Source organism: Rhizomonospora bruguierae, assembly GCF_018397995.1.
Classification (GTDB): Bacteria; Actinomycetota; Actinomycetes; order Mycobacteriales; family Micromonosporaceae; genus Rhizomonospora; species Rhizomonospora bruguierae.
In genome coordinates, this window is the sequence record NZ_BBQH01000085.1 from 1 (window position 1) to 43,979 (window position 43,979).

Genomic DNA, 43,979 nt, shown 5'->3' on the forward strand with positions numbered 1-43,979 from the left:
AGGGTGGCGTCCAGGTCGATGACCACCCACCCGGCTAGCAGCCTGCCCGCCACACTCAGCCACGGGAAACCGTCCGGCCAGCGCGCGAGCAACTCCCAGACCCGGGCGCGGACCTTCGCCCTGACCTTGGCGATCCGGCCCAGCCCCGCCGTGTCCAGCTCCGCGAGGGTCCGGCGGACGGTCGCCTCCGACGGCGGCTCCCCGAACACCCCGATCTGATGCGCGAGCAGGCTGACATCGGACATACTCGACGCGCCCAGCACGATCGCGGTCGCCAGACAGACCAGGACCGTGCCCCTGATCCCACCAGCCCGGACCCTTACCCCTGGGCAGCACCGCGTTCAATGCCCCGGTCAACCCGGTCCGGTCCGCGCACCGCCGCAGCAACACCGCGCCTGCGTGACCGACCAGACCTTTACCACCCGCGGCCACCTGCAGCCGCTGATCCCACCCGCTACCCTTACTCACCGGAAAGGTGCACCCGATTCTGCTGTGGACTTGATCTCGACACTCAAATCCTTGCAGGTAGGGTGCATCTTTCCTTCATCGCCCTCGATGAAGCGAATTCCCCTCTGAACGGGGGAGGTCGACCGTCTCCCACCATCTCGGCATCCTGCTGCGTCTGGGGGCAGGCGACGCCACATTCGATCCTTCGGCCGGCGCGGCCACACGGGCGGGTTCGGCTCGCCGGTCCCGCTGGCGGAGTCCGCCTGGCACATCGGCGCGCCCGGCGGCCAGCGGCGGGACTCGACGGCTGCGGCTGGGCGAGAGAAACATCGATGGATAGATGTAGTAATAAAAAATGCTTACATGTACAGTAGGCTGGTGGCCTGCCACGAACCAGCGAGAGGAGCGGTGCGGATGCGAGCCGGTGCTGCCAGCAACGACGGGTGCGCCGTGCGGGTGAGCCCGGGCAACCGTAGCCGCCCGCGGGATCGGCGCGGCGCGGACGGATCGACGGGCCTTGCCGGGACCGTCATTCATGACCGACGCTACTCCGCGTGAACGCGCAAGGACGAACCGGCGCTTATCGTGGACGTGGCCTGCACGGCGCCGTGGTCGAGGAACTCGGCTGCCGCATCGCCGCCGGTGAGCTGGCCGAGGGTCAGACCATCGAGCTGCCCCAATTGGAGACCGAGCTGGATGTCAGCCGCACTGTGCTACGCGAGGCGCTGCGCGTCCTGAAGGAGAAGGGTCTCATCGACGCGCGGCAGAAACGCGGCACCTACGTGCAGCCGCGCGCCCGGTGGCGACTGCTTGACCCCGACGTCATCCGGTGGCAGTTCCAGGGGCGTGAGGACAGGCAGTTCCTCAACGACCTCGCCGAGGTCCGCACCATCATCGAACCGGCCAGTGCCCGGCTGGCGGCGCTGCGCCGGACCGAGGACGACCTGGCCGCCATGACCCGGGCGCTTGCGGCGATGTCCGTCGCGGCGCGCGGGGACGCGGATCCGGTCGAGGCGGACCTCGCGTTCCACCGGGCACTGCTGGCCGCCACGCACAACGAGCTACTCGTGCGTATGGAGGTCGTCCTGCAGGCGGGTCTGGCCGCCCGCGACCGGCTTGTTCACGGTGTGGTGCAGGACGATGACCCCACTCCGGCGCACGCCGCGGTACTCGACGCGATCGGCGACGGCGACCCCGACGCGGCCGCGGCCGCCACGGCCGCGTTGCTCGCCAAGTCAATCAGCGATCTCGACCGTATCCGCTCCGACACCTAGGCCGAACAGGACCCCCATGAAAATCACCTCCGTCGAGACGTTCCTGGTACCGCCCCGGTGGCTGTTCTGCCGGATCGGGACCGACGAGGGACTTGTCGGCTGGGGCGAGCCGATCGTCGAGGGCCGGGCGGCGACCGTGCGCGCGGCCGTCGGCGAACTGTCGGAGCTGCTCGTCGGCACCGACCCGCTGCGCATCGAAGACCACTGGCAGGTACTGACCAAGGGTGCCTTTTACCGGGGCGGCCCCATCCTGTCCAGCGCGGTGGCCGGCATCGACCAGGCGCTGTGGGACATCGCCGGCAAGGCGCGCGACGCGCCGGTCCACGAACTGCTCGGTGGCCCGGTACGCGAGCGGGCCCGCGTCTACTCGTGGGTGGGCGGCGACGAACCGGCCGAGATCGAAGACGCGGTGCGGGCACAGGTCGAGGCCGGATTTACCGCGGTGAAGATGAACGGGTGCGGGCGGCTGCCGACGCTCGCGTCACCGGCGGAGGTCGACGCGGTGGTGCGCCGGGTGGCCGCCGCGCGCGAGGTTCTCGGCCCGCACCGTGATCTCGCCGTCGACTTCCACGGCCGGGTCAGCCTGGCCAACGCCCGCCGCATCCTGCCCCTGCTCGAACCCTTGGCACCGATGTTCGTGGAGGAGCCGCTACTGCCCGACGAGCAGCACCTGCTGCCACAGGTGCTGTCCGCGTCGACCGTGCCGATCGCCACCGGCGAACGCCTGTACTCGCGGTGGGATTTCCGGCCGGTGTTCGAGCACGGTATCGCCGTGGCACAACCGGACCTCAGCCACGCCGGTGGCATCTCCGAGGTACGGCGCATCGGCGCCATGGCGGAGGTGCACGGGGTCGCCCTGGCCCCGCACTGTCCACTCGGGCCGATCGCGCTCGCGGCCAGTTTGCAGATCGCCTTCTCGACGCCCAACTTCCTGATCCAGGAGCAGAGCCTGGGCATCCACTACAACACCGGCAACGAGCTGCTGGACTACCTGGTCGATCCGTCCATCTTCGAATTCGTCGACGGGCAGGTGCGCCGGCCGCGGCGTCCGGGGCTCGGCATCGAGGTCGACGAGGAGGCCGTGCGGCGCGCCGACGAGCGTGGCCATGCCTGGCGCTCACCGGTGTGGCGCCACGACGACGGCTCCTTCGCCGAATGGTGACCACCGTGCCCACCGATTACGACCGCGACCCGGGAGCCGTCCGATGGACCTTTTGACGCAGTTGCGCCGCCACCGCCTACTCGCCGTTGTCCGCGGCGCGGACCCGGCGGCGGCGTTGGCCAGCATCCACGTGCTCGCTGACGAGGGCATCCCACTGGCGGAGGTATCGCTCACCGGCACCGACGCGTTGGCCGTGGTGTCCCGGGCCCGTGCCGAACTCGGGGACCGGATCATTCTCGGCGTGGGCACCGTCGTGTCCGCCGCCGACGCGCAGGCCGCCGCGAACGCCGGCGCAGCCTACCTCGTCACGCCATGCGTCAGCGCGGGCGCGGCGGAGGCGGCCAACCTTGGCCTGCCGGTGGTGGTCGGCGCGTTGACCCCGACCGAGGTGGCCACCGCCGTCGATCTGGGGGCGGCGGCCGTGAAGCTGTTCCCCGCCGAGCTGGGCGGCCCGGCCTACCTGCGGGCACTGCGCGCCCCGTTCCCCAAGGTGCCCTTCGTGCCGTTCGGTGGTGTGCACGCGGCTGCCGCCCGTACCTACCTGGAGGGTGGGGCCGTCGCGGTGGGGGTCGGCTCCCCGCTGCTCGGCGACGCACCCGACGGTGGCGGCCTTGATGAGCTGCGCGCCCGCGCCCGGGGCCTGCTCGCGGCGCTGCCCCCGCTTCCCGAGAGCCGACCGTGAGCGTCGACCTGCTCGCCATCGGTGAGACGATGGCATCCCTGCGCGCCGCGTCGCTGCTGCGCCTCGGCGGTCAGCTCGCCCTCTCGATCGCCGGCGCCGAATCCAACGTCGCCATCGGCGTGGCCCGCCTCGGGCATTCCACCCGGTGGGTCGGTCGCGTCGGCGGCGATGAGCTCGGCCAGCTCGTCCTGCGGACGCTGCGCGCCGAGCGCGTCGACGTCGAACACGTCACGGTGACGCCGGACGCCCTCACCGGGATGCTGCTGTTCGAACGGGGGCCCGGCGGGGCGACCCGAGTCCACTATCGACGGCAGGGCAGCGCGGCCAGCCGCCTCGCCCCCCACGACATCGACACGGCCCTACGGGACGGCATGCGCGTGCTGCACGTCACCGGCATCACGCCGGCCCTCGGCGACGCGCCCGCACAGGCGGTCCGGCATGCCGTCGAGGCGGCCCGCACGGCCGGTGCCACCGTCTGCCTGGACGTCAACTTCCGGGCCAAGTTGTGGGGTCCCGTCGCTGCCCGCCGGTCCTTGCGTCCGCTGCTCACCCACGTCGACGTGCTGGTGGCGTCCGAGGACGAACTGCCGTTGGTATCCGACGGATCGCACGAGGCGGCCCGCGTCGAAGCACTGCTTGCCGGGGGGATTGCCGAGGTCGTCGTCAAGCGTGGCCGGCACGGCGCGTCGGTCTACACAATCGACGGTCGAATCGACCGGCCGGCCGTACCGGTCCCGGTGGTCGACACCGTCGGCGCCGGTGACGCCTTCACCGCGGGCTACCTCTCCGGTCTGCTCGACGGGTTGGACCCGGCGGATCGGATAGAGCGGGCCGGCACCGTCGCGGCCGCCGCCGTCGCCGCGCTCGGCGACTGGGAAGGGCTGCCGACGCGAAGCGAACTCGGCCACATCGGCCACGCGTCGCAGGAGGCCATCAGATGATGAGCGGTATGCGCCCTGGTACGCCTCGGCGTCAATCCGCGCGGTGGGCGGTGAGGGTGAGCCGCCAGGTGACCGCTCCGCCCGACGGGACCTCGGCGGCGTCACCGGGGCCGGCCCCGGCCAGGTCGAAGACCCGGCCGAGCATGGGTTCCACGCCGATGCTGCGGTAGGGCTCGGCGCTGGGCCAGCCGCGCAGGTTCCGCCAGAGCGCGGTGGAACGGGGCTGGTCGTCGCATTCGAGGTGCAGGGTGAGCCGGTCGGTGCCGTCAGCCACCCGCACCCGGGGACAGTCGAGCAGCACCGCCCCGACCGCGGTGCCGTCGTCGGGTCCGAGCCGGTCCAGCGGCAGCCCGGCCGGCGAAGGCCACGACGCGGGCAGCCACCGGCCGTCCGGCGGCCACTGATCAGGGGAGGGCAGCGCACCAGCCTCCGGGTACAGCCGGACCGGGATGCCGGCGGGTGCCTCCAGCCGGGCAGCGGGGGAGAGGTCGAGCAGGGCGTGCGCCGCCCACAGGAACCGGTACCCCGGGTCGGCCTGGAGCCGGTAGTCGGCAACCACCACGCCGGAGTCGTCGGTGAGGCGGCGGGTCAGGGTGAAGTCCGGACGCTCGATGGTGGCGGTGCACGCGTCGGAGCTACGCCACCGCCGGGACCAGACCTCCCCGTGGTCGGGCCGGCCCCGCACCGTCGGCAGGCACTCCTCCAGACCGCCCGCGTCAACGAACGGGTCACCGGGGCGTGCCTCGTTCCGGCGGGTGCCCGGCCGCCGCCACAGCCACTCCCGGCCGCCACCGGACAGCGTCGTCCACCGACCACCGTGGACGTCGTCGGAGCCGACGCGAAGCGGCACCCGGTCCTCAGCGGCCGTGCGCACCACGCGTCATCCGTTCTTTCCCCTGATCTTCTTGACGTCCCGCACGGCCTTGTCCAGCAATCCCCGCATCGCGGTCTCGGCGGCTGCGGCGTCCTTCGCCTGGATCGCCTCCACCACCGCCCGGTGGCTCGGTACCGGGTCGTCGTGCGGCTCGCCGCCGTGTACCAGGCGGTCGCGTTCGGCCCGGCCGGTCTCCATGACCACCTCCATGCGCTCCAGCAACTCGTTGTGCGTGGCGGCCAGCAGCGCGCGATGGAAGTTCAGGTCGGCGGCGACGGCGGCGGCGGGACTGCCGTCCACGGCCGCCATCTCGTCCAGCGCGCCGACCAGCGCGGCCAGGTCCTCCTCGCTCGCCCGGCTGGCCGCCAGCCGGGCGGCGGCCGGCTCGACGATGCTGCGCACCTCGTGCAACTGGTCGAGCAGCCGCGGATCGGCGCCCTCGGCGAACTGCCAGCGGATCACGTCAGCGTCGAGGAGGTTCCAGTCCGCGCGGGGCCGCACGAACGTGCCGCGCTTCTGCCGGGCGTCCACGATGCCCTTGGCGGAGAGCACCTTCAGCGCCTCCCGCAGCACGGTGAGGCTGACGTCGAGTTCCGCCTGCAACGCGGTGAGATCCACCGTCGCCCCGGGGGCGATCTCCCCGGCGAGGATGCGGCGTGCGATGACCTCGACGACCTGCCCGTGCAGCCCGCGGCGCGCGTACGTTGCCAATGAGCACCTTCTCGCTCGTCGGTATCGATGTCAGGCCGAGGCCTTGACCGCGGTCCAGCCGCCGTCGACCACCAGGCTCGCGCCGGTGATGTAGCCGGCGTCCGGCGAGGTGAGGAAGGCCACGGCGGCGGCCACCTCGTCCGGGGTGCCGAAGCGTTTCGCCACCGTGCCCGCGACGCTCCGCTGTCGGTCTACTTCGGACACACCGGCCCAGGCGTCGGTGAGGATCGGCCCCGGCAACACGGTGTTCACCCGGACCCGCGGTCCGTACTCGACGGCCAGTTGACGGCCGAGCGAGACCAGGCCGCCCTTGGCCGCGGCGTAGGCGGGCCGGCCGGGCAGGCCCACCAGCGCGTGCACCGACGACACCAGCACCACCGAGCCGTGGCCGGCGCGCAGATCGTCCAGGCAGGCCCGTACCCCGAGAAAGGTGCCGGTGAGGCTGACCGCGAGCTGGTGGTCCCAGGAATCGCGGCTGGTTTCGTGGGCGGGGGCCACCTCGACCGCGTAGGCGTTGCTGACCAGGATGTCGACCGGCCCGAACGCGCGATGCACCGCCGCCACGGCGGCCGCCCAGCTTGCCTCATCGGCAACGTCGGCGATCGCGGGGAGGGCCCGCGCGCCGGTGGCGGCCAGTTCGTCGGCCAGTGGGGCGCAGTCGCGCACGTCCACCAGGCAGACGGCCGCGCCGTCGGCCGCCAGCCGTCGCGCGGTGGCCGCCCCGATGCCGCCGAACGCGCCGGTGACCAGCGCGGTCTTGCCTTCCAGTCGTCGCATGTGCCGTGCCCGCCGCGTCGAAGATCTACTTATTAATTACCAAAACATCTTGGCAGCGGTGGGCGCCGGATGCAACGGTCAGGACGCGGATCCGGTCCCCGGGCTCGTCGCGCGGCGACCGGGAGCGCCGCGCGCACCCTCCGATGCGTGAGGTCGTTGCTGGACGGTCGGCGGCCCGCTTGCGTAACGAATGCGTTACGAGGCTGTCGCGAGGCTCGCTAGATAAATATGATAATACTATATTTGCTTGTCTCAGCGAACCTCCCGAAAGGAAAAGCGCGACATGGCGAAATCGCGACACGGCGCCGCTCGCGCCATGGCGGCCCTCATCATCGGGTCGCTCGGCCTCACGGCATGCTCGTCCGGCCAGGAAGCCACGGACAACCCGGATGTGGGCGGGCAGAAGACCGGCCCGATCACCATCGCCTACCTGCAGAAGCAGGGCGACCAGCAGTACTTCGTGGACGAGGCCGCGGGTGCCACCGACGCCGCCAAGGAACTCGGCGAGGTCAAGGTCTCCGTGGTCAACCTCGGTCTGGACTCGAACAAGGCCATCAGCGAGCTGGACGCGGCCATCGCCCGCGGTGTCGACGGCATCGCCATCGTCGCACCCGATCAGCAGATCGGTCCCCAGGTCATCGACAAGGCGAAGCAGGCCGGCATCCCGTTGGTGGCCTCCGACGACAGCCTCAAGGACGGATCGGGGGCCGAGGCGCCGTTCGTGGGCTTCGACGGCCCGTCCATGGGCCAGGAGGTCGGCAAGAAGGCCGGCGAACTGTACAAGCAGGCCGGCTGGACGGCCGCGGACACCCGCATCATCGCGGCCTGGAAGCAGGACCTCACCGTGTGCACCGACCGGGTGAACGGGGCCAAGGGGGCCTTCACGGAGGCCGCCGGCGGCGACGTTCCGCAGATCATCGAGGTCGGCACCGACAACACTCCCACCGGTGCCCAGGACAAGGCCGGTGCGGTCATCACCGCCAACCAGAACGTCAAGCACTGGGTGGTCTGGGGATGCAACGACGAGAACGTCACCGGCGTCGTGACCGCGCTGCAGAACTCCGGCAAGAAGCCGGCCGACATCATCGGTGTGGGCCTGGGCGCGTACCTGAGCTGCAAGGACTGGAAGGCCGGGCAGCAGACCGGTAACCGGGCCGCGCTGTTCATCGACGGCCGCGAGGTCGGTGCGAGCGCGATCAGGGCGCTGGTCGAATCGATCCGCAGCGGGAATCCGTTGCCCGCCAAGAGCGTCGCCAAGACCACCATGGTCGACGCGACCAACTGGGAGCAGGCCGGGCTGGCGTGCACCTGACGTGCCACCCTCGAACGAACGAAGCACCGCTGCCGGGCTCGGGGGGCCCGGCAGCGGCGGCCAGCACAAGCCCGGCCGGGCGACAACAGCCTGACCTGCCCTGGACGTCCCGCAACCCGTGCGAGGAGCCATGACCACTCCTGCGACAGCACCGCCAGCCGCTGAGGCACTGTGCGTCGAAGCGCTGAGCAAACGCTTCGCCGGCGTGCGGGCGCTCCACGATGTGCACATCGACGTGCGGGCCGGCGAGGTCCTGGCCCTGATGGGCGAGAACGGCGCCGGCAAGTCCACCCTGCTCAAGATCCTCAGCGGCGACTACCAGCCGGACTCGGGGCGGCTGGTCCTCGAGGGCGAGCCCGTCGTGTTCCGCACGCCGGCCGAGGCGCACCGGGCCGGCGTTCGAATCATCTACCAGGAACCGGAAATCGTCCCGCACGTCTCCGTCGCCGAAAACGTCTACATCGGAGCGCTTCCGCGCCGGCGCGGGCGCCTGCTGGACCGCGGGGCGCTGCACGCGCGCGTCCAGGCAGATCTTGAACGTTACGGCTTCGCGCAGGTGCTGCGCCCGGACACCCTGGGCGGCCGGCTGTCCGCCGCGCAGCGGCAACTGGTGGAGATCCTGCGCGCGCTGACCGGCAACGTGCGGGTCATCGCGTTCGACGAGCCGACGTCGTCGCTGTCCGAGCACGAGGTCGACGCGCTCTTCGCGCTCATCCGGCGGCTACGCGACGACGGCGTGGCCATCATCTACGTCTCGCACCGGATGAAGGAGATCTTCCGGATCGCCGACCGGGTCGCCGTGCTCCGCGACGGCCGCCTCGTCGGGCAGCGCGCCGTGGCCGAAACGTCGGAGGACGAACTGGTCCGGATGATGGTCGGACGGGACCTGTCCGCCATGTTCCGCCGCCGGCACACCGGCGCGGCCCGCGACCGCAGCATGCTGTCCGTGCGGAGCCTCACCACCGACGACGTCACCGACATCAGCTTCGACGTCCGGGCCGGCGAGGTGCTCGGCCTCACCGGCCTGGTCGGCGCCGGCAGATCCGAACTGGTCCGCGCCGTGGTGGGAGACCTACCCATCCGCTCCGGTCGGGTCCTCGTCGACGGCGAGCCCGTACGACTGCGCTCCCCACGGGACGCGGTGCGCGTCGGTATCGGTCTGGCCCCGGAAGAGCGCAAGGCCGACGCCCTCATCCTCGAACGGACCGTCCGCGACAACGTCTCTCTCGCGGTGCTGAGCCGGCTCTCCCGCTTCCGCATCGTGCGACGCGGGCGCGAGCGGGACCTGGTCAACCGCTACGTCCGGCAGTTGGACGTGCGCACACCCTCCGTCGAGCAGGAGGTACGCCGGCTCTCCGGCGGCAACCAGCAGAAGGTCGTCCTGGCGCGGTGGCTGGCCCGCCGGCCGAAGGTCCTGATTCTTGACGAGCCGACCCGGGGAATCGACGTCGGGGCGAAGGCCGAGATCTACTCCCTCATCGACGAACTCGCCGCCGAGGGCATCGCCGTGCTGGTCATCTCGTCCGAGCTGCCCGAGATCCTCGGCCTGGCCGACCGCATCATCGTGATGCAGCACGGCCGCATCACCGGCGAACTCACCCACGACGACGCGACCGAGGAACGGATCCTCGCGCTGGCCATGGCCGATCAGCTGACATCCGAAGGAGTTATCCGGTGAGCCAGACCGCCGACCGCATCGCCTCCTCCCCGGCGCCGGACAGCCCCACCCGCGGTTTATCCCTGCGCCGCGCGCTCGACTTCGTCGGCGTGCAGAACGTCAGCCTCCTCATCGCCCTCGGCATCCTCGTCACGATCATCGGGACGCAGGACCCGGTGTTCTTCCAGACCGCGAACATCAAGACGATCGGTACCGCGGTGGCCATCTCCGGCCTGCTCGCCGTGGCGCAGACGGTCGTCATCGTCCTGGGTGCGCTGGACATCTCGGTCGGGTCCCAGGCCGGGCTCGCGTCGGTCGTCTCGGCGATGGCGTTCACCGCCACCTCGGGCAACGCGGCGCTGGGCATCGCCGCCGCGCTGGCGCTGGGGCTCTGCTGCGGCCTCGTCAACGGCGTGGTGATCGTCTTCGGTCGGGTCAACCCCGTCATCGCCACCCTCGCCACGCTGGCGGCGTTCAAGGGCGTGGCGCAGCTGGTCAGCAACGGCCGGGCCCAGGGATACACCGGAGCCGACCCGGTGTTCATCTTCCTCTCCCGCGGCAGCATCGCGGGAATCCCGACCCTTATCTGGGTGTTCGTGCTCGCCGCCGCCGCCGTCCACGTGATGCTCAAGTACACCGACCTCGGGCGCAACATCTACGCGATCGGTGGCAACGACAACGCCGCGCGGCTGTCCGGGATCAACATCAACCGGTACATCCTCGGGGTCTACGCCATGACCGGCCTCATCGCCGCCCTGGCCGGCATTCTCATCACCGCGCGTACCGGGTCCGGCCAGCCGGTGTCCGGCAGCGAGGGCCTCGAACTCGAGGCCATCACCGCCGCGGCGCTCGGCGGGTGCGCGCTCAAGGGCGGCAAGGGAGCCGTCAGCGGGACGATCCTGGCCGTCCTGCTCCTGGGTGTCCTCACCAACGGCATGACCCTGCTGGGTATCAACCCCTTCTGGCAGAACGTCGCCAAGGGCACCCTGCTCGTCGTCGCCGTCGTCATCCAGCAGGTGCGAAGCGGCGAGCGCCGCGTGGGCCTGCCCACGTGACGTTGCCCGCGGTGTGCCAGACGACGGGTATCCATCACACCGCCGTACGATCTGAGGGCAACGCGCACGGGGCGGTGGACGGCGGTCCGGGAGCTCGGTCCCGGTGAAGGAGACGCGGGTGAACACCATCCGGCGACCACGGCGGGGGCGCGGTCTGCACGGCTGGCTGGTCGAGGAGCTTGGCCAGATGCTCGTCAATGGCGGACCCGATGCGGCCGGCGTGCTGGACCCGATCGACATCGGCGACCGGTACGGCGTGTCCCGCAGCGTCGTTCGGGAGGCGCTGCGCGTGTTGGAGGCCAAGGGCCTGGTCACGTCTCGGCCCAATGTGGGAACCCGACTGCGTCCCTTTCCCGAATGGAACCTGTTCGACCAGCAGGTCATCGAGTGGCGCGTACACGGCCCGCAGGCACACGAACAGATGCGGGACCTGTTGGAGGTGCGCACCGCGGTCGAACCGTTCGCTGCCCGCCTCGCCGCGGGGCGGATCAACAGCAGGAAGAAGGAGGCGCTCGAATCCGCGTGCGCGGCGCTGGTGGCCGCGTTCGAGGCGCACGACCTGGGGGCCTTCACCCGGGCCGACATCGAATTGCACTCCGCCCTGCTGGCGGCGAGCGACAACGCCATGATCGCCCAACTCGCCGGGGTGGTGGCCGAGGCGCTCCGGGCCAGGGAGGAGTTGCTGCTGAGCCCGGACACCCTGGCGGCCCGCGCGGTGCACCTGCATGTCGAACTCGTTCGGGCCGTGGTCGCGGGGGACGCGCTCAGCTCGGACGCCCGGATGCGCGACATGCTCGACGAGGTCAGCCACGACCTGGCGGAAAGCCCCGCCGGTAAGGGCACCGAGTAAGCCGCCACCGGCTTGCGGTTGGCTCCATATTCGCAGGCGGCGAATATCTGGCCTCGCGCGGATCGGCCCGGCGCTTTTTGTGCGCGCCGGGCCCATCCGCAGGGTGTGCCTTTCAGGTCAGCCGTTGCAGGTGTCGGTCTTGACCCAGGGGCCGTTCTTGTCGCCCGGCTCCTGGTTGCGGGTCCACCATTGGGCGGTCCAGCGGATTCCATCGTGTACGGCGGTCTGTCCGGTGAGGTAGATGCCCGAGTCGGTCCACGTCCGGGCGGTCGCTTCGGTCGAGCAGCGTATGGTGGCGCCGATTTCGGCCCAGGCCAGCCAGGGTGAGGAGGTCGGCACCTGGTTCTGGGTCCACCATTGGGCCTCGAACAGCCGGTTTTGGTACAGGACCCGGTCACCCTCCTGTCTTGCTGGTAGCCGAAGACCTGGACGTTCGGCATCGATGACCCTCGCCACGAGGTGAAGCCCGCTCCCTCGCCCTCCTGTCGCAATGGTCAGTCGAAGGGGTCTGCTTGTCGGGGGCCGTGGGCCTTGGGTCGGGGCGGGCTCCGGCCGGCCTGTCTGTCTGGCCGCGTCGATCTGGCGGCGCGCGCGGCGACTGCTCGCCGCGTCGGCGCCAGCGGCGGCAAGGCGGCATATCGCCCCGCTAGAGGGCTCATCATGGATAGTCAAGAGCTTGTATGTCAATAGTATTTGCATATTTTATGTGTAGCTGGAGGTCCACCGGGGGGCGCGGCGTGCGCGTCGACCCCGTTCCTCGGTTAGCCCGGTCCTCTGTGGCCGTGCGACCGCCGCCGTCCGCGACTCGCACGGCGGAGGGGGTCCGGCTGACCGGGGCGTCTCGGTGGTCCGGCCGGGTAGGACACGTCTGGCCAGGCATCCGAGATCGTCCCAACGGTCAAGCTAGTAATTAATTATAATTAAATCTTGACTGGCTCGCGCCGCGCCTTCAGGATGTGGGGCAGCCAGGCCGTGTGCCTCCGGCCCGCGACCTGGCCCTGACCACGTACAGCGGAGAGGGCCGGCCCCGCCCCGCTGGCTTTGCACGGCTCTGTCCAGAACGCAGGGAGCTGCGATGAGTCAATCCGGCATGCGTCGGCTTGCGCCAAGAATCCTTTCCGTCACAATGTCGGCCGCGCTCGCGGCGTCCGTCGTCGGCATCGCCGGCCAACCCGCGCTGGCCGCCTCCGGTAGCACCACCGACATCGCCCAGGCGATGGAGAACCGCAAGAACGTCGAGTACGGCGGCGCCGACTGGCGCGACTTCGGTACCACGCGGACATTCACCCGCGTGGAGCTGTCCGCACCCGACCCGCGGACGCCGTCGCTGGAGTACTACAACTGGGACGCCCAGGCGTGGGCGCCACTCTGGACCGCAGAGCAGGCATTCTCCGGCACCAAGACGGTGATCCTGGACCAGCCGCGGCAGGCCAGCAAGATCCGGGTCGTGCCGGACACGGTGCGGATTACCGGGGTCTTCAACGACAGCCCGATCTCGGCAACCACCAGCGTCGACATCACCACCACGGTGGGGGTTCCGCCGACGCTGCCGGCGCACCTCAACGTCAAGCAGGGCAACGGCGGCCGACTGCTGCTCCCGGTCAGCTGGCAGGCGGTGCCGCAGACCCGGTACGAGGCCCCCGGCGGCTACACCGTCACCGGCACCTACTCCGACGGTGGCGTCTCCGGCACGGCGACCGCCACCATCGCGGTCACCAAGGACAAGGGCCTCATCGAGCTCGCCACCCCGTACATGGGCTGGAACCACTGGTACGCCCTGCGGTTCGACGCGACCGCCGCCACCTTCAAGGCGCAGGTGGAGGCGATGGAGAAGAGCGGCCTGACCGATGCCGGGTACGACATCATCTGGATCGATGAGGGCTGGTGGGGTAACACCGACAACAAGACCTACCGCGACGCCGACGGCAACATGGTGCCGGGCCCGAAGTTCGGCGACCCCGGGGCGCTGGCCGACTGGCTGCACGCCCGCGGGCTGAAGTTCGGGATGTACACCGACACCGGTTCGGGCAGCTGCGGCGGCTACTTCGGCTCCGGCGGCGACAACTGGTTCGAGAACTACCGCAAGGACGTGCGGCAGTTCAAGGCCTGGGGCGTCGACGCGATCAAGCTGGACCACTGTGGTGGGCACAACGACGCCGGCCCCTACACCGACACCAACGCGGAGGTGTACGCGGGCTTCTATCAGGCGCTGCGGGCCGAGGACCCGGAGGGCACGATCATCTTCGACACCTGCGAGGCGGGTCAGGAGGCGCCCGGCGACTGGGCGTACAAGATCGCAAACGCCTGGCGGACCGACGGGGACCTCGGTGTGCCCGCACTGGACGACAAGTTCTTCGAGATCTGGGAACGCAACATCAACCGGCAGGCGTCCGGCCCGGGGGAGAAGGGCTGGAACGATCCGGACTATCTCACGATCGACGCCCCCGGCAACGTGATGACGCCGGAGCAGTTCCGTACGTACTTCACGCTGTGGGCGATCTCGGCCGCGCCGCTGATCCTGTCCCAGGACGTGACCAAGCTCAAGCCGCAGAACATCGCCACCCTGACCAATAAGGACATGCTCGCCATCGACCAGGACCCCCTGGGCGTGCAGCCGAGTCTGATCCGCCGGGACGCGAACGGCTTGCAGGTCTGGTCGAAGCCGCTGGCGGCCAAGAACGGCAAGACGCGCGCGGCGGTGACGTTGTTGAACCGCTCCTCCGCCCCGGCCACGTTCGGCTTCCGCTGGGCGGAGGCGGGCCTGAAGAACGTCAGCAAGGTGCACAACGTCTGGGAGAACACCGACGAACCGACCGGTGACGACTATCAGGGTGTGGTCTTCCCGGGCGAGGTCACGGTGGTGGTGGCCGAAGGCGAGGCAACCGACCCGGCCGCCGGCTGGCCCACAATCAACTACGCCCCGCAGTCGCTGATCGTGGCGCCGTCCGGCTCCAACCAGTTCCAGCGGTCGCAGGCCGCGGCCGACTACCGCACGGACACCTACTGGCGACCCAACTTCAACGACCTCGACGGCTCACAATGGATCCAAGCCGACTTCGGCCGGCCCCTGCCGGTCGGCGAGGTCGACATGGTGATGCAGACCAACTTCACCGCCACATCCCAGGTCGAATACTGGGACGGCAAGACGTGGCAGGTCGCGGCCACCGCCGCGTCGCTGAGCGGCACCACCGTCTTCCAGATCGACCCGCCGGTCACCACCACCAAGGTGCGCTGGCGCGCACCCGGTGGCGGCAACCCCCAGGTCAAGGAATTCGAGATCTACCCGCCGGCCAAGAACAACGGCTCGTACGCGAACCTAAGCAAGCCCGTCGCCACACCGAACCCGAACCTGGCGCAGCGGGGCGACGTGCAGTGTTTCGCCTCTTCCGACCGGCCGAACTACGGCTGTGACAAGCTCACCGACGGCATCGTCCAAAAGGGGACCGACCAGGCGGCGGTGACCGGTCCTGGGCGCTGGAACTCCGGCGTCGTGGGCAACAACGAGTACATCGGACTCACCTGGGGCACGCCGGTCCAGGCCGGGGTGGACAAGACGTTACGGCTGTTCTACGGCTCCTGGTGGCACCGCGAGACCCGTTCCGTGGTGGAGTACCGGGCCTCGGAATCCGACGACTGGACGCGGTTGGCGGTGGTCGCGGCGACGCCAGCCGCTGGCGAGGTGCAGGCGCAGGACGTCATGGACTTCGACCTCACCGGCAAGACGGTCAAGCAGGTGCGGGTCAGGTTCACCGAGGTTGTCGCCACCACCGACGGGCCGTGGAGCGGCGCCGCCTACCCGACGTTCTGGGAGATCGAGCTCAACACCACCGCCCAGGGGCCGGTGCCGCTGGTCACCCGGATCACCCCGGTGCAGACCAAGGCCGGGCGGGCACCGGCGATGCCGACCAGGGTCGACGCGCGGTTCTCCGATGGCGAGTGGGCGAAGGCGCCGGTCACCTGGGACGCCATCGACCCGGCGAACTACGCGCGGGCCGGCGAGTTCTTCGCCACCGGCACGGTCGCCGGCACCACGGTGCCGGCGAAGGCCAGGGTGACCGTGCTGAAGCGGCTGTCCACACTGGAGGAGTTGGGCAAGCTCTACGACGCCAACAAGGGCAGGGCGAAGGCGGACTACGCCGCCGGCGGGTGGCCGGCCTTCGCCGAGGCCCTGGCCGGCGCCAAACGGGTGCTGTCGGCCGATCCGGCGCCCGGGCAGTCCGCCATCGTGGCGGCCGGGATCGCGCTGGAGGACGCCGTCGACGCCCTCGCCTACATCAGGGACCTGAAGGAACTGGTCGCTGACGTGGGCTCGCTGGACGCCGGGGACTTCCTGCCCGGGGCCTGGCCGGCCTTCGCCGCGGCGCTGGCCACCGCCCGGTCCGTGCTGGCCAACGCCGACGCCACCACGGTCGAGGTGGACGAGGCGTACGAGGAGTTGCTGACCGCCGCCGACGGGTTGCGGGTGCCCAACCTGGCGGTGGCGCCGCGGGCGACCGCTTCCGCCTCGTCGATCTACAACAGCACCTACGACGCGCCGAAGATCAATGATGGTGACGACACCACCCGCTGGAACGCCACCTCGGCGCAGGGCAACGGCGGCTGGGCCCGGCTGGACTGGGCCGAGCCCGTCGCCGCGAACTGGGCCACCATCGTGCTCTACCAGTGGTCCGGGCGTGCCGAGCTGGCCCACGTGCAGTACCTCAGCGGCGAGGAGTGGAAGACGCTGGCCACTTTCGCCAACAACCCGACCGAGGGGCAGTACCAGTCCCAGGACGTGGTGCAGCTGCCGCTGGGCAATATCGAGTTCTCCAGCCTGCGGGTCATCTACGAGAAGGCCGTGTCCGCCGGCGGCGGCCCCAGCCCGTCCATCTGGGAATTCGAGGTGTACGACTGGCCGGTGCTGAGCGTGCAGCCGGTGCGGCTCGCCACCACGGCTGGCACCGCGGCCACCCTGCCCGCGACGGTGCCCGCCAAGCTGGCCAACCGGCAGACCGCCCCAGCACACGTCACCTGGGACCCGATTCCGGCCGAGAAGTGGCTCGTGCCGGGAACCTTCGAGGCGACCGGGACAATCCCAGGCACCAACCTGCGGGCAACCGCAGAAATCACGGTCAAGCCACTCACCCCGGCCACGGCACCATCCATCACCGGCACCGCCGAGGTCACCGGGCTGCTAACCGCCAACCCCGGCACATGGAAACTCGACGGGCTGACCTTCGACTACCAATGGAATATGGACGGAAAGCCGATCAACGGCGCCACCTCAGCCGACCTACCGGTAACCGCCACACTGGCCGGCAAGCCCGTCACCGTCACCGTCACCGCGACCAAGACCGGACACACGCTCGGTTCGGCAACATCCGAACCGGTCACGGTGAGGGCCGTTCCAGTATGGAACGCCACGAAGGTGTACCAGGAGGGTGACCGGGTCCTGTACCAAAACCGGCTGTTCGAGGCCCAATGGTGGACCCAGAACCAGGTGCCGACCTCCTCACCCTGGCTGGCCTGGGCCGAAATCGGCGCCACCATACGCTGCTCGACCGAAGCGACCGCCCGGACGTGGACCGACTCGGGCATCTACCTCACCGGACAGACCGCCGTACACGATGGAATCCGCTGGACCGCCCAATGGTGGACCCGCAACCAGGAGCCGGGCGACAAGAACGGCCCCTGGGTCAAGACCGACACCTGCAACGGCTGACCTGAAAGGCACACCCTGCGGATGGGCCCGGCGCGCACAAAAAGCGCCGGGCCCATCAGGCCGCCGGTCGAACCGCCACCGGCGGCGGTAGCAGGTCAGCCCCTGCCGTTGCGGACGGCCGGCGCGATGCGCACCTGGCCGAGCCACGGCCCGGTGGCGTACCGGGCGGTGAAGGTCACCGTCACGGTCTGACCGTCGGCGAACCTTCGCAGCCCGCCGAAGCAGTGGTGGCCGTCGTCGGTGATGTCGCAGGAAGGACCACCGCCGGCGCCGCGATAGTCGTAGACCTCGCGGGTCGCCACGGGTACGCCGTCAATCTCGATCCCGTAGATCCCCGACGTCGTGGTCGCCACCGAAAGCGCCAGTTTGGAGCCGTAGCGCCAGACCATCGTCGCGGTCATCCGCTGCTCAGGGTCAGCTGGGTCGCTGTGGACCACCTGGCCACCGGGATCGGTGCCAATCGCGTCGGGCATCGGTTCCTTGAGCTTGTCCGGCCGGGGAGGCATCGGGTACTCCGTGAACGGAACCCGTTCGGCAACCGCGAAGAACACCGTGCCCTGCTTCGGCACGGCGGCCTTGCGGGCCATCTCCTGGGCGCCGGTGACCCGGTAGGCGATCGTGGCCTTCTCCCCGACGACCAGCGCCTCCCCGAGCGGGTTCTGACCCGTCTCGTAGGCGTCCTGATGCAGATCCGCGACGCAGTTCAGCGACGCGTGAGGCGTTCCGCGTGCCGCCACCGCAGCCGCCACTACGACAGGTAGCTGTTGACCAGCACCCGGCGGACGTATGCCTCAGGATCCGCCTCGATCCAGCTCCAGGCGCCCCAGGCACGCACCAGGGCCGTTTGCAGCAGATCCTCTGCGTACGCCCAGTCGCGGGTCAGCAGGTACGCCGTACGCAGCAGTCGATGTGACCGTTGCCGCACGAACTCAGCGAACGACTCGTCCGTTGCCACCGGCTCTCCTCGGGTTGGGGACGCCGTTTGATACCTGCGCGGACCCGCGGATGGTTGCACGCGTCGCGCCGCCGATACTGAGGCTTCGGGGCATGCGTGGTAGCCGTGTGTTCTGCCTGCGCTGTCCGCCCCAGCCCGCCGACGGCGCGTCAGGTCAGTTGGGGCCGTGGGTTACCCGATCAATGGGGCGGGCGTTGCCCGATGCGCCAGCAGTCGAGGGAAGTTGGCTTCTAGGATGCCTGGTGCATGGGCATGTCGGCCAGCCAGACATCGGCCAGGTAGCCGAGGGGAACATCGAGGGCCTGGCTGAGGCAGACCACGGTGCCGAAGGCCGGTGCGGGAAGGCGGCCCGCCTCGATCTTGCGCAGCGTCTCGGGGGAGATGCCGGCCGCCAGGGCCACCTCGACGAGGCCGCGGCCGGCCCGCGCGGCCCGGAGGGCGGCTCCGAGGCGCTGGCCCGCGGCGATCTGGTCGGCGGTGAGTGGTTGGCGAACCATGCCAGCAGGATATCCCTCCGGAGCGCCGCCGCATGGTGGTATAAAAATACCGCACACGGAGAGGGAGGCTGTCGTGATCGAGCTCAAGTCCGCCGAGGAGATCAGCCGGATGGCGGTGGCCGGCCAGTTCGTCGGCGAGCTGCTCGCCGAGCTGAGCGGGGTCGCCGCGGTCGGCGTCAACCTGATGGACCTCGAACACCACGCCCGCCGCCGGATCAAGGAACGCGGTGCCGAGTCCTGCTACTGGGACTACGCCCCCTCGTTCGGCCGCGGCCCGTTCCGCAATGTGCTGTGCCTGTCGGTCAACGACGCGGTGCTGCACGGCCTGCCGCACGACTACGTTTTGCGGGACGGCGACCTGCTCAGCATCGACATGGCGGTCGGCATCGACGGCTGGGCCGCCGACTCCGCGCTGTCCGTCATCGTCGGCACCCCCGACCCGGCCGACCTGAAGCTGATCGAGGCCACCGAGGTCGCCCTGGCGGCCGCCATCACCGCCGCCCAGCCCGGCGGCCGCCTCGGCGACGTCTCCGCCGCGATCGGCGAGGTCGCCCGCTCCTACGGGTACGGCGTCAACCGCGAGTTCGGCGGCCACGGCATCGGGCGCACCATGCACGAGGCCCCGCACGTCGCCAACAACGGCCGCCCCGGCCGCGGCATGAAACTCGAGCCCGGCCTCACCATCGCCATCGAGCCCTGGTTCTGCCGCTCCACCGACAAAATCACGTTCGACAAGGACGGCTGGACGATCCGCTCCGCCGACGGCTCCCGCACCGCTCACTCCGAGCATACGGTCGCCGTCACGCCTTCCGGCCCCCAGATCCTGACCCGCCGCCCCGCTGATGGCGCCACCTCGGCCGATCCCGCCGCTGTCCGCGTACCCGGCAACGAGGTCGCCTGAGCGGCGGTCGTGGGGCCGGCCCGGAGCGTCCGGTTAACGGGGGTGCGGGCATCGCTAGCCGGGCGGAGCGCTCAACGCTGGCCTTCCTCGTGGCCCGCATGATGTTCCCGGCGGTGAGGGGTCGCGGCGGTGACGGTCAGGCCGCGATCGACGAAGCCGATCAGCCACTCGAAGCTCTCGCCGACGTCGGTGTCCAGCTCGAAGCCGCCGGCGGCCTCGAGCACCGCGAAGCCGTGGAACAGGCTCCGTAGCAGTCGCAGCGCGTGCACCGTGTCGGCCGGATCGAGCCGGTATCCGGCCAGCACCGCGGACAGGGAGTCGAGCACCCGGGCTCCGGCCGCCACGATCGGACCGCCCGGCCCGTCAGCGTCGATGCGGATCGTGGCGGCGTACCGCCCCGGGTGCTCGACCACGTAGGTCGGGATCGTGCGCGCCGCGGCCGCGAGCGCCTCCCGCCCGGAACGCCCCTGGAGCGCGGCCCGCAGCGCGTCGTCCAGTTCGGTGAGGGCCAGCACCGCGATCCGCCGGTTGAGGTCGGCCTGGCCGTCGACGTGCTTGTAGAGCGACGGCGCGCGCACCCCGAGCCGCTTGGCCAGCAGGCCCATCGTCACGTTGGCGAGCCCGACCTCGTCCGCGAGGCCGGCGGCGGCGGCGACCACCGCCGCCGGGTCGAGCCCGGTCCTAGGCACGGGCGTTCGCCTTGAGGAACGGCAGCAGCAGCGCCACGGTCTCGTCGGGGAACTGGGTCTGCGGGTAGTGACCCGCGCCCTCGATCACCTCGAGCTTGCCGAGCCCGGCCGGCATCGCCGCCACGATCGCCTCGCCCTCGGCGCGCGGGTCGGCCCAGTCCGGGTCGAGAGAGCCCTCGACGATCAGCGCGGGGCAGCGGACGTTGCCGAGCTGTGCCCCGGCGTCGATCGGCGCGGACCGGCCCATACGCTGCATCGCCTTCATCCGGCCGGGCTCGCCGAGCATGGCTCCCACGCGCCGCAACTGCTCGGCCCAGTCGGCCGGCTTGCGGCCCGGGAAGGCGATGTCGAGGTACCGTCGCCACCACTTCACGCTGCCCAGGGCGGCGGTCATCAGCAGCCGGGCCAGGCCGGTGCGGTGGCGCTTCACCCGCAGGTCGCCGAGGCGGATCGACTGCTTGCGGGTGAACGGCACGAGTTCGACGATGCCCTCGATCAGGTCGGGCGCCTGAGCCGCGGCGATGGTGACCGCGCCGCCCGAGAACGAGTGCCCCACCAGCACGGCCGGGCCGCCGAGGTGCCGCACCAGCGCGATGAGGTCCCCCGCAACGTCGGTGCGGGTGTAGGACGGCCAGGTGGCACTCGACTCGCCGCAGCCCCGCAGGTCGACGGCGGCCACCCGATAGCCGGCCGCGACCAGTTGGGGCACGACGAAGCGGTAGGACGCGCGGCTGTCGCCCATGCCGTGCGCCAGGACGACCAGCGGGCCGGCGCCGGTGACCTCGTACGCGATCGTGCCGTCGCCGACGGTGAGGAACTCGGACATGTCAACCTCCGGGGCTTGGCTAATGCTATTAGCTATAGGCTAATGACATTAGCTGGGCCCGTCAACATGTGCCGGCGAGCCCCACTCCCACGCTCCGCCAGCGACCGCCCGCCACGCCGGTCGAGCGCCGTCCGGCTCGATCCGGTGACACCGCCGCGCCGAGAGCGTGGGGGAGAGGTGGGCGGGAAGGCGCCGCAACCGGCGTGATCCGGTATGCGGTTCGGGGCGCCGCCGGGTCGACGATTGCGGCGGGTGTGCGCTGCCGCAGCGGGGACACGCGCCGCCGCCACGATGGTGCGTAGCGATGAACAACGCGCCGACGCGGGATCGTCTCGGCGGTCATCAGCGTTGCGGCGGGCAGCTACCTGCCGAAGGCCCTCGACCCCCGGACGACCGGCCGATCGCGATCAACGTGGTGAGTAACCCGGCCACCGTGCCCGCGTGGGGGAACGACGTGTTCTCGTTCGTCATGCCCGCCGGCGCGCGCCCGGCCACGCATCCTCCGATCGACTGCCCCTCCGTGGTGGATTGGGCGCACGCCAACGGCGGGGCTGACCGGGAAGCCGCCCGGGTACGCATGGTGGTGCACCGTCAGCCGAGTACGCCACCAAAGTGGACGGCCGACTGCCGCTGTTCGGATTCACCCTCCAAAAAGGAGAAATCGAGGTCTTCGAGCTGACCGCCACCACCAAGGGCACGGTGGAATGGGTCATCGCACTGGCCCTGGTCGTCGGCGGCGAGTCGCAGAGCATCGAGGTAACCAACCACGGCCAACCTTTCCGGACGACCGGCTTCGTCAGCCCGCACGGCTACCGGGTCGAGGCCGGGACGGACCACTGGGTGGAGTGCACCGGAACTCCACCGACCTGCGGCACCACGTCGGTTCCGCCGGTGGAACTACGCTACTCCTGACCCGGCCGGCAGGCGTCGGTCGCGCTCAGCCGGTGTAGAGACGAGCGGAATCCACCAACACGACGTCCGGCTCAGCCGATGCCCGGCGGACCAACTCGTCGGTGAATCCTTCCCCGCTCGCCAGCAGCAGGCGGGCCCGGGTGCCGTCGACCCCGGGCCGGTGGACGAGCAACTCTCGCACGCGCCGCAACCGTTCCAGGTCCGCCTGGGCCAACCGCCGGCCCCACTTCACCTCACCGATCGCGAGCAGCGGACGCGGCCCGTCCCCGAGCGGCGGCTCACCGAGCGCGACGAGATCCAGCTCGTGGCTGGTTCGGGTGGACGGGTCCGTCACGGTCGCGGCGCTGGCCTCCGCGACGATGCCGTCGAGGACCTCGATATCAGCGAAACGGATGGCCCACTGGCGGACGATCTCCTCGAACCGCGGACCGAGGACGGCGCTGGTGTACCGGCGCTTCGAGCGGCGCCAGACATCCCCGCCGCGGCGCTGCTCCAGCGCGGTCCAGGCGGGTCGCATGACGGCCTGGTAGAAGGTGATGAGCGGTTCGGTGATTCGGTAGCTGCTGCGCCCGCTCCGCAGCGGGTCGGGTTCCCGCACCAGCAGGCCGGCGTCCTCCAGCACGGTGAGTGGATGCTGCAGGTCATTCGCCTTGCGTCCGATATAACCGGCGATCCCGCCGCGACTTGCGTTGCCCTCGGCAACGGCCGCGAGTACGGAGTGGTAGAGAGCGGTGTCCCGCAGGTCGGGTCTTCGGCAAGCAGGTAGCGGGCCTCCCGGAACAACGGCCGCGCCGGGTTGAGGACGGCACGCACCACCCAACTGTCGAAGTCCCCCGGGCCACTCGGCACGTCGTCCTGGACGTATTCGCGGCGGTAGGCCGGCGTTCCGCCGACGATGGCGAACACCTTCACGGCCAGTAACGGGTCCTCGATACCCCAGAACGTCGCCGCGGCCCGATAGTCCAGCGGCTGCACCGGAAGCTCCAGCCCGGCCCGGCCACGCAGCGGAGCGGACCCGGCGAGCAGGCCACCCATGAAGGACAGGGCCGATCCGCAGAGCAGCAGACGGGTACGGGAGTGCGTGCGTTCCGGCCGCCGGGGTGTGAGCGCGTGCTGGATGATCGACGGGAGGTCTCTGGCGGCGCGCACGAGATACGGGAACTCGTCGAGGACCACGGTCACCGGGCGCTCCCGCCCCAGGGCGAGCAGCGCATCCACCGCTGAGCCCCAGTCGGCCAGCCGCACCGGTCCCGGTGCGCCCGTGTAGGCGCCGAGCGCCTCGCCGAGCCGCCGGAGCGACTCGGTCGCCGTCGCCTCGGTGGCCCCGAAGTAGAAGCCGCCGCTGGCCCGGGCCAGCTCATAGAGCAGCAGCGTCTTGCCCTGGCGGCGTCGCCCACTGACCACCCCGAGGGTCGCGCCCGGGCGCTCGTCGGCGGCGAAGCGGGTCAACTCCGCCCACTCGACGTCTCGGTCGAAGATCCCCTTCGGCTTGGGTAGTTGAGTCACCTGCGGTCACCGCACTTCATAGAACTACAGTTCTTAGAAGTGTACTTCTACATTTTGTGTCCTGCGGGTCGCTCCCGAGGGTGGTGTCAGGCCGGACGCGGGCGACGATCGGACGGCCGACAGGTCGATGGTTGCGACGATTGCTAGAACGACGTCGACAGTTCCATGATGTTCGCCGCGACGCCGGCCGGGTCGTGCAGCAGGTGAAGGTGGCTCCCCGGCATCGTGTGGACCGGCCAGCCGCGGGCCCGGGCATCCTCCCGCTCGTCGGCGTAGGTGTCACCGAAACTGAGGTATCCCGCGGGGACCGTATCCCACCCGTCGGGCAGGTCCACGCGGGCGGTGAGGTAGTCGAACGGCACGCGTGCCTGCTCCGCCTCCACCCGGGCGCGCGTCTCGGCGTCGGGGAACAACCCGGCCACGGACTCCTCCGGCCACCAGCGCGTCCATGGCGGCAGGCTGGCGTCCGCACCCACGTGATCACGGAGCATGTCCCTCAGGCCGGCCGGTGCCACGGGCACGCTGCCCCTCGCTGGCGGCAACACCGCGTCGACGAAGACGGCGCCGCGCACGGGACGCTTCATCACGAGGGCCGGAACATACAGGCCAGCGTTGCTGTGGGGGACGAGTACCAGGTCGTCCGCGTCGGGGAGCCCGTTCTCGATGGCCGCCAGGACCGTAGCCGGCGAGGATGCCGCGGGGCTGGGCGGCGCGGGCACTGTCACGGCAACCCCGAACTCGGATCGCAGTACCGACGCGACAGGCGCCCACGCCGCCGGACCGAGGAAAGGACTGGGAATCAGCACCGCAGAGATCGCCATGGGGAGTTTCTACATCCACGTCGCCGGGCGGTAACACTCGCCAGTGTGCCGGGGTCAGCGGGAAATCCAGCAGACGAGGCGATCACGGCGGAGTATGCCCGCGTCAAACTCGCGAGTCGATCCACGGGCCGCGATCCGGCCGGTGGCGGGTGGTAGCGTGCGTCGATGCCGCTGCCGTTCCTGCCGGGCCACGACGCAACTGCGGTACCGGCCAGGGGCGACCTGCTGATCGCGGCGACTGTCGATGGGCAGATCATGGTCTTGTCGGACGGTGGCCTGCCGTGCTCGACGGCGCGGGCGCGGTGCGTCGCCTGGTTCGCGCGGACGCATCCCCGAGTTTCGGGAACGCGTGGTCGCCGCTCCTCGGATGAAAACCACACTCCGCCATACAGTTACTACTTGCCGTATTTTGCGTGACCCGCGCAGCGCCGGGCGAGCGCCTCTGGATGCTGTGCGACGGATCGCTGTCCCGATTACAGATGGGCCCTGAACAGGGGAAATGTTGTTCCCGGAGCCCTTGGGAGGGGGCTTCGCGGTTTACGCGATATGAATCAACTTTCGCGATGCCATAGTCTGTCGCGGTGTCTGAACGGCGCACCACGGGTGGAGGCTCCGGTCGCGGCAAGGTGATCGTGGCATGCTGTCGGACCACCACTTCGGTAGGTCCGACCGGCGGAACGCCCTGCACGCCCGGGCACCCGCGACGCGGAACCGGCTGCTAATCCTTATAGGACGGAGATGGTGGTTGTCAGACCTTGGCGCCCATGTCCGGGTCGATGTCGTCATCGTCGCCGGAGCGCAGCCGCCAGATCAGCATGACGAAGCCGACCAGGATCGCCACGAAGCCGATCACCATCGACAGGTTGCCGCCGAGCGGCAGCACCGACGGCTCGATGAACAGCACGAAGCCGGCGACGATCGCCAGCACGCCGATCACCGCGTACTTGGAGATGTGCGGCAGCGGGGGCGGCGGGGGTGGGGTGTACCCCTCGTCGTCGTCCGACTCGGGCAGGTGGGCGCCGAACGTGTCGAGCCCGTCCAGCAGGCTCGGCTCGACCGTGTGGCGCCCGTCGATCAGGCCGGGGGAGGGGCGCCGGGTGCCGGGGTCGTTTCCGGCCCGCTCCGGCTCCGGCGGTTGGGTGCCGTCCGGGCGGTGGATGTCCTCCGCCTCGGGCCAGGGTGTGGCGAGCGTCGGGTCCACCTCGGCGTTGTAGCCGGCGATGATGCGCGCCCAGGCCGCCTCCACGTCCGGCTCGTTGCCGGCCTCCCGGGCAGGGGCCGGCTCCTCGTCGGTCAGCTGGGCCAGGTAGTCGCGGGCGGTGCTGAGGTGGGCGCGGTCGACGTAGAGGCGGTCGGTGGGCGTGGCGGGGATGAAGGTGGTCCGGGTGATGGGGTTGAGGTCGGCGGAGGGTTGCAGGTAGGCGGCGATGCCCCCGGCCGCCAGCACGTCCAGCAGGTGCTCACCCACCCGCGGGTCGACGTCGCCCGCGACGGCGTACTCCGCCGCGTCCAGTCCGTTGTCCCGCCGGCCACGGCGGGCGCCACCCGGTGACACCGCACACTCTCCTCGCTGGCGGGGCGTCGCGGCGGGACCTCCACCCGGCGCCTTGCCGTGGCATGAATCGTGACACGGCGGGGCACCGTTCCGGGAGAGCGTTGTGGCGTGACGCTTGCGGTTCGTAGGCTTTCCCAGGGACGGGCACGCGCGGAGGGACACCGGTTGCTGTACTGGCTGCTCAAGTACATCGTCCTCGGCCCATGGCTGAGGTTGATCTTCTGGCCGAAGGTGGAGGGGCGGGAGAACATCCCCGCGACCGGTCCCGCCATCATCGCCAGCAACCACCTGTCGTTCTCCGACTCGATCTTCATGCCGCTCATGGTGAAGCGGAAAGTCACTTTTGTGGCGAAGGCGGAATACTTCACCGGGCGGGGTCTGAAGGGCTGGCTGACGAAGATGTTCTTCGTCGGCACCGGCACGATCCCGGTCGACCGCGCCGGCGGGCGCGCCGCGCAGGCCGCGCTGGACACCCAGCTACGGGTGCTGCGCGCCGGCGGCCTCGCCGGCATCTACCCGGAGGGCACCCGCTCCCCGGACGGCCGCCTGTACCGCGGCAAGACCGGCGTGGCCCGCCTCGCCCTGGAAAGCGGCGCACCGGTCGTGCCGGTGGTGATGCTCAACGCGGACGAGATCCAGCCGCCGGGGAAGCTGATCCCGAAGGTCAAGCGGGTCCGGATCCGGTTCGGCGCGCCGCTGGACTTCGGCCGGTACGCCGGCATGACGGGGGACCGCTTCGTCGAGCGCGCGATCACCGACGAGATCATGTACGAGCTGATGGAGCTGTCCGGGCGCGAGTACGTGGACGTGTACGCGCAGAAGGCGAAGGCGGCCGCCGCCAGGGCGCAGACCGGGGCCCAGCGCCCCGCCGAGCCCGCCGCCCCGATCGCGGCCTGACCCGCGGGTCCCCCGCCGCCCGAAGCCGGCCCGGCCGCCCGGGGCGTGCGGGGCTCAGGGGGCGAGGTGGAGCAGCGAGAGCACCCGGTTGTGCAGGGCGAACGGGCGGACCTCGACCAGGGCCGCCGTCGCCGCCCGCGCGTCGCCGGCCCGCCCGTACGCGGCGGCCGCCAGCGCCAGGGCCAGCATGCGGTCCGTCACGTCCGGGATGGCCTGGTAGACCTGCGCGGCGGCGGTGTACAGGTCGGCGGCGCGGGCGTGGTCGCCGTCGGCGGCGGCGAGCGCGGCGGTGACCGTGCGCAGCGCGGCCCGGGACCAGGGGGTGTGGTGGGTGACCTCGTCGAGCATGCCGCGGATCTCCAGGGCGGCGTGGCGGCCGGCGAGCGCGGCGGCGTAGGCGGCGGCCGGCGCCCATTCGCCGCTGGCCAGGGCGGGCACCGCGCGCCAGACCTTGGTCAGCTCGGCGAGCAGGCCGGTGGCCTCGCCGTGGCGACCCTGGAGGGCGCGGCAGAGCGCGGCCAGCGCCAGCGCGGTCCAGAGCGGACGGTAGAAGCCGCTCTGTCGGGCGGTGATGACGGTGTCGGCGACGTCGTCGGTCGCGGGCTCGCCGCCGGTGCCGGCGGCCTCGGGCACCGGTTCGCCGCGCAGCAGCCGGATGCAGGAGCGCATGCCGCGGACCTTCATGTCCCAGCGGCCGGTGGCGGTGTCGACGAACGCGTCCGCGGCGGCGAGCATGCGGTCGAAGTCGCCGACGAAGTAGGCCCGCTGCGACTCGGCCGAGAAGTCGGTGGTCAGCCCCGGTGCGCCGGGCAGGGTGTGCACGCCCTCGCTGAACAGCGCCTCGGACTGCTCCCACTCGCCCTCCTCGCGCAGCGCGTACGAGAGGTTCTGCGCGGCCCGGCGCAGGGCGCGCAGGTGGTTCTCCCGGCAGTACTCGAAGATCTTGTGCAGCTCGTCCAGCCCGGAGCGGTCGCCGGCCTTGTACCGGGTGACGGCGATGGTGTTGCGGGCGTGCGCGAGGGTCTCCGGCAGGCCGAGGCGCTCGGCGATGGCGGCGGCGGTGTCGGCCGCCCCGATCGCCTCGTCACGCTCGTAGTTCAACTGGTGCAGCCGGCCCAGTTCGCTGTAGGCGTCGGCCTTTTCGGCGCTGTCCGGCAGCGTGTCGTACAGCCGGACGGCGCGGGTGAGGCTGCTCAGCGCCGCCGGCCGGTCGGTGCGCTTCCAGGCGGCCTGGCCGAGCAGGGTCCAGGCGCGGGCGGCCCGGGCGAGGTCGCCGGCGGCGTGCAGCCGCTCGGCGAGGGCGGCGAGCTGGTCGGCGCCGCCGCCGGAGAGGAAGGCGTCGCTGTCCCGGTAGAAGGCGATCTCGGTGGCCAGCAGTTCCACGCCGAGCCGGCCGACCGGGTCGGCGCCGGCGTCGAAGAGGGCCAGCGCCTTCGCCGCGTGCGCGGCCGCCGTGTCCAGCGCGTTCAGGGCGTACGCCCGCTGCGCCGCCCGGTACAGGGCGTGTCGCGCCGCCGGGGCGTAGCGGGCGGTGTCCACGCCGAGCGTGCGGGCGATCTCGTGGGCGGCCCAGCGGTGGTGGGCCAGCACCTCGGCGAGGTCCGTGTCCCGGCTGCTGGACAGGGCGTCCAGCCAGTCGGCGGTGCGCTCGTGCCGGGCCACCCGCTCGGTGCGCGGCAGCCGCTGGTAGCACACGTCCTGGACGAGCACGTGCCGGAACTGGAACTCGCTCTGCCCGGCCATCTGCGAGTCCGTCTGCTCGTAGACGAACTGGCGCTGCTCCAGCCGGCGCAGCGCCCGCTCGACCGACTCCACCGGGCGGCCGAGGGCGGCGGCCACGGCGCCGGGCCAGAACTGCATGCCCACCACCGCCGCGGCCAGCAGGACCGTCCGGTCGCCGGCCTCCAGCAGGTCCACCCGGTTCGCGATGACCGCGTGCACGCTGTCCGGCATCGGCAGGTCGCGGCCGTCGTCCAGCGACCAGCCACGCAACCCGCCCCGCTCGACGAGCATCCGCACGTACTCCTGGGCGTACAGCGGGTTGCCGTCGGCCAGTTCGACCAGCGAGGCCAGCGCCGCCTCGGTGAAGGTGGACTGCCCGAACAGGTGCGCGAACAGCGACGTGATGCCGGTCGTGCGCAGCGGCGGCAGGGTGATGGTCAGCGAGCCGCCGATGGTGCCGGCCCAGCTCGGGTCCCGGTCGATCAGTTCGGGGCGGGCGGTGCACAGCAGCAGCAGCGGCACGTCCCGGGCGGATGCCCCGAGCACCTCGATGAAGCGCAGCATCGCCTCGTCCGCCCAGTGCAGGTCCTCGAAGACCAGCACCGTGGGGCGGCGGGCGGCGCGGGCGACGAAGAAGCGCCGCCAGGCCGACTTGGCCTCCTCGGCGGGCAGCTTGGTGGCCGGCAGGCCGACCAGCGGGCGTAGCGCCTCGGCCAGCCGTTCGGCCTCGGCCGGGGAGACGATCTCCGCGACCGTGTCGACCAGGCGGCGCTCGGCGGTGGCCGCCGGGTCGGTGTCGAGGATGCCGGCCTCGGCCTTGACGATGTCCGCCAGCGGGGCGAACGTGACGTTCTCGCCGAACGGCGGGCAGTGCCCGGTGCGCCAGGCGACCGGATCGTCGATCAGCCGGTCCGCGTGCCGCAGCAGCTCCCGGACCAGCCGGCTCTTGCCGATGCCGGCCCGGCCGAACACGGTGACCAGCTGCGGCGTGCGGTCGCGCATGGCCCGGTGCAGGGCGTTGACGAGCAGGCTCAGTTCGTGCTCGCGGTCGATCAGCGGGGTGGTGTCGGCCTGCTCGGTCTGCCGCCGCTGCACCGGCGCGACCGCCAGCCACACCTCGGTCGGCGAACTGCGCCCCCGCAGGGTCACCGGCGGCTGCTCCGTGTACCGGATGGCCGTCTTGGTCTGCCCGTACGTGGTGCCGCAGACGAGCACGCCGCCGGGCGGGGCGACGGCCTGCATCCGGGACGCGGTGTTGACCACGTCACCGGCCACGATGGCCTGCCCGCCGTCCCGGGCCGCGGCCACGTCCACCAGCGCCTCGCCGGTCGCCACGCCGACCCGGAAGCGCAGCGCGCCCTGCTCGGTCGGCGCGAACCGGGCCAGCACCCGCTGCAGTTCCAGGCCGGCGCGCACGCAGCGCAGCGCGTCCGTCTCGGTCGCCACCGGCGCGCCGAACAGCGCCATCACCGCGTCGCCGATGTACTTCTCCACCACGCCGCCGTACTGGCCGATGACCCGCCGGGCGGCGGAGAAGAAGTTCTGCTGCATGCCGCGGACCTGTTCCGGGTCCGTCCGCTCCACGTAGGGGGTGGAGTCGATCAGGTCCACGAACAGCACGGAGACCCGGCGCCGGTCCTCCAGGACCGTCGGGCGGGAGCGGTCGGCGTCCGGCTTCGGGGCGCCGCAGCCGGTGCAGAACGCCACGTCGGGGCCGAGTGGTCGGCCGCACTGCGCGCACGCGGAACCGAGCTCGGTGCCACAGCCACCGCAGAAGCGGTCCCCGTCGGCTGCGGTCCGGCCACATCGTGGGCACTGGTCGGAGATGGCCAGTCCCTTCCGGATCGTCGCGGACCCTAACCGGGCGCCCCAACCGTGGCCCCGCCCGACGCTGTCGGACAGCGGACACAGGGGCGCACGCCGAGTATCCCCGCAGGTAAGGCCCGGATGGAATCCGGTTGTTAGGTTGCGGACATCACCGGCCCGGATGTATCAGGCTAGAGTTCCGCCGAATCGACCGATCCGTTCGACGGATCCCGGTTAGCTAGGAGTCACGATGGCGCAGGTCCGGCTCACCAAGGACTGGAAGCAGCACCGCGCGGGGGAGACGGTCGAGGTCGACGCCTCCACGCTGGACATGCTGAAGAAGGAGGGCATCGTCGCCGGCGATGGCGGCCCGGTCATCGGCGGCGGCGGGAAAACCGGCCCGGTCGTCGGCGACGGCTGGGGCGGCGACACCTGATCCTGCCCACCGACCGATCGCCGGGGGCGCGGCGTGGGTGCCCGCCCCGGGCGGCCGGTCCTGCGGCCCGATCGTCCGCCGCCCGGGTTCGGGGGCTCGGCGTTGGGGGCTCGGCGTTGGGGCTCAGCGCTCCGGCATGCCGGCCCGGCGGCGCAGCGCGGCCAGGTCGGTGACCACGATCCGGCGCCCCTCGGTGCGCAGCCAACCCCGGCTGGCGAACGAACCGATCGCCTGGTTCACGCTCTGGCGGGAGCCGCCGGCCATCTCCGCGAGCTGGCTCTGGTTCAGCTCGATAGTGATCATCGGTGCCTGGCTCTCCCCGGCGAGCCGGACCAGCGTCTTGGCGACCCGGCCGGGCAGGTCCAGGAAGACGTGGTCGGCGTTCTGCTCGGTGAGCCGGCGGATGAGCTGCCCGAGCGAGCGCATCACCGCGTCCAGGATCTTCGGGTTGGAGTGCACCAGCTCCATGAAGGCCCCGCGGGACAGTGCCAGCGCGGTGCAGTCCTCGATCGCCTCGGCGGACAGCGACCGCGCCGAACCGTCCAGCAGCGACACCTCGCCGAGGACGTCGGGTGGGCGGACCACGGACAGCACCGCCCGCTCGCCGGTCGGCGCGGTACGGAACACCGCCACCGCGCCGCGCTTGAGCAGGATCAGCGACTCCCCGGGATCGTTCTCCACGAACAGCAGCTGACCCTTGCGGTAGGTGCGCGGCACCGCCGCGGCGATCACCCGCTGCCGCACCTCGGGCTCCAGACCCGCGAACATGTCCACGCCGCTCAGCGCGTCGCCGGGATCCGGCAGGCGACCATCCACCGGACAACCCCTCCCCGGTATTCCACTTCGTCCGGCACCCGGCAGCGCCGGGCCGCGGACCCAGAATCGTGACCGCGGTCGAACTGTAAGCCCGACCGCCGCGGTTCGCGAAACGCACCGAACTGGCGATTCGGGCGTCGCACCGCTCCCCCTACCAGATCATGGCCTGCCTGTCGCGTGCTGTACACCCCCCGCATCGGTTCCGTGACAGTGTCGTGAGTGCGCTCGGGGGACGCTGATACCGGACCCGTCGCCGATGGGGGGCCAGGGCCGGGTCCGGTGCCGGCCGGAGTGGCGCGTAGGACGCGTCTCCGGCCGGCGCCCGCGTGCGGGATACGGCGCCGGAACCGCGACGGGAGCCCGGCGCTCAGGGCGCGCTGGCCCGCAGATGGGCCAGGACCAGTGGGTCGATGCGCCCCGGCACCAGGCGCTCCTCCAGGTTCTCCACCCCGGCCCACTCGGCCAGGTCGGCGTCCAGGTCCGGGCCGCCGGTGGACCCGGCGGCGGCCAGCAGCGCCCGCACCTCCGCCGCGAGCGGGCCGGTCAGGTCCAACAGGGACGCCTCGTCCGGGCGCTCGAACAGCAGGATGTGCAGGTCCAGAAGGCGGGACAGTTCGGCCACCGGCCGCGGGTGATCGTCCACCCGCAGGTCCACGGCCACGTCGCTGGTGCCGCCGTACCCCTTGTCCTTCTCCACCACGTACAGCGCGGCGCTCTGCCGGCCCCGGCGGTCGCCGCCCGCCTCGTCGCCGGCCGCCAGCGCGGCCAGCAGGCGGTGGGCCAGCCGCGGCTCGCCGGTCGACTCCAGCCAGGCCGCCTCCATCGCCCGGATCACGCCCTCGCCGGCCAGGATGTTGCCCTGGATCGCGTACCCGTCGCCGGTCACCCCGCCGGCCCAGTCGTGGCACTGCGGCCCGGTGAAGGTCGCCCCGTCGCCGGTCGGGCCCACCACGCCCACCTGGCGGTGCCCCCGGCCGACGTCCGCGGCGACCAGGCCGGCCACCACGTCGGCCGGGGGCACGCCGGTGCGCAGCAGGGCCAGCGCCTGGGGCTGGTAGGCGAGGTTGGCGAACGCCTGGGTGGCGATCGCGCCCACGCCCGCCTCCGCGGCCGGCACCGCCGCGCCGACGGCGAGGAACTTGCTGGCCACCGCCACGCCCAGGGCGCGGCCGTCCGCGCCGCGGGCGACGATCGAGAACGTCATGCGGGCACCGTATCGGGTACCGGCTGCGATCGGGGCCGGGCCATGGGCGAGGATGGGCCAGATGCCCTACCGATACTTCTACGACTGCGAGTTCATCGAGGACGGTCGCCTGGTGGACCTCGTCTCGATCGGCGTGGTCGACGAGTACGGGCGGGAGTTCTATGCGGTCTCCACCGAGTTCGACGACTCCCGGGCGCTGCCCTGGGTGCGCCGCAACGTGCTGGACAAGCTGCCCTCGCCGGCCGACCCGGCGTGGCGCTCGCGCGAGCGGATTCGGGGCGACCTGTACGAGTTCCTGACCGAGCCGGTCCGGGACCGGCCGGCCGAGAAGATCGAGTTATGGGCCTGGTACGCGGCGTACGACCACGTAGTGCTATGTCAGCTATGGGGTCGGATGCCCGATCTGCCCCGAGAGATCCCCCGGTTTACGAAAGACCTGCGCCAACGCTGGGACGACGTGGGCCGCCCGCCGCTGCCCGAAGCCGCGGCCGCCCGGCACGACGCGCTGGTCGACGCGCGGCACAACCTCGCGCGGTGGCAGGCCATGGGCGGCTGACCCGGCGGTCACCGGGCTGGGCTACAGTGCGCTTGACGGCGGCCCGCCTCGGTCCGGCAACGGCGCTTCTCCCGGGGCATTCTGGGCCTGTCTGACTGACCCGGAAGGGAACAAGCAGATCATGCGAATCGGCGTCCTCACCGGTGGCGGCGACTGCCCCGGACTGAACGCGGTGATCCGTTCGGTGGTGCGCAAGGGCGTGGCCACCTACGGGCACGAGTTCGTGGGTTTCCGGGACGGCTGGCGCGGCCCCCTGGAGGGCAACACCCGCCCGCTCGGCATCGCCGAGGTGCGCGGCATCCTGCCCCGCGGCGGCACCATCCTGGGCTCCTCCCGGACCAATCCGTTCAAGATCGACGGCGGGGTCGAGCGGATCAAGGCCAACCTGGCCGAGCTGGGGATCGACGCGCTGGTCGCGATCGGCGGTGAGGACACCCTCGGCGTCGCCACGAAGCTGGACGAGCTGGGCGTCAAGGTCATCGGCGTGCCGAAGACCATCGACAACGACCTCGACGCCACCGACTACACGTTCGGCTTCGACACCGCGGTCAACATCGCGATGGAGGCGATCGACCGGCTGCACACCACCGCCGAGAGCCACCACCGCACGCTCGTCGTCGAGGTGATGGGCCGGCACGCCGGCTGGATCGCCCTGCACGCCGGGCTGGCCGGCGGCGCCAACGTGATCCTGCTGCCCGAGCGGCAGTTCGACGTGGACCAGGTCGCGGCGTACGTGGAGAAGCGCTTCCAGACCCAGTACGCGCCGATCGTGGTGGTTGCCGAGGGCGCGCAGCCGCTCGACGGCCAGATGGTCCTGCACAACCAGGAGCGGGACGCGTTCGGCCACGTGCGGCTGGGCGGCATCGGCCAGTGGCTGGCCGAGCAGCTGCTGGAGAAGACCGGCAAGGAGGCCCGCACAGTCGTGCTGGGTCACATCCAGCGCGGCGGCACCCCGACCGCGTTCGACCGGGTGCTGGCCACCCGGTTCGGCCTGCACGCGATCGACGCGGTGCACGAGGGTGACTTCGGCAAGATGGTCTCGCTGCGTGGTACCGACATCGTCCGGGTGCCGCTGATCGAGGCGACCCGCGAGCTAAAGACCGTGCCGCTGGAGCGGTACACCGAGGCCGAGGTCTTCTTCGGCAGCTGAGGTTTGTCGATCGGGGGCCGGCCCGCGCCGGCCCCCTTTTCGGGAGGAACCGACAGTGGCGCCTGGCGTGCACGCCGTCGCGGTGATCGGTGCGGGCAAGATCGGCGAGCTGATGCTCTCCGGCCTGCTGCGGGCCGGCTGGCCGACCGACCGGATCCTGGCCACCGCACGCCGCACCGAGCGCGCGGAGGAACTGGTCCAGCGGTACGGCGTGCGGGTGGTGGACAACGTCGCCGCCGTCACCGAGGCCGACGTGCTGGCGATCTCGGTCAAGCCGCAGGACGCCGGCGCCCTGCTGACCGAGGTCGGGCCGAAGGTGCCCGCCGACAAGCTCGTCGTCTCGCTCTGTGCCGGCCTGCCGATCAGCTTCTTCGCCAAGCGGTTGCCGGCGGGAACCCCGGTCGTGCGGGTCATGACCAACACCCCGGCCCTGGTGGACGAGGCGATGACGGCCATTTCCGCCGGCCCGCACGCGACGCCGGAACACCTGGCGCTGGCCGAGGAGATGTTCCGCCCGCTCGGGCGCACCCTGCGGGTACCCGAGTCCCAGCAGGACGCGGTGACCGCGCTCTCCGGCTCCGGCCCCGCGTACTTCTACCTGCTGGTGGAGGCGATGACCGACGCGGGGATCCTGCTCGGCCTACCCCGCCAGGTCGCGCACGACCTGATCGTGCAGACCGCGATCGGCTCCGCGCTCATGCTGCGCGAGTCCGGGGAGCACCCGGTGAAGTTGCGCGAGGCGGTCACCTCACCGGCCGGCACCACCATCGCCGCCATCCGCGAACTGGAGAACCACGGGGTGCGCGCCGCGCTGCTGGCCGCCCTGGAGGCCGCCCGGGACCGCGCGCGCGAACTGGCCGCCCAGAACGCGTGAAAGCCTCCCGCCGTTCGGGCGGCCCGGGTCAGGCCCGTTCACTCATCCGTTCACGCCTTCCGGCGGTGCGGCGTGCCTGGCTACCGTCCTGACACACGGTGGTCGCAGCGGTACGGTCGGGAGGTCCAGCATGCGGCGCTTCGCGGTGGTCCTCGGCGTCCTGGTCGCCTGCCTGTGGGTGGCGCCCCCGGCGTCCGCCTTCGCCCACGACCAGGTGCACAACGTCTACCTGCACGCCGCCCTGGACGTGCTCACCCTCGGGGTCGTCACGGCTCCAATGTGGACCGCGTACTGGTGGGGTGGTGCGCACCGGTGGCTGCTGCCGCTCCTGGTCGCCGCGGTGCAGGTACCCGTCGCCGTGGTCGCGTTCGTGCCGGTCCTGCCCCCGGCCGTGCACGCCTCCGCCCTGGTCGCGGCGCTGGCCCTGACCGCCGCCTCGCTGTACGCCGTGCGCCGTGCCGCGCCTTCCCCCGCGGCCGCGCCGGCACCGGCCGGTGAACCCGGCTGACCGGCCCCGGGGCGGTAGGCCCCGGCCTGGAACCCGCTGCCGGCCGCGCCCGCGGCCGGCGCGCCGTTGTCGGGCCGGGGCCGCTCCCCGCCCCGCCGCTCCCCGCCCCGCCGCTCCCCGCCCCGCCGCTCCCCGCCCCCTCGCCTCGGCGCCGCTTTCCCTGCTTCGACGAGATCTTGGTACGGATCTGTCCCAAAATCGGCGTGTCTTTACCAAGATCTCGCAAATGAGAAGGCGCCACGCGACCGGGGAGGTGGGCGCGCGGGGATGAGTCGGTATCGGGCGCGGAGAGATTGAGGTATTTGCATCTTGACGCGGGGTCGGCGGATCACTAGGGTCCACTGGAAAGTTTGTTAACTATTAACTTGGAGGCCCCCGATGAGGAGATCTCTGCGGCGCGCGCTGTGGGCCGGCGCGGTTGTCGCGCTCGCGGTCGCCGCCGTGCCCGTCGCCTCGGCCATGGCGGCCGGCGGGGTCACCACCGCCTTCGTGGCCACGTCGGACTGGGGGACCGGGCACGAGGTCAAGGTGACCGTCACCAACGGTGGCAGCGGCAGCGTGGACACCTGGCGGGTGGAGTTCGACCTGCCGGCCGGGACGTCGATCAGCAGTTTCTGGGACGCGGACGTGACCCGGGCCGGTGACCACTACGTCGCGACCGCGAAGAGTTGGATGGGCGCGTTGGCGCCAGGTGCCTCGCAGTCCTGGGGGTATATCGGCACCGGGGCGTACCGGGCGCCACTGAACTGCACGGTCAACGGGGGCTCCTGCGGCGGTGGCACAACCCCGCCGACCACGAGGCCGCCGACCGCCACGCCGACCACGAAGCCACCCGCGACACCGCCCACCACGCAGCCGCCGACCACGCAGCCGCCGACCGGTGGCAAGAAGGTCGTCGGGTACTTCACCGAGTGGGGGATCTACGGGCGGAACTACCACGTGAAGAACATCGTGACGAGCGGGTCCGCGGCGAAACTGACCCACATCCTGTACGCGTTCGGCAACACCACCGGCGGCCGGTGCAGCATCGGTGACAGCTACGCCGACTACGACAAGGCGTACTCGGCGGCGGACAGCGTCGACGGCGTCGCGGACACCTGGGACGCGGGCGCCCTGCGCGGCAACTTCGGCCAGCTGCGGCGGCTGAAGAAGATGTACCCGAACATCAGGGTGCTGTGGTCGTTCGGCGGCTGGACCTGGTCCGCCGGGTTCACCCAGGCGGCGGCGAACCCGGCCGCGTTCGCCGACTCCTGCTACAGCCTGGTGAAGGACCCGCGCTGGGCGGACGTGTTCGACGGCATCGACGTGGACTGGGAGTACCCGAACGCGTGCGGCCTGAGCTGTGACAGCAGCGGTGCGGCCGCGTTCCGGAACGTGGTGTCGGCGCTGCGTTCCCGGTTCGGTTCGGGCGCCCTGGTCACGGCGGCCATCACCGCGGACGGCAGCGGCGGCGGCAAGATCGACGCGGCGGACTACGCCGGCGGCGCGCAGTACGTGGACTGGCTGATGCCGATGACGTACGACTACTTCGGCGCGTTCAACGCGCAGGGGCCGACCGCGCCGCACTCGCCGCTGACCTCGTACGCGGGCATCCCGCAGCAGGGCTTCTGGGCGGACGCGGCGATCCAGAAGCTGAAGGGCAAGGGGATCCCGGCGAGCAAGTTGCTGCTCGGCGTCGGCTTCTACGGCCGCGGCTGGACCGGCGTCACGCAGACCGCGCCGGGCGGCACCGCGACCGGGGCGGCGCCCGGCACGTACGAGGCGGGCATCGACGACTACAAGGTCCTGAAGACCCGGTGCCCGGCCACGAACACGATCGCCGGCACCGCGTACGGCAAGTGCGGCAGCGAGTGGTGGAGCTACGACACCCCGTCGACGATCGGCGGGAAGATGAGCTACGCCAACGGTCAGGGCCTGGGCGGCGCGTTCCTCTGGGAGCTGTCCGGCGACACCGCGAACGGTGAGCTGATCTCCGCGGTCCGCGGCGGGCTCGGCTGAGCCACCGGCGAGCAACGAGTGTGTCGGGCGCACTGATCGATCCACCGCACCAGCCCCCCGTCCAGTTCCCGGGACGGGGGGCCGGGGTGCCGGCCGGGATCCGCGCACGCCGTACCCTTGGGGCCATGCCTGCGCAGTGGCACCAGTTCAGGAACCCGGGCCTGGAGATCGCCCGGCCCACCGCCGACCCCGCCGAGTCCGCCGCCCTCGGGCTGGACCGGTGGCGAGACCTGCCCCGCGCCCAGATGCCGCCCTGGCCGGAGCAGGCCAAGGTCGACGAGGTCTGCACGGTGCTGAACACCGTGCCGTCGATCGTGGCCCCGTATGAGGTCATGGAGCTGCGTGAGCGGCTGGCGCTGGTCTGCGAGGGCAAGGCGTTCCTGCTCCAGGGCGGCGACTGCGCGGAGACGTTCGCCGACAACACCGAGAGCCACCTCATGGCCAACGCCCGGACGCTGCTGCAAATGGCGGTCGTGCTGACCTACGGGGCGAGCCTGCCGGTGGTCAAGGTCGCGCGGGTGGCCGGCCAGTTCACCAAGCCGCGCTCGAACGACACCGACGCGCTGGGGCTGCCGGTGTACCGGGGTGACCTGATCAACTCGCTGGAGGCCACCCCGGAGGCGCGGGTCGCCGACCCCCAGCGCATGATCCGCGCGTACGCGAACGCGTCGTCGGCGATGAACATGCTCCGGGCGTACCTGTCCGGCGGCCTGGCGGACCTGCACGCGGTGCACGACTGGAACAAGGGCTTCGTGAAGACCTCGCCGGCCGGTGAGCGGTACGACGCGATCGCCCGCGAGATCGACCGGGCGCTGGCGTTCATCCGCGCCTGCGGGATGACCGAGGACGAGGCGCTGCGCACGGTCACCCTGTACTGCTCGCACGAGGCGCTGGCGCTGGAGTACGACCGGGCGCTGACCCGGATCGCCGGCGGCAAGGCGTTCGGCCTGTCCGGGCACTTCCTGTGGATCGGCGAGCGGACCAAGCAGATCGACGGCGCGCACGTGGACTTCGTGTCCCGGATCGCCAACCCGATCGGCGTCAAGCTGGGCCCCGGCACCACGCCGGAGCTGGCGATCGAGCTGTGCGAGAAGCTCAACCCGGAGAACACCCCGGGCCGGCTCACGCTGATCAGCCGGATGGGCAACACCAGGGTCCGGGACGTGCTGCCGCCGATCGTGGAGAAGGTCACCGCCGCCGGGCACAAGGTGGTCTGGCAGTGCGACCCGATGCACGGCAACACCCACGAGTCGTCGAACGGGTACAAGACCCGGCACTTCGACCGGATCGTGGACGAGGTGCTGGGCTACTTCGAGGTGCACCGGGAGCTGGAGACCCACCCGGGCGGCCTGCACGTCGAGCTGACCGGTGAGGACGTCACCGAGTGCCTGGGCGGCGCCCAGGGCATCGAGGACCTCGACCTGCCCGGCCGGTACGAGACCGCCTGCGACCCGCGGCTGAACACCCAGCAGTCCCTGGAACTGGCGTTCCTGGTGGCGGAGATGCTGCGTGGCTGACGAGCCGGCCGGCTCGGGGGTCACGGACCTGCGTTCGGACACCGTCACCGCGCCCACCCCCGGCATGCGGGCGGCGATGGCCGAGGCGGTCGTCGGCGACGACGTGTACGGCGAGGACCCGACCGTCAACGCGCTCCAGGAGCGGGTCGCGGCGATGTTCGGGCACGAGGCGGCGCTGTTCACCCCGACCGGCTCGATGGCGAACCAGATCGCCCTGCAACTGGTCGCCCCGCGCGCGTCGGAACTGCTCTGCGACGCCGACGCGCACGTGGTGACGTACGAGATCGGCGCGGCGGCGGCGATCGGCGGCATCTCCACCCGCACGTGGGCCGCCGCCGGCGCCGGCATCGACCCGGACGCGATCGCCGCGATGATCCGCCCGGACGGCTACCACGCGGTGCCCACCACCGCCATCGCCGTGGAGCAGACCCACAACCGGGGCGGCGGGGGAGTGATCCCGCTGGGCACGCTGCGCCGGCTGCGCGAGATCTGCGACGCGAACGGGCTGCGCCTGCACTGCGACGGCGCCCGCGTCTGGCACGCCCACGTCGCCGCCGGGGTGCCGCTGATCGAGTACGGGCGGCTGTTCGACACCCTGTCGGTCTGCCTGTCGAAGGGGCTCGGCGCGCCGGTCGGCTCGCTGGTCGTCGGCTCCGCCAAGCGGATCGACGAGGCCCGGGTGCTGCGCAAGCGGATGGGTGGCGGCATGCGGCAGGCCGGGGTGCTCGCGGCGGCCGGGCTGTACGCGCTGGACCACCACGTCGACCGGCTCGCGGAGGACCACGCGAAGGCCGCCCGGCTGGCCGAGGCGCTGGCGCCGTTCGGGATCGTGGCCGGCGCCGACAGCGACACCGTGGGCACGAGCAGCGCCGTGCGTACGAACATCGTGGCGCTGGATCTCGGCAAGGCGTCGATGGACGCCCCGACGCTGGGCGCCCGGGCCCGCGAGCGTGGGGTGCTGGTGTCCGTGCTGGGCCCCCGGGGCGCCCGCCTGGTCACCCACCTGGACGCCTCGGACGAGGCCGTCGACCGCGCCGCCGAGGTGCTGGTGTCGCTGTTCCGCTAGCCGTCGCTCAGCGGCGGTGACGCCGCGGGATGGTGTTGGGCGGTCAACGCCGCCCGCCGCGGCGGCCGGCTCCGGGGCGCGCGGCCAGCCGGCGCAGCGTCGCGATGTCGCTGGCGTGCCCGTGCCACCGCTCCGTCGGCGTCTCCACGATCACCGGGATGCCCGCGGTGACCGGGTGCGTCATCAGCTCGGCGAACGCCGCCTCACCGAGGGTGCCCTTGCCGATCGTCTCGTGCCGGTCCCGCAGCGAGCCGCAGGTGTCCTTCGAGTCGTTCGCGTGGACCAGGTGCAGCCGCTCCCGCCCGACCGTGGCGTCCAGCAGGTCCAGCGCCTCGGTCATGCCGCCCGGCCGGGCGAGGTCGTGGCCGGCCGCCCAGGCGTGGCAGGTGTCCAGGCAGAAGCCGAGCCAGGGGTGGTGGTCCAGGGCGGCCAGGTACGGCTCCAGGTCCTCGATCCGGGACGCCAGCGAGCGCCCGCCGCCCGCGGTCGGCTCCACCAGCAGGCGCGGGCCGCCCGCCGCCGCGGCCGAGTCCAGCAGCGGCAGCAGCACCTCCCGCATGCGGACCAGCGCCGCGTCGGCGTGCGCCTCGTCCACCGCGCTGCCCGCGTGGTATACGACGCCGGCCGCGCCGGTCCGCGCGCCGCGCTCCAGCGCGTGCGCGAGCGTGGCGACCGAGCGCTGCACCGTCAGGGCGGTCGGCGAGCCCAGGTTGACCAGCAGCGAGGCGTGGATGAACGAGGGCACCTTCAGCTCGGCGCAGCCGGAGCGGAACGCCTCGTCCTGCGCCGGGTCGCCGGCCGACAGCGCCCAGCCGCGCGGGTTCGACACGTACACCTGCACGGCCCGCGCCTCGGCGTTGCGGATGTACGGCAGGCCGGCCCGGGCCAGCCCGCCCGCGACGCTGGCGTGCGCACCGACCGGGCGGAGCGCACCGGTCACAGGCACCCGATCGTGACCTGCGAACCCTGCGGGACCTGCGAGTCCGGCCCCGGATCCTGGAACAGCACCGTGCCGTCGGGGTTGCCGCTGACGTTGACCTGGAGTTGCATCCCCTCCAGGGTCTGCTTGGCCTGCTGGCACGGCTGCCCGGTGACCTGCGGGACCACCGTGAGCGGCGGGCCCTTGCTGACCTGGAGGCGCACCTCGGCGCCCTTCTCCACCCCGGCGCCGTTGGTCGGCGACTGGGCGATCACCTGGCCGGCCGGCTTGTCGCTGTCCACCTGCTGCTCGACCACCACCAGGCCGAGCCCCTGTAGTTCGGCCCGGGCCTCGTTGACGTCCTTGCCGATCACGTTCGGCACCGAGATCGGGGCCTTGCCCTTGCTGACCGTGACCACGATCTGGGCGTCCGGCTTCGTCTCGGTGCCCGCCTTCGGGTCGGTCGCCAGCACGTAGCCGGCCGGGATGTCGTCGCTGTACTTGTCCGGGCCGCGCTTGACGACCAGCTTCCTGTCCTGCAACTCCGCCTGGGCGACGGCCCACTCCTTGCCCACCACGTCCGGGGTCGGGAACCGCTCGGGGCCGAGGGAGAGGATCAGCGTGACCGTGGCGCCCTTCAGGATCCGGCTGCCCGCGCCCGGCTCCTGGGTCAGCACCACGTCCTTGGGGACCTGCTCGTCGTACCGGGGGTCGCCGAACTTCACGGCCAGCCCGGCCCGCTCCGCCTTCGCGACCGCGTCGGCCCGGCTCATGGTGGTGAGCTGGGGTGCCGTGGTGTAGCGGCCGATGGCGAACCAGTACCCGCCGACCGCGAGGAGCAGGGCCACGACGACGATCGCGGCGGCGGTCACCGTGCGCCCGCGCGGGGTGCCGACCATCCGCTCCCACAGCGCGACCGCCCGGGCGCCGAAGCCGCCCGCCGGCGGGCTCGGCATGATCCGTGGCCGGCCGTCCTCGTACGGGTAGGTGCGGTACACGTTGCTCTGCGGCTGCTCCGGCAGCCGCGACCAGGACGGCCGCTGCACCGGCTGGATCTGGCGCATGGTGACGGTGGCGTCGGTGGCGGGCGGCACCGAGGTGGGGCGCATGACCGTCGTCATGGCGCTCGCCGTGCCGACATCCTCCCGGACCACCTGCACGTCGGCCAGCAGTGCGCCGGCGTCGGTGGGGCGGGCGCCCGGGTCGCGCCGGGTGGCGCGGGTGACCAGGTCGTCCAGGGCCGGCGACAGGCCCGGCACGAACCGCGACGGCGGCGGGACGTCCCGGTCCACGTGCTGCCAGGCCACCTCGACGGGCTGTTCGCCGTCGTAGGGCACCCGGCCGGTGAGCATCTCGAACAGCACGATGCCGGCGGAGTACACGTCGGTGCGAGCGTCCGCGTGACCGGCGGTGACCAGTTCGGGTGCCACGTAGGCGACGGTGGCCATGAGCTGGCCCGCCTCGTCGGCGCTGGCCTCGACCGCGCGGGCCAGGCCGAAGTCGGCCACCTTCACCACGCCGTCGACCAGGCTGCTGGCGCCGCCGCTGGGCGCCTCGGCGACCAGCACGTTCTCCGGCTTCACGTCCCGGTGGACCAGCCCGGCCCGGTGCGCGGCGGCGACCGCGGCGAGCACCTGCTCGAGGATCGCCAGCGCCTCCACCGGGGTCAGCCGGCCGCGCTCGGCCAGCACCTCGCGCAGCGTCCGGCCGCGCACGTACTCCATGACCAGGTACGGAACGCCGGCGTGTACGCCCTGGTCGTAGACGGCGACCACGTTGGGGTGGGTCAGCCGGGCGATCGTCTTGGCCTCGTCGGTGAAGCGCCGGATGAACTGCGGGTCACCGGCCTGCGCCGGGTGGATGATCTTGAGGGCGACGGTGCGCTCCAGGCGCTCGTCCGACGCCGTGTAGACGGTCGCCATGCCGCCGCGCGCGATGCGCCCCCGGACGCGGTAGCGCCCGTCCACGATCGACCCGATCAGCGGGTCCGCGACCTGAATGTCCATCGGCGTGCAGTCTATGTCTCCTGTGCGGCAATCCGGGTCCAGCGGAAGTTCAGGATGCCACAGGTGCGCGAGGGACCGGTATAGCCGCCGGTCAGGCGCGGTGCCGGCCGGTGTAGGGCCCCGAGCTCCCGGCCGCGACGGTGGCCGGGAACGGTCTCTGGAGCACCTCCTCCGGCGGTTTCCCGGATGGCTCCTGCGGGGCGGTCGCGGACGGGCCCGGCGGCGGGGTGACCGAGGGGGTCGGCGACGAGGTGGGCTCCCCGGTGGGCGCGGTTCCGGACGGCGCCGGGCTGGACTGGGACGGCGTCGGCACCGGTTTGGACCTGGACGGCGCCGGCGTCGGCGACCGGCCGCCGCCGGCCGACCCCGGCCCGGGCGGCGGGGCGACCGCCCGGGGGC

Annotated in this window: 38 protein-coding genes and 1 pseudogene; 21 read left to right on the top strand and 18 right to left on the bottom strand. The window is 71.7% G+C overall.

What is annotated here, in order from left to right:
* A pseudogene (locus KJS59_RS27635) lies at positions 1 to 245 on the bottom strand (IS1380 family transposase); the annotation flags it as partial.
* A 756-nt stretch (positions 246 to 1,001) separates the two neighbouring features.
* Between KJS59_RS27635 and KJS59_RS27640 the strand changes: the two are divergent.
* Genes KJS59_RS27640 through KJS59_RS27655 form a run of 4 tightly spaced genes read left to right on the top strand, consistent with a single transcriptional unit; the run spans position 1,002 to position 4,506 of the window.
* Positions 1,002 to 1,721: a FadR/GntR family transcriptional regulator gene (locus tag KJS59_RS27640; RefSeq protein ID WP_213456356.1), complete on the top strand. Its 720-nt coding sequence runs from the start codon at positions 1,002 to 1,004 to the stop codon at positions 1,719 to 1,721.
* 16 nt (positions 1,722 to 1,737) lie between these two features.
* Positions 1,738 to 2,883: a galactonate dehydratase gene (gene dgoD / locus KJS59_RS27645; protein WP_213456359.1), complete on the top strand. Its 1,146-nt coding sequence runs from the start codon at positions 1,738 to 1,740 to the stop codon at positions 2,881 to 2,883.
* 43 nt (positions 2,884 to 2,926) lie between these two features.
* Positions 2,927 to 3,565 carry a bifunctional 4-hydroxy-2-oxoglutarate aldolase/2-dehydro-3-deoxy-phosphogluconate aldolase gene (locus KJS59_RS27650; protein ID WP_213456361.1) on the top strand — a complete coding sequence of 213 codons (639 nt, stop codon included), beginning with the start codon at positions 2,927 to 2,929 and terminating at the stop codon, positions 3,563 to 3,565.
* The gene (locus tag KJS59_RS27655; protein ID WP_249714984.1) at positions 3,562 to 4,506 is read left to right on the top strand and encodes a sugar kinase; all 945 of its coding nucleotides are present in this window, start codon (positions 3,562 to 3,564) and stop codon (positions 4,504 to 4,506) included. Before KJS59_RS27650 ends, KJS59_RS27655 begins: the two co-directional genes overlap by 4 nt.
* Before the next feature lie 31 nt (positions 4,507 to 4,537).
* Here KJS59_RS27655 and KJS59_RS27660 read toward each other — a convergent pair whose 3' ends face one another.
* Genes KJS59_RS27660 through KJS59_RS27670 form a run of 3 tightly spaced genes read right to left on the bottom strand, consistent with a single transcriptional unit; the run spans position 4,538 to position 6,868 of the window.
* Positions 4,538 to 5,380 carry a hypothetical protein gene (locus tag KJS59_RS27660; protein WP_249714986.1) on the bottom strand — a complete coding sequence of 281 codons (843 nt, stop codon included), beginning with the start codon at positions 5,378 to 5,380 and terminating at the stop codon, positions 4,538 to 4,540.
* Between the two features lie 6 nt (positions 5,381 to 5,386).
* Positions 5,387 to 6,091, bottom strand: coding sequence for a FadR/GntR family transcriptional regulator (locus KJS59_RS27665; RefSeq protein ID WP_213456363.1), 705 nt, complete (start codon positions 6,089 to 6,091; stop codon positions 5,387 to 5,389).
* A gap of 30 nt (positions 6,092 to 6,121) precedes the next feature.
* Entirely contained in the window at positions 6,122 to 6,868 is a 747-nt protein-coding gene (locus KJS59_RS27670) for an SDR family NAD(P)-dependent oxidoreductase (protein ID WP_213456365.1), read from the bottom strand.
* 283 nt (positions 6,869 to 7,151) lie between these two features.
* On the opposite strand from KJS59_RS27670, the gene KJS59_RS27675 reads away from it, so the two are divergent.
* The 4 genes from KJS59_RS27675 to KJS59_RS27690 all read left to right on the top strand — a co-directional run bounded on the left by KJS59_RS27675 (position 7,152) and on the right by KJS59_RS27690 (position 11,742).
* A complete protein-coding gene (locus KJS59_RS27675) occupies positions 7,152 to 8,180 on the top strand; it encodes a substrate-binding domain-containing protein (protein ID WP_213456367.1) in 1,029 nt (342 codons plus the stop codon).
* A 130-nt stretch (positions 8,181 to 8,310) separates the two neighbouring features.
* On the top strand, positions 8,311 to 9,858 hold the full coding sequence (locus KJS59_RS27680) for a sugar ABC transporter ATP-binding protein (protein WP_213456369.1): 1,548 nt from the start codon (positions 8,311 to 8,313) through the stop codon (positions 9,856 to 9,858).
* Entirely contained in the window at positions 9,855 to 10,892 is a 1,038-nt protein-coding gene (locus tag KJS59_RS27685; protein WP_249714988.1) for an ABC transporter permease, read from the top strand. The genes KJS59_RS27680 and KJS59_RS27685 overlap by 4 nt, the downstream gene beginning before the upstream one ends.
* Before the next feature lie 118 nt (positions 10,893 to 11,010).
* A complete protein-coding gene (locus tag KJS59_RS27690; RefSeq protein WP_213456370.1) occupies positions 11,011 to 11,742 on the top strand; it encodes a FadR/GntR family transcriptional regulator in 732 nt (243 codons plus the stop codon).
* A gap of 117 nt (positions 11,743 to 11,859) precedes the next feature.
* On the opposite strand, the gene KJS59_RS27695 is transcribed toward KJS59_RS27690, so the two are convergent.
* Entirely contained in the window at positions 11,860 to 12,198 is a 339-nt protein-coding gene (locus tag KJS59_RS27695; protein WP_213456372.1) for a carbohydrate-binding protein, read from the bottom strand.
* Positions 12,199 to 12,868: 670 nt separating this feature from the next.
* Here KJS59_RS27695 and KJS59_RS27700 point away from each other — a divergent pair.
* A complete protein-coding gene (locus KJS59_RS27700) occupies positions 12,869 to 17,443 on the top strand; it encodes an Ig-like domain-containing protein (protein WP_213456374.1) in 4,575 nt (1,524 codons plus the stop codon).
* Between the two features lie 95 nt (positions 17,444 to 17,538).
* Here the strand turns inward: KJS59_RS27700 and KJS59_RS27705 are convergent, their stop codons facing one another.
* The 3 genes from KJS59_RS27705 to KJS59_RS27715 form a co-directional block, all read right to left on the bottom strand.
* A complete protein-coding gene (locus KJS59_RS27705) occupies positions 17,539 to 18,180 on the bottom strand; it encodes a hypothetical protein (RefSeq protein ID WP_213456376.1) in 642 nt (213 codons plus the stop codon).
* A gap of 11 nt (positions 18,181 to 18,191) precedes the next feature.
* Positions 18,192 to 18,398 (bottom strand): sigma factor, encoded by a 207-nt coding sequence (locus KJS59_RS27710; RefSeq protein WP_213456378.1) that lies wholly within the window; start codon positions 18,396 to 18,398, stop codon positions 18,192 to 18,194.
* A gap of 230 nt (positions 18,399 to 18,628) precedes the next feature.
* Positions 18,629 to 18,895: a helix-turn-helix domain-containing protein gene (locus tag KJS59_RS27715; protein ID WP_213456380.1), complete on the bottom strand. Its 267-nt coding sequence runs from the start codon at positions 18,893 to 18,895 to the stop codon at positions 18,629 to 18,631.
* 73 nt (positions 18,896 to 18,968) lie between these two features.
* On the opposite strand from KJS59_RS27715, the gene map reads away from it, so the two are divergent.
* Positions 18,969 to 19,796: a type I methionyl aminopeptidase gene (map, locus tag KJS59_RS27720; protein ID WP_213456382.1), complete on the top strand. Its 828-nt coding sequence runs from the start codon at positions 18,969 to 18,971 to the stop codon at positions 19,794 to 19,796.
* A 71-nt stretch (positions 19,797 to 19,867) separates the two neighbouring features.
* Here map and KJS59_RS27725 read toward each other — a convergent pair whose 3' ends face one another.
* Both KJS59_RS27725 and KJS59_RS27730 read right to left on the bottom strand, forming a co-directional pair.
* Positions 19,868 to 20,485: a TetR-like C-terminal domain-containing protein gene (locus tag KJS59_RS27725; RefSeq protein WP_249714991.1), complete on the bottom strand. Its 618-nt coding sequence runs from the start codon at positions 20,483 to 20,485 to the stop codon at positions 19,868 to 19,870.
* A complete protein-coding gene (locus KJS59_RS27730; protein ID WP_213456385.1) occupies positions 20,478 to 21,311 on the bottom strand; it encodes an alpha/beta fold hydrolase in 834 nt (277 codons plus the stop codon). Before KJS59_RS27730 ends, KJS59_RS27725 begins: the two co-directional genes overlap by 8 nt.
* A gap of 612 nt (positions 21,312 to 21,923) precedes the next feature.
* Here KJS59_RS27730 and KJS59_RS27735 point away from each other — a divergent pair.
* A complete protein-coding gene (locus tag KJS59_RS27735; protein WP_213456387.1) occupies positions 21,924 to 22,223 on the top strand; it encodes a hypothetical protein in 300 nt (99 codons plus the stop codon).
* 25 nt (positions 22,224 to 22,248) lie between these two features.
* Here the strand turns inward: KJS59_RS27735 and KJS59_RS31525 are convergent, their stop codons facing one another.
* Both KJS59_RS31525 and KJS59_RS27745 read right to left on the bottom strand, forming a co-directional pair.
* Positions 22,249 to 22,845 carry a hypothetical protein gene (locus KJS59_RS31525; RefSeq protein WP_249714993.1) on the bottom strand — a complete coding sequence of 199 codons (597 nt, stop codon included), beginning with the start codon at positions 22,843 to 22,845 and terminating at the stop codon, positions 22,249 to 22,251.
* Positions 22,846 to 23,872: 1,027 nt separating this feature from the next.
* Positions 23,873 to 24,454 (bottom strand): hypothetical protein, encoded by a 582-nt coding sequence (locus KJS59_RS27745; protein ID WP_249714995.1) that lies wholly within the window; start codon positions 24,452 to 24,454, stop codon positions 23,873 to 23,875.
* 261 nt (positions 24,455 to 24,715) lie between these two features.
* On the opposite strand from KJS59_RS27745, the gene KJS59_RS27750 reads away from it, so the two are divergent.
* Positions 24,716 to 24,967: a hypothetical protein gene (locus KJS59_RS27750; protein WP_213456391.1), complete on the top strand. Its 252-nt coding sequence runs from the start codon at positions 24,716 to 24,718 to the stop codon at positions 24,965 to 24,967.
* A gap of 331 nt (positions 24,968 to 25,298) precedes the next feature.
* On the opposite strand, the gene KJS59_RS27755 is transcribed toward KJS59_RS27750, so the two are convergent.
* Positions 25,299 to 26,105, bottom strand: a complete 807-nt coding sequence (locus KJS59_RS27755; protein WP_213456393.1) for a DUF308 domain-containing protein — start codon at positions 26,103 to 26,105, stop codon at positions 25,299 to 25,301.
* Between the two features lie 165 nt (positions 26,106 to 26,270).
* Here KJS59_RS27755 and KJS59_RS27760 point away from each other — a divergent pair, with 165 nt between their 5' ends.
* Positions 26,271 to 27,002: a lysophospholipid acyltransferase family protein gene (locus KJS59_RS27760; RefSeq protein WP_213456395.1), complete on the top strand. Its 732-nt coding sequence runs from the start codon at positions 26,271 to 26,273 to the stop codon at positions 27,000 to 27,002.
* A gap of 54 nt (positions 27,003 to 27,056) precedes the next feature.
* Here the strand turns inward: KJS59_RS27760 and KJS59_RS31900 are convergent, their stop codons facing one another.
* On the bottom strand, positions 27,057 to 30,569 hold the full coding sequence (locus KJS59_RS31900) for an adenylate/guanylate cyclase domain-containing protein (RefSeq protein WP_213456428.1): 3,513 nt from the start codon (positions 30,567 to 30,569) through the stop codon (positions 27,057 to 27,059).
* Between the two features lie 211 nt (positions 30,570 to 30,780).
* On the opposite strand from KJS59_RS31900, the gene KJS59_RS27770 reads away from it, so the two are divergent.
* Positions 30,781 to 30,966: a hypothetical protein gene (locus KJS59_RS27770; protein WP_213456398.1), complete on the top strand. Its 186-nt coding sequence runs from the start codon at positions 30,781 to 30,783 to the stop codon at positions 30,964 to 30,966.
* Between the two features lie 123 nt (positions 30,967 to 31,089).
* On the opposite strand, the gene KJS59_RS27775 is transcribed toward KJS59_RS27770, so the two are convergent.
* Both KJS59_RS27775 and KJS59_RS27780 read right to left on the bottom strand, forming a co-directional pair.
* On the bottom strand, positions 31,090 to 31,782 hold the full coding sequence (locus KJS59_RS27775; RefSeq protein ID WP_213456400.1) for a Crp/Fnr family transcriptional regulator: 693 nt from the start codon (positions 31,780 to 31,782) through the stop codon (positions 31,090 to 31,092).
* A gap of 367 nt (positions 31,783 to 32,149) precedes the next feature.
* Positions 32,150 to 32,986, bottom strand: a complete 837-nt coding sequence (locus KJS59_RS27780; protein ID WP_213456402.1) for a DUF1028 domain-containing protein — start codon at positions 32,984 to 32,986, stop codon at positions 32,150 to 32,152.
* A 61-nt stretch (positions 32,987 to 33,047) separates the two neighbouring features.
* Here KJS59_RS27780 and KJS59_RS27785 point away from each other — a divergent pair, with 61 nt between their 5' ends.
* The 7 genes from KJS59_RS27785 (at position 33,048) to KJS59_RS27815 (ending at position 40,655) form a co-directional block, all read left to right on the top strand.
* Complete coding sequence (locus tag KJS59_RS27785) at positions 33,048 to 33,542, top strand: polyadenylate-specific 3'-exoribonuclease AS (protein ID WP_213456404.1); 495 nt, start codon at positions 33,048 to 33,050, stop codon at positions 33,540 to 33,542.
* Positions 33,543 to 33,663: 121 nt separating this feature from the next.
* Positions 33,664 to 34,692 carry a 6-phosphofructokinase gene (locus tag KJS59_RS27790; protein WP_213456406.1) on the top strand — a complete coding sequence of 343 codons (1,029 nt, stop codon included), beginning with the start codon at positions 33,664 to 33,666 and terminating at the stop codon, positions 34,690 to 34,692.
* Positions 34,693 to 34,747: 55 nt separating this feature from the next.
* Positions 34,748 to 35,566 carry a pyrroline-5-carboxylate reductase gene (gene proC, locus KJS59_RS27795; protein ID WP_213456409.1) on the top strand — a complete coding sequence of 273 codons (819 nt, stop codon included), beginning with the start codon at positions 34,748 to 34,750 and terminating at the stop codon, positions 35,564 to 35,566.
* A 130-nt stretch (positions 35,567 to 35,696) separates the two neighbouring features.
* Positions 35,697 to 36,074 (top strand): hypothetical protein, encoded by a 378-nt coding sequence (locus KJS59_RS27800; RefSeq protein ID WP_213456410.1) that lies wholly within the window; start codon positions 35,697 to 35,699, stop codon positions 36,072 to 36,074.
* A gap of 378 nt (positions 36,075 to 36,452) precedes the next feature.
* Positions 36,453 to 38,072 (top strand): glycosyl hydrolase family 18 protein, encoded by a 1,620-nt coding sequence (locus KJS59_RS27805; protein WP_213456412.1) that lies wholly within the window; start codon positions 36,453 to 36,455, stop codon positions 38,070 to 38,072.
* 125 nt (positions 38,073 to 38,197) lie between these two features.
* On the top strand, positions 38,198 to 39,589 hold the full coding sequence (locus tag KJS59_RS27810; protein ID WP_213456414.1) for a class II 3-deoxy-7-phosphoheptulonate synthase: 1,392 nt from the start codon (positions 38,198 to 38,200) through the stop codon (positions 39,587 to 39,589).
* Positions 39,582 to 40,655, top strand: coding sequence for a threonine aldolase family protein (locus tag KJS59_RS27815; RefSeq protein ID WP_283775906.1), 1,074 nt, complete (start codon positions 39,582 to 39,584; stop codon positions 40,653 to 40,655). The genes KJS59_RS27810 and KJS59_RS27815 overlap by 8 nt, the downstream gene beginning before the upstream one ends.
* Before the next feature lie 43 nt (positions 40,656 to 40,698).
* Here KJS59_RS27815 and KJS59_RS27820 read toward each other — a convergent pair whose 3' ends face one another.
* Together KJS59_RS27820 and pknB are read right to left on the bottom strand one after the other, a co-directional pair.
* Positions 40,699 to 41,595, bottom strand: coding sequence for a deoxyribonuclease IV (locus KJS59_RS27820; RefSeq protein ID WP_213456416.1), 897 nt, complete (start codon positions 41,593 to 41,595; stop codon positions 40,699 to 40,701).
* On the bottom strand, positions 41,592 to 43,580 hold the full coding sequence (gene pknB / locus KJS59_RS27825; protein ID WP_213456418.1) for a Stk1 family PASTA domain-containing Ser/Thr kinase: 1,989 nt from the start codon (positions 43,578 to 43,580) through the stop codon (positions 41,592 to 41,594). Before pknB ends, KJS59_RS27820 begins: the two co-directional genes overlap by 4 nt.
* Between the last annotated feature and the right edge of the window lie 399 nt (positions 43,581 to 43,979).

Coding starts and splice junctions, on each gene's coding strand:
- KJS59_RS27715 (WP_213456380.1), bottom strand. CDS start 18,895: ATGGTTCGCCAACCACTCACCGCCGACCAGATCGCCGCGGGCCAGCGC.
- KJS59_RS27785 (WP_213456404.1), top strand. CDS start 33,048: ATGCCCTACCGATACTTCTACGACTGCGAGTTCATCGAGGACGGTCGC.
- KJS59_RS27790 (WP_213456406.1), top strand. CDS start 33,664: ATGCGAATCGGCGTCCTCACCGGTGGCGGCGACTGCCCCGGACTGAAC.
- KJS59_RS27770 (WP_213456398.1), top strand. CDS start 30,781: ATGGCGCAGGTCCGGCTCACCAAGGACTGGAAGCAGCACCGCGCGGGG.
- KJS59_RS27750 (WP_213456391.1), top strand. CDS start 24,716: ATGCCGCTGCCGTTCCTGCCGGGCCACGACGCAACTGCGGTACCGGCC.
- KJS59_RS27700 (WP_213456374.1), top strand. CDS start 12,869: ATGTCGGCCGCGCTCGCGGCGTCCGTCGTCGGCATCGCCGGCCAACCC.
- dgoD (WP_213456359.1), top strand. CDS start 1,738: ATGAAAATCACCTCCGTCGAGACGTTCCTGGTACCGCCCCGGTGGCTG.
- KJS59_RS27810 (WP_213456414.1), top strand. CDS start 38,198: ATGCCTGCGCAGTGGCACCAGTTCAGGAACCCGGGCCTGGAGATCGCC.
- KJS59_RS27670 (WP_213456365.1), bottom strand. CDS start 6,868: ATGCGACGACTGGAAGGCAAGACCGCGCTGGTCACCGGCGCGTTCGGC.
- KJS59_RS27780 (WP_213456402.1), bottom strand. CDS start 32,986: ATGACGTTCTCGATCGTCGCCCGCGGCGCGGACGGCCGCGCCCTGGGC.
- KJS59_RS27805 (WP_213456412.1), top strand. CDS start 36,453: ATGAGGAGATCTCTGCGGCGCGCGCTGTGGGCCGGCGCGGTTGTCGCG.
- KJS59_RS27680 (WP_213456369.1), top strand. CDS start 8,311: ATGACCACTCCTGCGACAGCACCGCCAGCCGCTGAGGCACTGTGCGTC.
- KJS59_RS27730 (WP_213456385.1), bottom strand. CDS start 21,311: ATGTCCGAGTTCCTCACCGTCGGCGACGGCACGATCGCGTACGAGGTC.
- KJS59_RS27675 (WP_213456367.1), top strand. CDS start 7,152: ATGGCGAAATCGCGACACGGCGCCGCTCGCGCCATGGCGGCCCTCATC.
- KJS59_RS27800 (WP_213456410.1), top strand. CDS start 35,697: ATGCGGCGCTTCGCGGTGGTCCTCGGCGTCCTGGTCGCCTGCCTGTGG.
- pknB (WP_213456418.1), bottom strand. CDS start 43,580: ATGGACATTCAGGTCGCGGACCCGCTGATCGGGTCGATCGTGGACGGG.
- KJS59_RS27650 (WP_213456361.1), top strand. CDS start 2,927: ATGGACCTTTTGACGCAGTTGCGCCGCCACCGCCTACTCGCCGTTGTC.